Raw genomic sequence first — 56,399 nt, 5'->3', positions numbered from 1 at the left:
AGGGCCGCACCAGCGGCAGTCGCTGACCTGCACCAGGCGCAGGGGATCGGTGTGGAAACTGCCCTGCAACAAGCGCTCTTGAAGTTTTTGATTGGCGCCCCGGTCTCCTTTCAGATCGGGCGGCAGAGACCGGCTCCGGTTCTGCCGGTCCAGCAGCGCGGTGCGAATCGCCCCTTTTAGGCCGCTGCCCGGCAGATACAGGCGGCGGTCTGCCGGATGGTAGGCGGCCCGTTCGATCTCCAGCCGGTTGTAAACCCTCTCGCCGCCGGCCTCGAGGTTGGCGGCTTTGCCTACACGCTTTTGGTACAGGTCTGCGATGCCTGGGCTGACGCGCACGAGATTGACGGCTTTAGGAATCAACCGCTCGCGGCGCTGGTAAAAGAAGGCTTGGACCTGCTCGATCATGCGCGGCGCCGGAGCGCCGCTTAGGATCCGATCCAGCGCCCTGCGGTCCGCTTCAGGCAGGCTTAAAAGCGCCTCGGCGTCGAACTCGAATAGGGCGTCGTCCTCGATGATGTAGTTGGTGGGCACGTAGTCTTCGTCGGTGCCCATGTGCACCGGAGACAGCGGGGTAATCCAAAGGCGGTAGGTGACGGGCAGACCGCTCATGCGTTTTCCTCCAAACAAATCGGCAACACCGGGGCATAACCTTGGTGAACGGTTTGCGAGATCGCTTTGGACAGGCGGCCCTCCCCGCCTAGCCCCTGACCGATAAACAGGCATGGCGCCAAGCGCTGCGGCGTCAGCAGCGCGCCGGTGTCGGCCAAAAGCACCGGGGTCTTGAACGGGCGGCCGCTGTGGACGGCGGCGTCGCCGTGACGGCCAAAGCGGACAAAGGGCTGGTACCAGCTCCGCGCCGGGTCAAATCCCAACCCTTGGGGGGCGCAAGGCGCCAAGGTCAAAAAGGCGTTGGCGTTTTCCTGCCCCGGCCAGGGGCTGTCGTCCACGGCATCCACCTCGAACTTACCCAGGCCGATGCTGGCGTCGCGCCCGTAGCCCAAAAGGCCGATGTCCGCGATCAGGTCCACGATCGCGTCGCGCTCGATGCGCGCGGCGTCGAAAGTTAGATAAACCTCCAACCTCGCGCCGGGCAGGTACCACCGCTGGGGCACGCTGTAGGGGGCAAACTCCCCCGAGTCGGTGGTGCCGGTGAGGCGGTGGATCGTGTTATGCGGCTGGTTGCGCTGCGTCCAAAGCGCCTCTGCGGTCGAAGCGAATCGCCTGGCCACTTCGGCATCGCTTTGGGCGAGAGCGAGCCAGTCGGCAAGGGGGCGCTTAAAGTCTTCGCGGGCGATCCAGCGCTTGGACTTGACCTGCTTGCGGCCTATTTCCTCGGTCTCGCGAAAGCGATACAAAGGCAAGGCCGGGCGCGGCAGAAAGCCCGCCGGAAAAGCGTCCGACACCACCGCGAAGGGGCGCCCTTGGGTGTAGCCTACGAGCAGCTCCGCAAGGCGCGCCTCCCCGAAGCGGTTCCGCACCGCCCAGCACAGCTGGCCAAACAGGGTATCGCCCTTCAAGGGGCTGCCAAAGGCCGCGCGGGGGAGGAGAGTGAGCGTTAGGGGATTCATAGCGAAACGCTGGCCAGGCGTTCCTGGACCGATTCGCCGTCCAGGCGAAGGTCTTTGAACGCGATCTTGCCGTAGCCGCGCGAGACCGACCCGCCCAGCCCCGCAAGCTCCACCAGCTTCAGGCCCTGCAGCACCGGCTCCAGCAAGTCCTCGCCGTCGATCACTTTGATCGACAGCCGGAAACAAAACCTTGCCCCCGCCGGCACCCGTTCGGTGTTTCTGGGGTGCTCGGCCATGCCGCGGATGCGGTCGATCATGTTCTCCATCTTGGTCTCGGTGAGCAGCAAGTTTTTCTTGTCCATCTCCTCGACCCAGGCGGGGTCGAGCGGGCAGTCCCAGAAGGCCAGGCGGGTGGGGCTGATTTCGGCGACCAAGTCCTCCATCTCCCGGTCCATCCCGCCGCCGGCAGGGGCATAGCCGAACAGCTTGAGAAGGGTCAGGCCCGCCTTGCGGTTGCCGTTCAATCGCTTAAGGTGCTTAATTCCCAGCGGCTGGCCTTGGGTGACCGCGACCACCCCCGCGTGCCACTCCATCAGGCTGCGCACCTTGCCCTTGAGGCTGGAGCCGGGGATGTAGGGCTGGCCAGTCACCGGGTGCTTGATCACTGGGTTGTCGGTGCCGCCGATGTGCATCTCGGCGTTGCCCGAGCCGATGTGTAGGCCGGTGATCAGTTCGATGGTGCCTTCGAGTTTGGCGATTTTGTCCAGTTTCATTTCCGTTCCTCCTCAATCTTTGGGCCGTTCCAGCTTGTAAAAGCCCATGAAGGCTTCCAAAAACAGCTTGGCGACTTTCAGGTCGTCGGCGTCTCTCACGGAATCGATGGTCTGGTCGAGCAGATCGACGAAGGCCCCGTCCACCAGCTTGCGCCCCTTGGCGTAGGCGACCTTGGCCTTGAGCATGCGGATGAAGGGCAAAAACTCCTCGAACCTGTCCGGGCCGCGAGCGACTTTCTCTTCCCACATCACCAGCTCATCGTAGAAGCGGCGCAATTGGGTGGGCTTGTTCACTTCCTTTCTGCAATCGGCCACACTTTTTGCCGCCCTCTCGGCGGTTTGGTCAAACAGCTCCGGGTAGATTTTGCCGTCTGCGGTGCGGAATTGGATGGTAAAGCCCAGGCTGCGGTCTTCTCGCTCCTGGGGCCTTCTTTGTGAGCGATGGTCGGTCATGGCGTTTCTCCTCAGTGACGCTGCTGATACAAGTAGATGAACAAAGGAATCACAAAGCGGCTACCGAAGCGCTCGATGGGCTCGCCCAGGACGGACCAAGGCTCGGCCATGCGGCGGTGGCGCTCGTCCTTGCCGATGCCGCGCATCCTTTCGAGCATCCTATAGGTGTAGTAGCCAAACCAGGACTTCCAGAGGGCGTTCTCGGGCCGTTCGTGCACCTTTTCGGCGAGGCGGGCCAGATGCTGAAGGCGGTAGAGGTAGGCGGTGCTCAGATCCAATGCCTTGGCCTTCTCTTCGATCCGTTCCAAAACTTGCCACAGCTCATCCAAATCTTTCCAGGCCACGCTCTGGCGAAACAGGGTGAGGGCGTTCTTGCCGGGAACCGCCTTGGCCTGTTCCAAAGCTTCTTCGGCAAACTCGGCCAACTGGCGCACCGGCAACCCCGGCTTGGTCATAAAAAGCCCCGCGGAAAAGTGCAGCTCAGGGTTTTCCGCCACGTAACGATGAAAGCGTTCGCGCATGTCGCGGGTCAGGCGGATGGTGCTGTACCAGGGGCCGATGAGAAAGAAGTCGTCGCCGCCGGCGAACACGGTGTAAGTGCTGGGATAGCGCGTGCGGCAATACCAGGGCAGCCACACGGCAAAGAACGCGTTCAACTGCCTAGACAGCGCCGCCCACTTGGCAAAGCTCGGCTGCTCTAAACCCTTTTGGAAGATCAGCCCCAGATTGTCCACGTCCCCCTTGAGCACGACCAGCGCCTCGGTGCCGACCCACTTGTCCCCTTGGCGCCGGTCGTCGCGCGCCAGGAGCTCGAAGGTCTTGGGGGCCCGGGGGGCGGGGTCGGTCAGCTCGATGCCCTCATAGCGGTCGCGGTCGAGGTCGGAAAGCTCGCCTATAAGCGGCACGTAGGCGTTGATGAAACGGCGGGCGTAGCCGGAAAACAAGGTTTCGGTTTCCGCTGCGGGCAAGGCATAGTCCCAGGCGCGCCGCAGCACGCCCGTCTCCGCCAGGGGGCCGAATTTACCGCTGGCCTCCTCGGGGCCGGTGAAGCTGATGTGGTAGCCGAACAGGTCAAGCCGCAGGGTGTGGTGGCCGATGTCCTCGGTGGTCACCAGCACGCGCTCGTGATGGGCCAGCCACCTGCCGGTATCGATTTGGTCGGCAGCCAAGGGGCAGATGAACTTGTCTTCGGTTCCTTCCAGTTTTTTGCTGGCCGGCGAGCGTCCGTCGATGGCGCACACCCCTTTGCTCGCGTCGAAAGCGTCGAGAAAACCGCAAAAGACCGGCGCCGGAGCCTCTGTCCCGCACAGGTTCAAGCGGCGGGCCTTGATGTCTTCCAGGCGCTGAAACAGGCGCTTTAATAGCCTTGCAAACGGCCGCTCCCCGCTCTGGCGGCGGACAAAGTCGCGGCAGCAGGCCGCCTCCCAGGCGAGGCCGATGCCCGAAGCCCCAAAAGTTTTGTCCAAGAACCAGCGGTCGAACTCCTGCTGAAGCCCGCGCAGGCGTTGCTTGACCGCCTCGGTGTTGGGGGCGACGATCAAAAACTTGCCGGCGGCGTGGATCACCTGACTGGTCGGCGGCAGGCCCAATTCGTCGAGAATCCTCAAAGCCGCGCATTCGCTGAGCAAGGAGACGTAAAAGGAACGCCCCCGGAGCAGTTTGGCGGCGTTCTTTTGCGTCTCGCCGCCGCTGGCGAAGATGAAGTCCTGGATGCCGTAGAAATCCCCCAGAATCAGCAGAAACTTGTTCTCGTCCCAGTCGCTGCGGGTACGCATCGCTTCCGCCGCGGCCTTCGGGTCGTCGCCGCGGTCGGCGTGCCAGCGCCAAAGCGCCGCTGCCAAGGCGGAAGTGGTGCGGGAATGATCGTACAGCGACACGTCCGGACGCACCCTGCCGGCGGTGGCGGCGGGGACGGCGTGGGCCACTGCAGCCCAGAGGGAGTCGAAGTGATCCAGCCACAAGGGCCAGTTGGCGCGGTGGGCGGCAGGAATGCGCTTTAGCCCTGCGCTAAACGCCTGCCAGAGCGCTTGGTACTCTTGTTGGGCGGCCCGGCGGTCGTCGGTCTCGCAGTCTTTGGCCGGCTGCGCAAACAAGGCCGCAACGCTCAGAGGTTTTAGCGGGTAACGCCAGGCGAACTCGCCTCGCGCCGTAGGCGCCTCGCCCTCCAAACGCAGCGACTCGAACAGGGTCAGAAGGCGCGCGGTGTAGTGGTCGCGACCGGTGGCGGTGCCTTCTTCGGCGCGGTTGTAGCTCTCAAATTCCTCGCGTTCGAACCCCGAGGCCAGGCGGTCGGCGGTGGCGACGATCCACTGCAAGAAGGTCTGCGGGCGGTGGTGCTTGGCGGCGGCGTTGACGAGCGAATCGTCGACCTCCTTTTCTCCCCAGGCGGCAAAAGGGGAAACGTCCATCCCCTTGATGGGCGGCAAAAACGGCTCGATCTGGTCCAGGGCGATAGCGGTGTAGGCAGCGTGGACGTGGCTGTAGCGCCCTTCCCAGCAAGGGCAATAAAGCGGTTTGTGGCGCTCGACGACGCTAGAGTACGCGGCGTCTTTGACCTCGGCCTCCTCGAGGCGAGCCCTTTCGGCCAGTTTGCCCAGGTCGTGGACGTAGGCGGCAAACGCCACCCGACAAGTGGGTTCCAGCTTTTCTTTCATTGGGTGCTTCCTCCTTCGGCGGGCGAACTTGCGGTAAGGTAATCGATGGCTTCTTCGGCAAGGCGCAAGGCATAGCGCTTGGGGCGAGAGCCGGTGGCGGTGACAAGATAAGGCGCAGCGGCCGGCCCCAGCCGGCGGCGCAAAATCCGCTCGAGCTTGGATTTGCGTTGCCAGAAGTATTCCCCGTCCATACCGGCCTTGAGCGCGCGCTCGGTGGCCTCAAGATCGGCCCACTCGCCGCGGATTTTGCGGTATTCGGCCAAAAAGCGTTCCGCCCAAGCCAAATCGGGAACTCCTTTTTTAGGCGCAGGCAAAGGCCCTTCCCCCACCCGCACGCGGCGGGCAAAGACGCTGTAGAAAGCGAGCTCCGCCGGCGGCAGAGGGACGGGCTCGCCCGCCGCGTAGATCACCTTGGCGGCAAGATCGAGGACGAGTTTGGGCGGGGCGTAGGCTTTTTGCGCCGCCGCCACCGTCTGGCTAAAACTCGCCTGGCCTTCGAGCAAAGGCTTGGGCAGCCCGTGCCGCAAGGAGACGAAGGGGATCTCGGCCAGCATCACCTCGGCCTGGCTGCAGTCGAGGGGCATTTGCTGCTTATCCAGGGTATAGATGATGCGTTGCGTGACCGTGGGGTAAAAGAACTGCGGGTGCGACTCGAACGGCGGCGAGACCAAAACGTGGCTTAGGCGGTCTTGCGGGCGGCCGTAGAGCGAGAGGGCATAGCCCAAATAATAGCCCATGGTCTTGCGCCCGCCGGCAAGCGAGACGTGCAGGGCGCAGTCGGGGTCCAAGGTGAGCTCGCGCACCCTGTTGGCGATAAAGTCGGCGGCGCGTTCGTTGTCTTCCGGGGTGCGGATGTCCTCGGCCGGGCCGCCTTCCGCGCTTGGGATGACGTAAATGCTCTCCTCGCCAAAAGCGATCTTAGGCAAGGCGTACTCCCGCCGCAGCCGGTGGAACCAGCCGGGGTCCTTGGACAAGAGGTTCAGGCGGGCGTGCTCGGCGCCGGTGCGGGTGGTGATCAGGACGATCTCGGTCGGCACGAACGGCGGCACGCGCTTTACGGCCAGGGCGTAAAGCGTTTCGGTCACCACCTGTGGGGAAAGACCCGTGACCGCAAGCAGGATGCGGCGCGGGTAAGACTCAGGGCAATTGGGATCGCGCATCGATTAAACCTGCCGTTTTTTTGCAAAGCATAGTTCAACCTCCTCGCCCCGCCCGCCCCGGCAAGCTTGCCAAATTTTTTCGTACGGCGACAATTGCAGTCGCCGATCACGCTAAATTGAGGAGACAAGCTATGGGGATGTTTGAATCGACCCGTTTCGTTCCGGTAGCGCTCCAAGACTTGACGCCGGTTGCCACCGAAGTCATGGCGCACTTCAGGCAACAGGGTTACGAGGTCATCGGCCAAAAAACCGCAAGCGGCGGCTGGGAAATCAGCCTGACCAAGGGAGGGGTGTTCAAGAGCTTGCTGGGGCTCAAGACCGCTTTGAAGATTTACCTCGAGCCTTCGGCAAGCTTGACCTTGGTCAGGACCAAAGTGGGGCTGTTTGGCACCCAGGCCCTGCCGACAACGATCGCGTTTTTGGCGTTCTGGCCGGTATTGATCCCGCAGGTCTGGGGTCTGGTGCGGCAGTCCAAGCTCGACCAGGAAGCGATCGACTGCGTCGAAGCCAGCCTCAAAGCCCACGCCCAGGTCGCCTAACGGCTTAAACTCAGCGCCAAGCTGCCGGCCCCGCCGCGCCCAAGGTCCCAGCGAACCAGGATTTCCCCTTGGCCGCGCACCAGCCACTCGCACCCCACGCGCGGGCCTCTTTGGGGAAGCTCGGCGTAGATCGGATTGGCCGCGGCTCCGACTTTAAGGCTCCCCCAGCCGTCCAGAGGAGAAAGCGCCACGCTTTGCGTCCCCCCGGCCAACTCCGCCTCGCCTTTGAGCTCCAGCACCGCTTGACCGCGCGGGAATCGCGGCAAGCTTTCCGCCCATCCCAGGCCGGAGGTCGGCAAAAAGCCTAGGTTCTCGAGCACCAGGCGCACGCGGCGGATTTCCCCGCCGAGCGGGAAGACCTGGACCTGGGCGTTCACCTTAGGCAAGGCCAGGCGCAAAGTGTCGGCGACCTTGAAGGCGCGCTCGCACTCAGCGCCGAGCAAGCGCTCCGGCGGGTTGCGGATCGTGCGGTAGTAGTCCAAACCGCCGATTTCGACTGGGCCAAGCTGCGGGTGCTCAAACGGCCGCCAGGGCAGATTGCCGGGTTCGACGGCGAAGGCGGCGATCAATTTTTGGAGGCGCTCAGGATCAGGGCGCTGGAAGAATTCGGCCGGCTTGGGGTTGTCTAGCCCGGCGTAGGCGCACGGGTCCCAAAGCTCGAGCACGTAAGCCGGCACGCCGAAAACGTACAGCAAGGTATCGTCGAAGCAGCCGGCGATGGGATGTTTCGGATCGTAGACAAAGTCAGGGTATTTGCGGATCACGCGATAGCCGGTGCCTTCGACCGCCTCTTGCGCGAGCGCCTCGAGCAAGCGCAGATCGGTCGGGCTCAAAGGATCGTCGGGGCGCGCCGGGGCGGTGAGCAGGCAGCCGGTGTAAGTGTGCAGGCTCAAAGCGCAGGCGATGCGGGGGCGCGCGGCAAAGGCTTCGATCGCGCAGCGGCTTTCTGGCTCGGACAGCGGATACGGCCCCGAATCCATCCCCCACATGCAAAGCGGTCGCCAGCTGTCGGGAAAGTTGCGGTTCAAATCCAGGCCGTACTGGCGGCTCGCCGCGGTCCAGCGCACTCCGTCCCAGTGGACGAACTCCCCTTCCGGGCAGAGAAAGTAGGCGTTTTGAGGATCGTCGTCCAGTCGTCTTGGGCGCATATAAAAAGGAAGCTCGCGGTCGGGCACCAAGGGGCCGGCCGGATGGCGAAAGCGCATCTGCCGCACGCGGCCGTCGCCGTCCAGATCGCGCGGAACAAAGCCGATCTGAGGAGTGCCTGGCTCCGGCGGCCTGAGCACCGAACGCAAAAACGGCGCTCCTTCCCAGAGCGCCTGCAAGCCGTCGGGGCTTAAGCAGGGCAAAAGATAGATCGCGTGCTCGCCAAACCAAGGCTCGCCCTGCGCCGCCCGTTCGGCCCAGCGCCAAGCCGCAAACAAAGCCGCCATGACCCCAGCCCATTCGGCGGCGTGGATGCCGGCGTCGAGCCAGAACGCCGGGCGCTCGGCGGGCGCCGTCTTCCCCGGAGCGGCTAAGCAAAGCAAGTACAACGGACGCTTTTCTCGGCTCTGGCCGATCGTCTCGACGCGGACAAGGTGCGGGAACGCCTGGGCAAGGGCGTGGAGGTTTTCCTCAATCGCCGGATAAGGAAGATAGCGTTCGCCGCGGTAAGCTGCGTTCAAAGAGACGCCTCCTTAACTTGCCTGCAGGCGGCGCGCTGCAAGCGGTCCAAGATCGCCTCCCACGCCGCCTCGCAAGGCGGGGCCTCGACCACGAGGCGCTGACAGCCCAGGCGGTCGGCCTCGCGCAGGCGCGCGTACAGGACCTGGGCGTAAGCGCGAGGATCCCAAGGCATCGCGACCCAGTTTATCCCCTCTAAATCCGGAGGCGGCCGCCGCGCCAATACCGCCAGCCTTTCTCCTTTGGCCCACCATCCTTCGACGGCGGAAACAAGCTCGGCCGAGGCCATTAGATACAAAGGGGTCGCCGGAGCATAATGACTAGGCAGGCTACCCGGCGCTCTAGGGGCGTGCGCTTTTGCTAGCTCAGGCAGTTCGCCCAAGACTTCGGCCAGCTCAAGGCGCGAAACCGCTCCCAGCCGCAATAGTCTAGGCCGCGCCGAGCTCAAGTCGAGAATGGTGGATTCCAGCCCCAAAGGACACGGCCCGCCGTCGAGCAGGAAGTCCACCGCCTCGCCCAGTTCTTCGCGGACGTGGGCGGCGGTGGTCGGACTGACCCGCCCGAACCGGTTGGCCGAAGGCGCCGCCACCCCGCCGCCGAAGGCTTTGAGCAAGGCCAGCGCGAGCGGGTGCGCCGGGACCCTAAGCCCTACCGTATCCTGACCGCCGGTCACGCTGTCCGGCACAGCAGGAGCGCGCGGCAAGAGCAAGGTTAAAGGTCCTGGCCAGAAGCGCTCCGCCAGCTCCCAGGCGACAGGCGGCACGCGGCGAGCAAAGCGCAAAAGCGCTTCGCTCCCCGGCAAGTGCACGATGAGAGGGTGATCGGCCGGGCGGCCCTTGACGGCGAAAACGCGCGCCACGCTTTGGGGGTTGGCGGCGTCTGCTCCCAAACCGTAGACGGTCTCGGTAGGAAACGCCACCAATCCCCCGCGGCGCAAGGTCCAAGCCGCCCGCTCGACGGCTTCTTGATCTTGTCTTGTACTTTCCAAAGCGCTCAACCGACCACCACGTTTACCAATTTGCCCGGCACCACGATCACTTTTTTTACTTCTTTGCCGGCGATGAAGCGCCGGACGTTTTCTTCCGCCAACGCCGCCTGCTCGATGACCTCTCGCGCCGCATCCACCGGCACGTGGACGCGCCCGCGCCGCTTGCCGTTGACTTGGACCACCAGCTCCACCGTCTCCTGAACCAAGGCCGTTGGATCCACTTTAGGCCAGGGGGCGTCGATCACCATTTCGGTGTGGCCCAAGGCCTGCCACAGCTCCTGGCCAATGTGCGGCACCATGGGAGAGAGCATAAGCACGATGGCTTCCAACCCCTCGCGCTTGACCGCCAGCCCTTGCGGGCTGTCGTCCTCGCATTTGCCCAAGGCGTTGAGCAGCTCCATGTTGGCGGCGATGGCGGTGTTGAAGGTATAGCGCTTCTCCATCGCCTCGGTCACCTTGGCAATGGTGGCGTGGATTTTATGGCGCAGTTCCTTAAGCTCCCCCGACAGCGCCTCCGGGACGGGCGGCGTACGGCTCGTTTCCCGGTTGACGAACTGCGCCACCTGCCGCCACAGGCGCTTTAAAAACCGAAACGCCCCTTCCACCCCGCTGTCGGACCACTCCAGCGACTGCTCGGGCGGGGCGGCGAACAGGATAAACAGGCGCACGGTGTCGGCGCCGTATTTATTGATCAGCTCTTCAGGGTCGACCACGTTGCCCTTGGACTTGGACATCTTGGCCCCGTCCTTAAGCACCATGCCTTGGGTGAGCAGGTTTTTGAACGGCTCGTCGCAGCTTACCAGACCGAAATCGCGCAGCAGCTTGTGGTAAAAGCGCGCGTACAAAAGGTGCAAAATGGCGTGCTCGATCCCGCCTACGTACTGGTCCACCGGCAGCCAGTAGTCGGCCTTGGCCCGATCCAACATCCCTTGGGCGAAGTCGGGGCAGGTAAAGCGGGCGTAGTACCAGGACGACTCCATAAAGGTGTCGAAGGTGTCGGTCTCGCGCTTAGCGCGCCGGCCGTCGGGCAGGGTAACCTCGCCAAAGCGCGGATCGGACTTGAGCGGCGAGTGCACGCCGTCCACCGTCACGTCCAAGGGCAGTTCCACCGGCAGCTGGTCTTCCGGGACGGGAACCGGGGTGCCGTCCTCCAGATACAGCATCGGGATCGGCGCGCCCCAGTAGCGTTGGCGCGACACCCCCCAATCGCGCAGGCGGTATTGGACGGTCTTCTCCCCTTGGCCGCGCTGTTTTAAGTACTCGGCGACCGCCTCGAAGGCCTCCTCCGAGGACAAGCCGTCAAACGGCCCAGAGTGGATCAACACGCCTTTTTGGGTGAAGGCGGCCCGCGCCAAGTCGCATTCCTCTTCGGCGCCGGGCTTGGGGGCGATCACCTGGCGGATCGGCAGGCCGTACTTGCGGGCAAATTCAAAATCGCGCTGATCGTGCGCGGGAACCGCCATCACCGCGCCCTCGCCGTACTCCATCAGCACAAAGTTGGCCACCCACACCGGCACTTTTTCTCCCGAGACGGGGTGAAGCGCCCATACCCCCAAAGGGCGCCCCTTTTTTTCCATGGTCGCCAACTCGGCTTCGGCGACTTTGGTCTGCTTGCATTCCTCAAGAAACGCGGCAAGTTCTGGGTCGGCTTGGGCCGCTTCTTGAGCCAAAGGGTGCTCCGGCGCCACCGCGAGATAAGTCACTCCCATCAAGGTGTCCGGGCGGGTAGTGAAAATGGTCAGCGCCTCGCCGTTCTCGAGCGCAAAGCGCACCTTCACTCCCTCCGAGCGGCCGATCCAGTTGCGCTGCATGGTCTTGACCTGCTCCGGCCAACCGTCGAGACGGTCCAGACCAGCCAGAAGTTCTTCGGCGTAGGCGGTGATCTTCAAGAACCACTGCGGGATCTCGCGCCGCTCCACCAACGCGCCAGAGCGCCAGCCGCGCCCGTCGATCACCTGCTCGTTGGCCAAAACCGTCTGGTCCACCGGGTCCCAGTTGACCGTGGCCAGCTTGCGGTAGGCCAAGCCGCGTTCGTAGATTTTGGTGAAGAACCACTGCTCCCAGCGGTAGTAGTTGGGATCGCAGGTCGCGATCTCGCGCCGCCAGTCGTAGGCAAATCCCAAACGCTTGAGCTGGCGCTTCATGTATTCGATGTTCTTGTAGGTCCACTTGGCCGGGTGGATGCCGTGTTGGGCCGCGGCGTTCTCGGCCGGCAGCCCAAAAGCGTCCCAGCCCATGGGCTGCAGCACGTTTTTGCCCAGCATCCGCTGATACCTGGCGATGGCGTCGCCAATGGTGTAATTGCGCACGTGCCCCATGTGCAGGCGGCCCGACGGATAGGGGAACATCGACAAGCAATAAAACTTCTCTCGGCTCGGGTCTTCGCTCACCTCAAAGGCGCGGGTCTCTTCCCAAAGCCGCTGCACTTTCTCCTCGATGGCGTGGGGGCGGTAAGTTTCGTCCATTGCGTTAATAACCCTATTGACAAAAATGTTAGAATGCTTCATCGGCAAGCATGATTTTAAATGACAACACGGGGTTGGTCTAATGCGTAGGGTGATCTTCAATCAGAAGGGGGGAGTGGGCAAATCCACCATCACCTGCAACCTGGCGGCCATCAGCGCGGCGGAAGGTCGAGCCACGCTGGTGGTGGACCTGGACATGCAGGGCAACTCCTCCCATTACCTCTTGGGGGCGAAAATCGAAGACCCGGAAGAGACGCTCGCCAAGTTCTTCCGCGACACCTTGAGCATCAATCCGTTTGCCAAAAATGCCAAAGCCTCGGTGCGGGAGCTGATCCAGAATACGCCTTTCCCGAACTTGTATCTGCTCGCTTCCCATCCGGAGATGGAGGCGCTGCAAAGCCGGCTCGAAGCGCGCTACAAGATTTACAAGCTGAAAGAGGCCTTGGAGCAGCTTAGCGATTTCGATTCCATCTTCATCGACACCCCGCCGCTGCTCAACTTCTACAGCCGCTCGGCGCTGATCGCGGCGGAGAAGTGCCTGATTCCGTTCGACTGCGACGCCTTCTCCCGCGAAGCCTTGTACAAGCTTCTGGAAGCGATCGCCGAGGTCAAGCAGGACCACAATCCGGCGCTGGAAGTCGAGGGCGTGGTGGTCAACCAATTCCAAGGGCGCGCCAGGCTCCCTCAGCAACTGGTGGAAGAACTGACCAAAGAAGGCCATCCGGTGCTCGCCACGCGCCTCTCCCCCTCGGTCAAGGTGCGCGAATCCCACAGCCAGGCCAAGCCTTTGATTTACTACGCTCCGGACCACAAACTGACCGAGGAGTTCAAAGCGCTGTACCGAGAGCTCCACGGCCGGACCCAATGAACGCGCTGCGCTGCTTGGCCTTGCTTGCGCTCGTGGTGTGCGCCTCGGTTCAAGCCGCGGCGCGCCCGCTGCGGATCGGCGCCTTGGCTTACGGCACCCTGCACTGGGAGCTTACCGTCATCGCGCGCGAGGGGTTGGATCGGCGCTTTGGCGTAGCCCTCGAGCAACGTTCTCTGGCCAATCCTCAGGCCGGGACGATCGCGCTGCAGAGCGGGGCGGTGGACCTGATCGTCGGCAGCTGGCTGTGGGCGGCGCGCCAGCGCGGTTTGGGCCAAGATTTCACCGCCGTCCCCTACTCCCTCGCCCACAGCGCTTTGATCGCGCCCCCCGACTCGCCGATTCGAGCGCTTTCTGACCTGCGCGGCAAACGCCTAGGAATCGCCGGCGGGCCTTTGTACGAGGATTGGATCCTGCTCAAAGCGCTGGCCAAGCGCCAAGGCGTGGACTTAGAAAAACAGACCGAACCGATATTCGCCGCTCCGCCCCTGCTCAACGAGCAACTGCGCCTCGGGCGCCTGGACGCGGTGCTCAACTTCTGGCATTACGCCGCACACCTGGAGGCCGAGGGTTACCGCCGCCTGCTGGACGGCGACCAGCTCCTTAAGGACTTGAAAATCCAACCGCCGGTGCCGGTCTTGGCGTATCTCTTCCGCCAGCGTTGGGCGGAAAGCAATTCCAAGGCGCTTATCGCTTTTCTCCGCGCCGCCTACAGCGCCAAGGACGCGATCTGCACCGACCCTAGGGTATGGACCTACGTTGCCCCCTTGACCGGCAGCGACGACCCCAAAGTGCAGCTTAAGCTGCGCCAGCGCTATTGCGAAGGCCGGCTGCGCCGGTGGGGCGAGGAGGAAATCCAGGCCGCCCGGCAGCTTTACCGCCTGCTCGCCGCCGGCGGCGGGGAGCCGTTGACCGGACCGGCGCCGGAGTTGCCGGCGGGAACCTTTTGGCCGGGCTTTGCCGTGCCGCGCTGATTTCTGCATGCCGCGCCTGATCCCCGCTGCCTCGTTGCTCGGCTTGCTGGCGACCTGGCAGCTTCTGGCCTGGTGGATCGCATCGCCGCTGCTGCCGGCGCCGCTTGCGGTAGGCCGTGTGTTGGTCGACCACTTAAGCTCGGGGGAGTTGCCCCGTCATCTGGCGATCACCCTTGCCCGCTTGGGCTTAAGTTTCGCGCTCGCCATGAGTTTGGGCTGCGCCTTAGGGGTCGCGATGGGCAGAAAGCCCCTGCTCGACCGCGTACTCGATCCGTGGCTGACCCTGTTCTTGAATCTCCCCGCCCTGGTCACTGTCCTTCTCTGCTACGTGTGGCTGGGCCTGACCGAAACGGCGGCGATCTTGGCGGTGGTGGTGAACAAATTGCCCAACGTCGTGGTCACTTTGCGAGAAGGAGCTAGAACCTTAGATAAAGGGCTGTTAGAGATGGCCAAGGTTTACCGCTTTGGCCGCTTTAAGACGTTTTGCCACGTCGTTTGGCCACAGCTGTATCCTTTTGTCCTCGCCGCCGCCCGAACGGGCCTGGCGCTGATCTGGAAGATCATCCTGGTGGTCGAGTTGCTCGGCCGCAGCGACGGGATGGGGTATCAGCTGCATCTGTTTTTTCAACTCTTCGACGTGGCCGGGATTTTGGCCTACACCTTAGTCTTCGTCGCGGTGATCCAGGTTTTAGAATGGAGCGTGCTCAAACCCTTGGACCGTCACGCCAACCGGTGGCGCAAGTAATGCTCGAGGTTTGGATCCGGCGCAAAGCCTACCCTAAGCACGGCCGCGTCTTGCCCCACACCGTCATCGAAAACCTGCGCCTTCGGCTGGAGGAAAACGAGTTCGTTTGTCTCGTGGGCCCTTCCGGTTGCGGCAAAACCACCCTGCTCAACTTGATCGCCGGCCTGGACCGGGATTTTGCAGGCCGGATCGATTTTCATCGGCCCCAAGCCCCCCGCTTAGGCTACGTGTTCCAAGAACCGCGCCTTTTGCCTTGGCGCACGGTGCGCGAGAACGTGGAGCTGGCCCTCCCTGCAGACCACGATCCAAACGCGCTCACCGAACTCCTCAAGATCGCCGGACTGATCCAGTTCCAGCACGCCTACCCGCAGCGCCTGTCCTTGGGGATGAACCGCCGGGTGGCCTTGGTGCGGGCGTTTGCCGTCCAACCCGACTTGCTCCTGATGGACGAGCCGTTCGTCTCGCTCGACGCCCCCACCGCCGAGAGAATGCGCCGGCTGCTGCTCGAGCTGTGGCAGCGCCGCCCGCACGCCGTGCTGTTTGTCACCCACGATCTGCACGAGGCCATCGCCTTGGCCGACCGTTTGGTGTTCCTAACCTCTTCCCCCACCCGCGCCGAGCACACCTTTACCGTTCCCCTTCCCCGGGCCGAGCGCAACGAAGCTTCTATCGAAGCGTTGCGCCGCGATCTGTTGCCTCTGTTACCGCCCCTGCCTGCACCAGATTGAGGTGTTTTCCCCCAAAGTGGGGCAAATGCCACAGCCGGCTTGCCCCCGCCAAAATTCCCAAAAAATACTAACAAATTGAATTTGAAAGATTTTTAACTCTTGGCACAAGCCATGCATTATAATTAAGCGCATAACCTCTTCAACCTGGTTGTCGGCACCCTACAATTTGTCTTTCGTCACTCCTCCTCTCGTGTCGAAGACACGGCCAACCTCCTCTTGCGTAGGGTGCCGCTTTTTTATCTGCGGGTGACGAACATCGCGTCCCCATAGCTAAAGAACCGATAATTCTCCCGCACCGCGTGGCGATACGCCGCCAATACCGGCTCCAAGCCGGCAAACGCGCACACCAACATCAACAGGGTCGACTGCGGAAGGTGAAAGTTGGTGATCAGGGCGTCCACGCAGCGAAAAGTAAAACCCGGCAGGATAAACAGCTCGGTCTCGCCCCGGCAAGGCCGCAGAGTCCCCGTCTGAGCCGCCGTTTCCAAGGCGCGCAGCACCGTGGTTCCCACCGCGATCACCCGCCCCCCCAGAGAACGGGCCCGGGCCACCGCGGCCACCGTTTCGGCGCCCACCTCGAACCACTCGCGGTGCATCCGATGTTGGGACGGCTCCTCCACCCGCACCGGTTGGAAGGTGCCGGCCCCCACGTGCAGGGTGACAAAAGCCATCGCCACCCCTTGGCGGCGCAGCCGGTTAAGCAGCGCTTCGTCAAAGTGCAACCCCGCGGTCGGCGCGGCCACTGCCCCGGGCTTTTGGGCGTAGACGGTCTGGTAGCGCTCGCGGTCCAGGGGGGTATCCGGGCGGTCGATGTAGGGCGGCAGCGGGATATGGCCGACCGTCTGCAGGACTTCGTCCACGGGCGCGTCGCGAAACTTGAGCAAGAAAAGCTCGCCGCGGCGTTCTTGAACCGTGCCGCGATATTCCCCTTCCAGGACGATCAACGCGCCGGGTTTGGGCGCCTTACTCGCTTTGAGGTGACACCAAGCCGCGTCCGGCGCCACCACGCGCTCGACTAAAATCTCCACCCGGCCGCCGCTCTCCTTGCGGCCATAGAGCCTGGCCGGGATCACGCGGGTGTCGTTGAACACCAAAAGGTCGTTTGGGCCTAGCAAGTCGCCGATCTCACCAAAACGCCGGTCCTCGATCCTCCCGCTTGGCCCGTCCAGCACCAACAGCCGGCTGGCGCTGCGCTCGGGAAGAGGAGTCTTAGCGATTCGCTCCGGGGGAAGCTCGTAGAAAAAATCACGCGTACGCATCTTTGCTAAAGTTTAACGAATCGATATAATTTAGCTCGCGCCGAGGTGGCGAAACCGGTAGACGCGCCAGACTCAAAATCTGGTGGGGGCGACCCCGTGGGAGTTCGATTCTCCCCCTCGGCACCAATTCTAAATCTTAAAGGCTCGTCGCCGCCAAAGAATCTAGGCAGCCGGCCTTTATGGCAAGCATCCATATCCCACCCGACTGGCGGCGGGCGGCTGGCTCGATCCTGGCGCAAGGGGCGCGCAAGGTCTTGGTCTTAGGCGCGACCGACCGCGGCAAGAGCACCTTCTGCCACTATCTGGCGTGGTATTTTTTGCAGGCGGGGATCCAGCCGGCGCTCATCGATGCCGACGTAGGCCAAAAAGACCTAGGGCCGCCGGCCACCCTGACCTTGGGCTACCCTAAGTTGAACCTCGCCCTGCAAGATCTTAAGCCTGCGGCTTGGTATTTCGTCGGGGCGGTGTCGCCGGTCGCCCACCTTCTGCCCATGGTCGTAGGCAGCCGCCAACTTTTAGACCAAGCCGAAGCGCCCGTGACGATCATCAACACCAGCGGTCTGGTAACCGGCGTCGGCGAGGTGCTCAAAGCCTATAAGATCGACGGCCTCCGCCCCGACGTGCTCGTCGCCATCGAGCGCGGACAGGAGCTTAGCCCCATCCTGGCCGCCCATCGCCATTTTCTTACCTTGCGCTTACGCGCCTCTCCCCACGCCCGCCCCAAATCCTGGGAACTGCGCGTCCAGCGCCGGCAGGCCGCATTTCGCGCCTATTTTCGCAACGCCCGAGAACAAGCCCTGCTCTTAGACGAGCTCATCGTGCAACGCCTGCCGGTGGATTCAACAGATCCTGCCGTCCACCTGACCGAAAACCGCCTGTGTGGACTGGCCGACGCCGGGCAGCGCCTGTTAGGGCTGGGACTGATCCGCCGCTTCGATGCGCCCCGACGCCGGCTCTGCCTGTTCACCCCGGTCAATGCCGGGGAAATCAAGGTCCTGCAGTTGGGCGACCTTAGATTGGATTGGACGGGCTGAGCTCTCCTGTTCGATTTCTTGTCGCAACAGCGCCACCATGTCGTTTAATCCGTCGGAAAGCACAGCCACCGCGTCGTCCAGGCTGAGCTTACCCACCAGGTGGCCGCGTGGATCAACGACCGGCAAATAGCGCATTCCCACCTCGCGCATCTTCTCCACCGCCGAATGAATGTCCTCGGATTCGAACGCGACGGCAAACTCCGTCTCCATGATCTGCGCCACCGCAATCGTATCCCCACTTAAGTCTTCGGCCCCTACTTTGAGAGCGATGTCGCGATCGGTCAGGATGCCGACCGGCGTCAGGATCGTCTCGGTGGGCGGCGGAGGTGCGGTGGGTTTTGCCTTACGCCGCTTGATCCACCCAAACGTGCGCTTTTCGTTTTCTTTTGGCAATGCAAGATAAGGCCGTTCCTCCACCACCACCAGGCTGCGCTCGTGGCGATCGCGCAGCAAGCGGGCGGCAGCGGCCACCGTTGTGGTGGCCGGGACCGCCACCACCTGCCGCCTGCACACCTCTTTGACCGGACGCCACGCGCGTTGGTGGGGAACGTACTGGTACAGCCTGTGCACCATTTCCAAAAACCAGCGCGGGCGGAACCACACCACTGCGATCAAGATCAAGTCCGCCTCAGGAATTCCGATCGTCACCTCGTCGATGAGCAGCAGCAGCGTGGTCCAAAGGATCACCTTGGTTTTGTAAGAACGCTCTTTGTTCTGCGCTCGCTTGGCCTTCATCGGCTCATCTCGCTTCGGCTTCTTTCTGGATTTCCCGCTGCAGCAGTTCGACCATATCATCTAGGCTGTCGGAAAGCATGGCGATGGTGTCGTCCAAGCTGAGGCTGCCGATCAGAGCGCCGCGCCGATCCACCACCGGCAACTGCCGCACCCCTGCCGCGCGCATTTTCTCCACCGCGGTGTGGACGTCCTCCGATTCCACCGCGACCACCAAGCCCGAAGTCATGACCTCGGCGGCGGTCGTGGCATGCCACGGGCGACCTTCCGCCGCCACCCGCAGCGCCAGGTCGCGGTCGGTCAGTATTCCCACCGGAACCCAAAGCGTCTCCTCCGGCGTCGGGCCGGCGCGCTGCTCCACCACGACCACGCTGCGCACGTGAGCATCGCGCATCCGCTGAGCGACCTCGGCCACCGGCGTGGTCGGCAAAACCGTGACCGCGTGCGGCCGGCAGATATCCCCGACCGAGTGCCAGGACTGACGGTGCGGGACATACTCGTACACCCGATGGACCATGGTTAAAAACCAGCGCGGCAACAGTATCAAGATCGCCAACAGCAACACTTCCGCAAACGGAATCCCCGGGGTGAGTTCGTCGGCGATCAAGAGCACGAGGATCCAAAAGAGCGCCGTGCGCCGGTAAGAGCGCGCTTTTTTGGGCTTTTTGGGTTTTGGCATGCGCTTACAGCGAAATTCAAGGACTAATCCAATATCTTAAGGTTTTTAAGGAATTTAGGCGAAATTTCAGTCAACCGCGCCTGGACAAGCCGTCTTAGAAAAAATACAATCATTCTCATTAATATTAAAAGCCGCCATGGTCGCCCATCCTTTAAGCCACAGTTTGCCCGGGCAGACGATCCGGATTGTCGCCATTCCAGCCAAGCCGGTTCGCATGCGCCTTTTGAGCCTGGGACTGGCGCCCAAGACCACGCTCACCGTATTGTGGAACCGAGCTGGAACGGTGGTCGTTGGCCGCGACGGCGACCGGCTGGCGATCGGCTGCAAAATCGCCAAACAGATTCTCGTCGAGCAGGTTGAAAACCCATGATGCCCACGATCGCCTTGATCGGCAACCCCAACTCCGGCAAGACCTCGCTGTTCAACGCGCTCACCGGCGCCCATCAACGCACCGGCAATTGGCCAGGAGTGACGGTGGAGCGCAAGGAAGGTTGGTTCCGCTTTGGCCAAGACGCATTTCTGCTCATCGATCTGCCCGGCACCTACTCGCTCGATCCGGGCGAGAGCTCGGCCGACGAGCGCATCGCGCGAGAATTCATCTTCTCCCGCCAGGCTTCTATAATCATCAACCTCGTCGACGCGACCCATCTGGAGCGGGCGCTCTATCTGAGCGTACAGCTCACCGAGACCGAGACCCCGCTGTGTTTGGCCGTCAACATGATGGACCTGGCCCAGCGCCAGGGTCTGAGCCTGGACCTTGAGGCGCTGAGCCAAGCGCTTGCGGTTCCGGTGGTACCTTTGGTGGCGCGGCGGGGCGAAGGAGTAGAGAAGCTCAAGGCGGTTTTGGCTACCCAAATCCACCGCCCGGTCAAACCGAACCCGGTCGTCTACCCTCCGGCCCTGGAACAGACCATAGCGGACTTAACGCCTGCGCTCGCTCAGGCCTTTCCCAACCTGCCGCCGCGCTGGCTTGCCCTAAACCTTTTGGCCGGGCACCCACCCCCCTCCCCTCTGCCTTCGGAACTTGCCGCGCGCATCGCCAAGCTGCGGGAGGATCTTAGCTGCTCCTTGGAAGAAGACCTAGAGCTCATCATCGCCGACTGCCGCTACCGCCACGCCCACCGCATCGCCCAAACCGTCCTCAGACCGCCTAAGGACCGCTGCCCGTCGGTTTCCGACCGGATCGACGCGGTGGTCTTAAACCGCTGGCTGGGCGCGCCGATCTTTTTCCTGGCGATGTACCTGCTGTTCACCTTTACCATCCACTTCGGCGGCGCGTTCGTCGATTTCTTCGACCTTAGCGCGCAAGCTCTGCTGGTCGACGGTCTGCGCGCGCTGCTTGAGAATCTCGGTGCTCCGGCCTGGCTTAAAGTATTTTTGGCCGACGGCGTGGGCGGCGGGCTGCAGGTGGTGGCGACCTTCATCCCCATCATCGGCTTTCTCTATCTGGGTTTGAGTTTCCTCGAGGATTCGGGCTACCTGGCGCGGGCGGCGCTGGTGATGGACCGCCTGCTGCAGCGCCTTGGGCTTCCGGGCAAGGCGTTCGTGCCGCTGATCGTGGGCTTTGGCTGCAACGTGCCAGCGATTCTGGCGGCTCGGACCTTGGAGCGCGAGCGCGAACGCATCCTCACCGTGATGATGGCCCCGTTCATGTCCTGTGGCGCCAGGCTTTCGGTCTATGCGCTGTTTGCCGCGGCGTTCTTTCCCAAGGACGGGCAGAACGTGGTGTTTGTCCTCTATCTGGTGGGCATCCTGGCGGCGCTGTTGACCGCTTTCGTGCTCAAGACCACCCTGCTTCCCGGGGAGCCGCAGTCCCTGCTGCTGGAGCTCCCCTCTTATCAATGGCCGAGCTGGCGCAACCTGTTCTTCCATACCTGGCTGCGCCTTAAAGGCTTTGTCACCGACGCCGGCAAATACATCGTGGCGATGGTGCTGGTGGTCAACCTGCTCCAGGCTTGGAGCACCGACGGACGCTTTGGCCCGGAGGTCGCGCCGGAATCTTCCATGCTCTCGGCAGCCGCCAAGACGCTCACCCCCGCGTTTGCCCCTTTAGGGATACGCGAGGACAACTGGCCTGCGGTGGTCGGTATCTTAAGCGGCGTGTTGGCCAAAGAAGTGGTGGTCGGGACCTTGGACGCCCTGTACGCGCGCCCAGACCAAACCGCCACCGACGCAAGCTTTGATCTCCGCGCCGCCTTACAAGAGGCAGCCGCCACGGTGCCGGAGAATCTGAGCAAAGCCCTGCGCGCGCTCACCGACCCGCTCGGCCTGAGGGTGCTGCAAACCGCCGCGGATCCGAGCCAGGCGGCGGCCGAACTGGAAACCCATGCCGGCACCTTCGGCGCCATGGCGGCGCGCTTCGACGGCCCGATCGGCGCCTTTGCCTATCTTCTGTTCGTTCTCCTGTACTTTCCGTGCGTGGCGGCCACCGCCACCATCCGCCGCGAGACCGGCTGGCGCTGGATGCTGTTTGCCCTCGCGTGGACCGGCGGCCTGGCCTATGCGGTCGCCACCGCGTACTACCAAATCGCCACCTTCGCCCGGCACCCGCACCAAACCCAACTTCACCTCGCCGCGCTCGCGGCGGCAGCGGCGCTCGTTTCCCTGGCGCTCAAGCGCTTTGGCCGCGCGTCGGCGCACGGCCAAAGCGCCGTCGGCACAGGTCCCGGTCGGTTCCAGCGCAGCTGCTGCAAATGATCCTGGAAGTTCGCGACCTGCTACGCCAAAACGGCCAGCTCCCCTTAAAGGAACTGGCCGCCCGTCTCGGCCTTCCCCAAGAGACCGCCCGCGCCATGCTCGAGCGCCTGATCCAAAAGGGCCAAGTCGAGCGCCTGGCCCCCGGCACCTTGTGCGCGGGAGGTTGCCGGAGCTGCTCCCCCGAAACCATAGAAATCTACCGCTGGATCGACCATACTTGATTTTTGGGACGTTGCGGTTTTCCCCCCGCATGTTAAGAGTCTTGCTGTTCTTCTTAGCCGTGCTCGGCGCAGAGCAAGCGGGCGAACGCCTGTTTTCCCGCTACGCCGAGCTCTACGAACGCGGCCAGGTGCTCACCCGCTTGGGAGCCATCCGCGCCCGCCTGGAAGGCACCCTCTACGCTTGCCTGTACCGGGCGCGCGGGTTGGCGGCGGTGATCGCGCTGCACCCCGACCTCGACCAAGAGCTTTTCGCCCGCGCTGCCCGTGGGCTGGTCGACGGCAAACCCTTGCGCAACGTCGCCGCCGCCCCCGACCTGGTCATCCGCCTGATCTACCCCATCGCCGGCAACGAGGCGGCCCTAGGCCTGGACTATCGCCGCCTCCCCGATCAGCGCGAGGCGGCGCTGCGCGCCCGCGATACCGGCCAACCGACCGTGGCCGGCCCCCTGCCCTTAGTCCAGGGCGGCGTCGGCGTGCTGGTGCGCGAACCGGTGTTTGTAGAAACAGAAAGCGGCGAGCGGCGGTTCTGGGGGCTGGTCTCGGCGGTGATGGACGCCGAGGCCCTGTACCGGCTCGCCGGCCTGCGCGACCCGGAGCTGGGCCTTGAGATCGCCTTGCGCGGCGTCGACGGCCGCGGCGCTTCGGGACCTGTGTTTTTTGGCGATCCGCGGCTATTTGCCCAACAGGCGGTCACTTTAGACGTCTCCGTCCCGGGCGGTTCTTGGCAGTTGGCCGCCCTCCCCGTCGGCGGCTGGCAAGCGCCAAGGGCCGCCGCTTGGCTGCTGCGCCTCCTCGCCTTAGCCTTCGGCGCCCTGGGCACGGCGGCGATCTTGGTCAAAGGCCACCAGCGGCGCCGACAACAAACTTTGGCTTATCTAAGATCCGTGCGGCTGCGCGTGCTGGAAGGGGTGCTCGCCAACCGTCCGCTCTCGGAACTGCTGACGGACATCGCCCACCGCCTGGAGGCGGTGCAACCCAAATGGCGGGTGTCCATCCTCAAGCTCGAGGAAGGTCGTCTCTACACCGCCGCCGCCCCGAGCCTGCCGGATTTTTACAACGCCGCGGTGGATGGCCTAGAGGCCAAGGAAGGCTTAGGCTCTTGCGGCACCGCGGCCGCGACCGGCCAGACGGTGATCGTCGAGGACGTCGAGCGCCACCCTTACTGGGCGCCTTATTTGGAGATCGTCCGCAAAGTCGGTTTCCGCGCCTGCTGGTCGCTGCCGTTTACCGATTCGCGCGGCCAGGTCCTCGGCACCTTCGCCGTCTATTACGACCGCCCGCGCCGCCCAAGCCGAGAAGAACTGGCGTTGATCGAAGAATTCGCCAAGCTGACTGCCCTGGCGATGGAGCGGCAAGCGGCCGAATCCCACCTGCGCCTGGCGGAGGCGGTATTCAACTACGCCAGCGAAGGCATCCTCATCACCGACCTTGAGCCGCGCATCCTCGCCGTCAATCGCGCCTTCTGCGAAATCACCGGCTACACCCCAGCCGAAGTGCTGGGGAAAAACCCTAATTTTTTACAGTCCGGCCACCAAGACAAAGCGTTCTACCGAGCCATGTGGAAGTGCCTGCTGCAAACCGGCCAATGGCGAGGGGAGGTATGGAACCGGCGCAAAACCGGCGAAGTCTACCCGCAGCTTCTGACCATCAGCACGGTGCGCGACGGCGCCGGCCAGCCCACCCACTACGTCGCGCTGATGAACGACTTAAGCCAGCTCAAGCAATCGGAGGCGCGCCTGGATTACCTGACCCACTACGACCTGCTCACCGGCCTGCCCAATCGCTTGCTGCTCCAGCTGAATCTTACGCAAACGCTGGAACGCGCGCGGCGGCAAAACCAGCGGGTCGCGGCGCTGGTGTTGGATTTGGATCGCTTCAACCTCATCAACGACAGCCTAGATCACGCCGCCGGCGACGAGCTTCTGATCGCGCTGACAGAACGCCTGAAACGTCGACTGCGGGGCGAGGACTTATTGGGCCGCCTGGCGGGGGACGAGTTTTTGCTGATCGCGGAAAACCTTCCTAGCCCGGAAGCCGCCGCGCGCATCGCCGAGCACCTGCTCGATGCCCTCGCCCAGCCGTTCGTCGTCGCCGGAGAGCCGCTTTACTTAAGCGCCAGCGTCGGCATCGGCCTGTATCCTGAGGATTCGGCCTCCGCCGCCGAGCTCATCCAGCACGCCGAAGCCGCGATGCGCGAGGCCAAGCTCAACGAGCGCGGCGGTTATCGCTTCTACACTCCGGCGCTGTCGGCCAGCGCGCGGCGGCGGCTGACGCTCGAGGCCCGCCTGCACCAGGCCTTGGAAAACCGCCAGTTCATCCTCCACTATCAGCCGTTGATCGAACTGCACACGGGGTGCGTCATCGGCTGCGAAGCCTTGGTGCGCTGGCAAGACCCGCAAGAAGGGCTGATCCCACCGGACCAATTCATCCCTCTGGCCGAAGCGAGCGGGCTGATCCTGCCCTTGGGGGAATGGGTGCTCACCGCCGCCTGCACCGCGGCGAGAAGCTGGATCGAGGCCGGGCTTGGCTTTAGGGGCGTTGCCGTCAATCTCTCCGCCCGGCAGTTTTACCAACCCGGCTTGCCAGAAACCATCGCCAAGATCTTGGCGCAAACCGGCCTGCCGCCTGCCTGCCTGAAGCTGGAGATCACCGAGAGCATGATGATGGCCGAAGGCAAGGAAGCCATCGCCCGCTTGCACGCCCTCAAGGCGCTTGGGGTGCGCCTGTCGCTGGACGATTTCGGCACCGGCTATTCCTCCTTGGCCTACCTGAGGACCTTTCCCCTGGACGAGGTCAAAATCGACCGCAGCTTCGTGGCCGACCTTCCCCACGAGACCAAGGCGCTCAAGCTCATCGCGGCGATCATCCAGATCGGCCGGGCCCTGGGGCTGAAGGTGGTGGCGGAAGGAGTGGAAACCGCCGCGCAGCACGAGGTCTTGCTACAACACGGTTGCCACGCCGCGCAAGGGTATTTTTACAGCCGGCCGCTGCCAGAGGACGAATTTTCTCAACGGCTTAGTCAATCTGCGCTGCGGCAGGCGCTTTGACCGGCCGGTTCGAGCAGTTCCACCCAGTGCACCACCGGGCGCCTAGCCGCCGGCTTTAAATACAGCAGGCAGCCGATGTTGGCGGTGGCGATGAGATCCGGGGCGCCGCTCTCGAGAGCGGCGAGCTTTTCTTGGCGCAGGCGGCGGGCCAGCTTGGGTTGCAGGAGCGAATACGCTCCGGCCGAACCGCAGCAAAGGTGGGCGTCGGGCACCTGGGTCAAAATCATCCCTAGCCGTTCTAGGATCCGCTCCACGACCCCGCCTAGGCGCAGACCGTGCTGCAGGGTGCAGGGGGAATGGAACGCCACCTTGAGCGGCCGACCCGGGCGCAGCGCATCGAGATCCGGGCAGCTCGCCAGCACCTCGCTCAAGTCTTGCGTGCGAGCCGAGACCACGGCGGCTTTGGCGGCGTAGCGCGGATCGTCGGCGAGCAACTCGCCGTATTCCTTGAGCATCAGGCCGCAGCCGGAGGCGGTGGTCACGATCGCCTCCACCCCTTGGGCGAGGTACGGCCACCACGCGTCGATGTTGCGCCTGGCGAACGCCAAGCCTTCCTCGCGGGCGCCCAAGTGATAACTCAGCGCCCCGCAGCACCCGGCCTTGGGCGCCACAATCAAGGAAACGCCGAGGCGATCCAAGGCGCGCGCGGCGGCGGCGTTGATCTGGGGAGCCAGCACCGCTTGCACGCAGCCGTCCAAAATAAGCATGCGGCGCGCGTGGGTCGGCTCCGGCCAGGCCGGCGCAGCTTCCGGCAGCCGCGCCCGCAGCGCCACCGGCAGGAAAACGCGCAAGATTTGACCCAGCCGGACCCAAGGGCGAAGCCTGAGCGGATACGGCAGAAGCGTTCTTAGCCCAAGGCGCAAGCAGCGCGAAAGTCCAGGCCGCTTAAGCTTTTGCTCCAAAAGCTGCTGACCGAGGTCGAGCAGTTTCCCGTAGCGCACCCCCGAAGGGCACGTGGTCTCGCAGGCGCGGCAGTTCAAGCAGCGGTCGAGATGGGTTTGGATCCGCCGCGTGGGCGGCTGCCCTTCGAGCACCGACTTGATCTGGTAGATGCGCCCGCGCGGCCCGTCCAGCTCGTCCCCTAACAGCCGGTAGGTCGGGCAGGTGGCGTTGCAAAACCCGCAGTGCACGCAGGCGCGAACGAGTCGCGCGGCGGCCGCGGCTTTGGGATCCTCTTTGAAACCATCGGCCAGCCGAACGCGCATCTAGAACTCCGGGTACATCCGTCCTGGATTGAAAATCCCATGCGGATCAAACGCCTGTTTTAAGGCGCGGTGGAGCCTGAAGAGATTCTCCGGCAGCGGTTGAAAGACCTCATCCCGCGCGCCCGCCGTTCGAAACAAAGTGGCGTGCCCTTGGAGTTCGGCGGCGAGGCGAAAAACCTCTGACGCGTCTGCCCGCGTGCGCACCCAGCGCTGCGCCCCGCCCCAGTCGAGCAAAACTTGCCCAGGCATGCCCGCCAGGGGAACCGCCGGCGGCACCGACAACCGCCAAAGGTCCTCTTCCCCGTGAGTGAAGAACGGCCGCGTCTGCTCCTTCAAGCTTTGCCAAAATTCTTCCCCCGGCGCTACGGTTTCCCCGCCGATCCGCCCGGCGGCAGCCGCCACCGCCCGCTCCGTGCCGGAAAGGCGCAGATACAAAAGCGGCGCCTCATAAGCCAAAGCGCTTATCGGCAGGGATTGACCCATTAAAGCCTGCATGGTGGCCAAGGCGGTTTCCGGATCATCGGCCTCTTGGCACAAGGTCCATTCCACCTCCGGCCGCGGCAGGACTTTTAAGGAGACCTCCAGGATCACCCCTAAGGCGCCCAGCGATCCTGCCACCAGGCGGCTCACGTCGAAACCGGCGACGTTCTTCATTACCTGGCCGCCAAAGGCAAGGACCTCGCCGCGTCCGGTCAGGAGCTTGACCCCCAAGACGAAATCGCGCACCGCTCCGGCAAAAGGCCTTCGCGGCCCGGAAAGCCCCGCCGCCACCGCCCCGCCCACTGTCGCCGGGCCAAAATGCGGCGGCTCGAACCCCAGCATCTGCCCTTCGGCGGCCAGGGCCTCTTCCAGCTCCGCGAGGGGCGTGCCGGCGCGCACCGTGACCACCAATTCCTCCGGCACGTATTCCACGATCCCGCGGTGGCCGGAGAGGCAAAGCGGCTCGCCCTGGGGCAGGCGGCCATAAAAATCTTTGCTTCCCCCGCCGACGATGCGCAAAGGCCGTCGCTCGGCGAGGGCGGCGTTTACCCGGTCTTGCAGTTCGGCAGTCAAGTCCATCGTCAAAAACGCTCCAACTCGGAGTGGGCAAGCCGTCCTCGGCGCACGTGCATCCGCCCCAGTTCGACGCAACGGGCCACAGTCGGAATCGCCTTGCCGGGGTTGAGCAGGCCCTCGGGATCGAAAGCGCGCCGGATCGCGTGAAACTGGGCCAGCTCTTGGGCAGAAAACTGGGAGCACATGCCGCCCAGTTTTTCCACCCCCACCCCGTGTTCGCCGGTGATCGTTCCGCCGACCGCAACGCACAAAGCCAAAATCTCCTCGCCCAAGCGCTCCACCCGCTCAAACTCTCCGGGAACTTGAGCATCGTATAGGATCAGGGGATGAAGGTTGCCGTCCCCGGCGTGGAACACGTTGGCCACCTTCAGTCCGTACTTGCGGCTTAAATCCGCGATGCCGGCCAACACCTCGGCCAGGCGCTGGCGCGGAATGGTGCCGTCCATGCAGTAGTAATCCGGGCTGACCCGGCCGACGGCGGCAAAAGCGGCTTTCCGTCCCGCCCAAAGGCGCTGGCGTTCGGCCTGGTCGCAGGCCACCTGCACCGAAAACGCCCCGCTTGCCTTTAGCACTTTTTCCGCCAAGGCCGCCTCCTCTTCCACCTGCGGGGCAAAGCCGTCCACCTCGACCAACAAGATCGCCTCGGCCTCACGCGGGTAGCCGGCGTGGACGAAATCCTCCGCCACCGCGACGGCCTGCCGATCCATCATCTCCAGTCCCGCCGGAATCAGCCCGGCGCAGATCAGCGCCGCCACCGCCTCGGCCGCGGCGGCGACCGAAGCGAAGGCCGCCAGCAGCGTCCGCGCGGCCTCGGGCAAGGGCAAAAGGCGCACCGTCACCTCGGTGATCACCCCCAACAATCCCTCCGAGCCGTGCAGCAAGGCCAAAATGTCCAACCCCGGCGCGGAAAGCGCTGCGCCACCAAGGCTCACCGCTTCGCCCGCGGCGGTCACAAACTTCAGCCCCAATACGTTGTTCACCGTCAGACCGTACTTGAGGCAGTGGACGCCGCCGGCGTTCTCGGCGACGTTGCCGCCTATCGTGCAGGCGATCTGCGAGGACGGATCGGGGGCGTAATACAAACCGTAAGGTTTGGCCGCCTGGCTGATCGCCAGATTGGAAACGCCGGGTTGGACCCGGGCGAGGCGGTTGTCAGGATCCACCGACAAGATTCGGTTCAAACGCGTCAGGCAAAGCAGCACGCCGTTTTCCACCGGCAAGGCGCCGCCGGAAAGCCCGGTCCCCGCCCCTCGGGCCACCACCGGCACAGCGTGGGCCGAACAAAAAGCCAGCACCTTTTGCACCTGCTCTGCGCTCTCAGGCAGCACCACCGCCTGCGGGAGGCAGCGGTAGGCGGACAGGCCGTCGCACTCGTAAGCCCGAAGCTCCTCGGGCGCGGTCCGCACTGCCTCCTCCGGCAACACGCAGCGCAAGGCGCGGATCAAGGCGGAAGTCGGCATGGCTTGCGGCGTAAAAACAAGCGAAACAGCAGGAAACCGGCGGCAAACCCGCCCAGATGTCCCCACCAGGCGATGTTAGCGTATGGCTCTTGGGTCATCATTGCGGTGGTGGCCTGATAGGCTTGGAAGATCACCCACAACCCGAGGAAAAAGATCGCCGGCACGGGGATGAACAAGGGCAGCGGGAAAATCCAAACCACGATTTTAGCGTAAGGGAACAGATAAAAATACGCCGCCAACACCCCTGCGATCGCGCCTGAAGCGCCCACCGCCGGGGTGACGGCAGCGCGGTTGATGGCCACGTGGACCAGGTTGGCCAACACCCCGCAGACGAGGAAAAAGCCCAAAAACCGCCACGGTCCCATCTTGTCTTCAACGTTGTCGCCGAAGATCCAAAGCAGCCAGAGGTTGAACAAAAGATGCAGCCAACCGCCGTGCAGAAACAGGTTGGTCAAAATCGGCCAATAGTCGTGGGGATTCAAACCCACCGCTTGGGCCCATTCGGGATAAGCGTAGCGGGCAGGGATCAGGCCGTAACGATAGAAAACCGCGCTGCGCATCTCCTCAGGCAGCAGCCAGGTGAACAGGAACAGAGCCAGGTTTATCCCCATCAGGGTCCAGGTCATCCACGGCGTGGAAGCGCGCGGCGCGGTGTCCTGAAACGGGATCATTTATCTTCTTCCACCTGGACCCGCGCGCGCAAGTCCAGCAAGCTGTCGATCGCCCCCAAAAGCGCCAGCCCCATCACGGCGTGGGGCGGGATAAACACGAGCAAGGCATACATCAAGACCAGCCAAAAGCCGCTCAAGTTTCGCAATAAAACCACCGCGTGCGCTACCGCAACCCCCTGAAACAGATAAACCCCCACCGCGACGAGCAACCAATCGGTAAGCAAGAGTCTGCTCCAATAACCCGCCAGCCAGATCCCTGCCACCCACGCCGGCAACAACCAACGCGGCAACCTAAGCTGGCAAAATTCCGCCTGGAAACCGCCCGGATAGTACAGCAGCGCTTGCAGGTAGCGCGCCAACAGCAGCGAGGAAACAGCGCTGATCTCATAAACCATAGCCACCAGGCCATTCATCAGGCGCAACGTTCCTTCGTAATCGAACCCTTCGACCGTCGCCCCGGGAACGTTGGCGATCGCCTGTTCCAGCCAAGCCCGCCAAAAACCCACCACGTCCCCGCCGGTCAGGGCGTGCAGCGCAACCACGTAAGCTAAGGCCAGCAACCCCAAGGCGGTCAAGCTCACCCCTTGCGCGTAGGTAGAACGCAGCACCACCGCCCCCACCCAAACCGGAGGCCACAACGCCAACGCCAACGGAAACGGAAACCCCGGCCGCGCCGGCAAGAGCAAAAATAACCCGCCGACGATCAGGGCGGAGACGACCATTGTTCCTAGCCCCTCGACGCCGCCGCGGCGCAAAGTCACCAAGCCCACCGCCGCCGCGCTGAGCAGAAGCAAGGGGATGAAGTACACTCCGATCAGACCAAACCCTGCGGCTGCCAGCGCAGCGCGCCAGCGGCCGGCCATGACGAACGCAGCGATCTCCCTCACGATCCCTCCGCCGATTCCTGAAAATTCAGCCGCCAGTATAAAACAAAACCCCGGCCGGGGTCGCCCCCGGCCGGGGTTGGTTTCGCCAAGGAGAGCGAGCGCTTATTTGATCGCCGAATCCGGCAACGCAAACACGCTCAACACGCCGCCCAACTGGGTGAACTTGTCGAGCGAGCGGTAGGTGCCCACCGCGCCAAGACCCTCGGTCTCGCCCTGGAGCCCGGCCGCCATGCCGATACCGGCCCAACCGCCCAGACCCGACAGCACGCCGATGTACTGTTTGCCTTCAAACATCCAGGTGTTGGGATTGCCGATGATCCCGGAAGGCGTCTTGAACTTGTACAGCTCCTTCCCCGTCTTGGCGTCGCGGACCTTGAGGAAGCCTTCGAGCGTGCCGTGGACCACGATATCGCCCTTGGTCGCCAGCACCCCGCTCCAGACCGAGAAAGGCTCGTCATACGACCAAACGATCTTGCCGGTCTTGGCGTCCCAAGCGGTGAACACGCCCAGGTTGGTGGAGCCGTTCTTCTGCCCGGTCTTGACGTCGCGCCCGGCCGGGAACATGGTCACCGTCGCCCCCACGTAAGGCTGCCCCGGGGTGTATTCCACCTCAAACGGCTCGTAGTTCATGCACACGTGGTTGCCGTTGACGTAGAACAAGCCGGTGCGCGGCGAGTAGGCCACCGGACCCTGGTTCTTGGACCCCAAGGCCGCCGGGCAAACGTCTTCGGTGGTCACGTCCTCGCCGTTCTGCTCGGTGCTGTATTTAGGATCGACCACCGGCCGCCCGGTATTCATATCCACGTGGGTGGCCCAGTTGACCGCCTTGTCGTACTTCTCCGCCACCAGGACCTCGCCGGTCTCGCGGTCCAAGGTGTAGGCAAAGCCGTTGCGGTCGAAGTGAACCAGGGTCTTGCGCAGCTTACCGCCGATCTCCTGGTCCGCCAGGACCATTTCGTTGATGCCGTCGTAGTCCCATTCGTCGTGCGGGGTCATCTGATAGACCCATTTGGCCATCCCGGTGTCGGCGTCGCGCGCCCAGATGGTCATCGACCACTTATTGTCGCCGGGGCGCTGCACCGGGTTCCAGGTGCCGGGGTTGCCGGAGCCGTAGTAGATCAAGTTGAGCTGCGGATCGTAGCTGTACCAACCCCAGGTGGTGCCGCCGCCGATCTTCCACTGATCGCCCTGCCAAGTCTTGAGCGAGGAGTCTTTGCCCACCGGCTGCAAGCCCTTTTCCTTGCCCATCCAGGTCATGGTCTTGTTCGGGTCGATCTTCATTTCCTCGTCGGGGCCGGTGCTGTAGGCTTTCCAGGCGAGCGAGCCGTCTTTCAGGTTGTAGGCCGCCACGAACCCGCGCACGCCGAATTCACCGCCCGAAATCCCAGTGATGACTTTGTCTTTCACCACCAAAGGCGAGTTGGTGTTGGTCATCCCCAATTTGGGATCGCCGTTTTTGACCTGCCAGACGACTTTGCCGGTCTTGGCGTCCAAAGCGGTCAAGGTGGTGTCGGCCTGCTGCAGGATGATCTTGCCGTCGCCGTAGGCCAGCCCGCGGTTGACGGTGTCGCAGCACATCACCGGAATGGTGACGTCGGCGTCCTGAGTGGGTTCGTACTTCCAAATGATGCTCTGATCCTTGGGGTTGATCGCGTAGACGCGGTTCGGGAACGGCGTATGAACGTATAGCACGCCGTCGATGAACAAGGGACCGCCTTCGTGACCGCGCAGCACGCCGGTGGAGAACGTCCACGCCGGCTGCAGCTTGTCGGCGTTCTGGTTATTGATCTGATCGAGCTCGCTGTAGCGGGTGCCCCAATAATTCCCCCCCCACACCGGCCAGTTGGCAGGATTTTTGGACAGATTGATCACTTCCTGGTTTGCCTGTGCCCCACCGGCCATCAGCACCGAGCTTACAGCGGCTGCGATCAGGCCGTTTTTCACGGGTTTTTTCATACAATCCTCCTCGTTGTTTTTAGCAGGGAAAAGACCTTAGGACGCTAGGAAAATTTCCCAGCCGTTCCTTGAGGCGGTAAATTGAAGGATTTTCAGGCAAAAGTCAACCTTTCAAGCCGCCTCGCCGGCAAAAACGCGCACGGCGCAGAACTTGAATTCCGGGATTTTGGCATCCGGGTCTAAAGCCTCGTTGGTCAACAGATTCGCTGCGGCTTCGTGATAGCAAAACGCCATGAACACCGTGCCGCGCTGCATGCCCAAATTCGGCCGCGCATAAGCGGTCACCTGCCCGCGCCGCGATTTTAGGGTAATCACCCCCCCCGGCAAAACCCCCAAACGCTCCAGGTCCAGGGGATGCATCTCGGCCACCGGATAAGGCTCGATCGCATCGAGCACGAAAGACCTGCGGGTCATCGCCCCGGTATGCCAGTGTTCGAGCTGGCGGCCGGTAATGAACACGAACGGGTATTCGGAATCGGGCAGCTCGGCGGCGTGGACAAACTCAGCCGGCACAAATAGCCCCTTACCCGTGGGCGTGGGAAAGCCCTGGGTGAAGATCACCGCCTGCCCCGGATCGCCTTCCTTTTCGCACGGGTAGATGACCGAATCCTCTCGTTCGAGCCGCTCCCAGGTGATCCCGGCGATGCTGGGCATCGCCAGGCGCATCTCCTCGAACACCTCCTGCGGGCCGGAATAGTTCCAGTCCAGCCCCAGGCGTTTGGCCATCTCTTGGATGATCCATAGGTCTTGCCGCGCCTCCCCGGGCGGATCAATCGCCTGCCGACCGAGTTGCACGCGCCGGTCGGTGTTGGTGAAGGTGCCGGTCTTCTCCGGGAAGGCCGAAGCCGGCAAGATCACGTCGGCAAAGCCGGCGGTCTCGGTGAGGAAAATATCCTGCACCACCAGGTGCTCGAGCTTTGCCAGCGCCGCCCGCGCGTGGGCGACGTTGGGGTCGGACATCGCCGGGTTTTCGCCTTCGATGTACATGCCCCGCACCTGACCTTTTTCGATCGCATGGATCACTTCCACCACCGTCAAGCCCGGCTCGGGATCGAGCTTCACCCCCCAGAGCTGCTCGAATCGGGCGCGCGCTTTGGGGTCCTTGACCGACTGGTAATCGGGAAAGACCATCGGGATCAGGCCAGCGTCGGAAGCCCCCTGCACGTTGTTCTGGCCGCGTAAGGGGTGAAGCCCGGTGCCGGGCCGGCCGATCTGCCCGGTCATCAGCGCCAACGCAATGAGGCAGCGGGCGTTGTCGGTGCCGTGCACGTGTTGCGAAATTCCCATCCCCCACAGGATCATCGAGGCTTTGGCCGTGGCGTACAGGCGCGCCACCGCGCGGATGGTTTCGGCCTCGATCCCGCACACCGGCGCCACCCGCTCGGGGGCATAGCCCTTGAGGTGTTGGCGCAGCTTCTCAAAGCCTTCGGTGTAGCGCTCGATGTATTCGAGGTTGTAAAGCCCCTCCTCGACGATGGTGTGCATCATCCCGTTGAGCAGCGCCACGTCGGTGTCGGGGCGAAACTGCACGGGGTGGGTGGCGAAACGGAAGATCTCGGTGCGGATCGGGTCGGCCACGATCAGTTTTGCCCCCCGGCGCGCGGCGTTTTTGATCCACGTGGCCGCCACCGGGTGGTTGACGGTGGGGTTAGAACCGATCAGGAAGATCACCTCGGCTTTGAGCACGTCCGCCACCGGATTGGATACCGCTCCCGAACCGATGCACTGCAGCAGCGCCGCTACCGAAGAGGCATGGCACAGGCGGGTGCAGTGGTCGACGTTGTTGCTGCCAAAGCCGGTCCGGACCAGCTTCTGAAACAGATAGGCCTCTTCGTTGCTGCCCTTGGCCGAACCGAACCCGGCCAAAGCCTTAGGGCCGTAGGTGTCGCGGATGCGCTTCAACCCTTGGGCGGCAAAATCTAAGGCCTCTTCCCAGCTCGCCTCGCGGAAGACCTGGAACAGCTGAGACGGATCCAACAGCTCGGCGGTCTTGGGCACACCGGGCCGCCGGATCAGCGGCTTGGTCAGGCGATAGGGGCTGTGAACGTAATCGAAGCCGAACCGGCCCTTGACGCACAAGCGGCTGTGGTTAGTCTCCCCATCGCGCCCCGTCACGTACAGGATGCGGTTGTTTTTCACATGGAAGGTCAAAAGGCATCCCACCCCGCAGTAAGGACAGGTCGAGTCGACTTTTCTGTCAACTGGCACGTGGCCCACGTCGCCTTTAGGCATCAGCGCGCCGGTAGGACAGGCTTGGACGCACTCCCCGCAAGCCACGCAGGTGCTCTCCCCCATCGGATCGTCGAGGTCGAACACGATTTGGGCTTTTGCACCGCGGAAAGCGTAGCCGATCACATCGTTGGCCTGCTCCTCGCGGCAGGCGCGCACGCAGCGGGTGCACTGGATGCAGGCGTCGAGGTTGACCGCCATCGCCGGATGGGAAAGATCCGGCTTAGGCTGCCGGCGTGAGGGAAAGCGGGGTTTGCCGACTTTGAGCTTGGCCACCCAGTAGTCGAGTTCCGAATCGTCGCGGTAGGGGGACTGGCCCTGCGCCGGCATGTCGGATAAAAGCAGCTCGAGCACCAGCTTCTGGGACTTTAAGGCGCGCTCGCTCCTTGCCTTCACCTGCATCCCTTCCCTGGGGGTGCGGCAACACGAAGGCGCCAAAACGCGCTCGCCCTCGATCTCCACCACGCAGGCGCGGCAGTTGCCGTCGGGGCGATAGCCTTCCTTGTAGCACAGGTGCGGAATCTCATAGCCGGCGCGTTGGGCCGCCTGCAGGATGGTTTCTCCCTCGAACGCGGTGATTTCTCGTCCGTCCAGGGTAAACGTGACGGTTTTTGGCTCGTTTAAGTACTTGGGATTGGCAACCACGCTTTAGCCCTCCAATTCGTGGGGGAAGTACTTGAATACGCAGCGGATCGGATTGGGCGCCGCCTGCCCTAAGCCGCAGATCGAAGCATCGGCCATCACCTGACACAAATCCTCGAGTTTTTCCCGATCCCAGTCGCCAGAGGCCATCAGCTGAGCGGCTTTGGCGGTGCCGACCCGGCACGGGGTGCACTGGCCGCAGGATTCGTCTTCAAAGAACCGGATCGCGTTTAGGGCCAGGTCTTTGGCCTTGTCGTGCTGGGAGAAAACGATCACCGCCGCCGAACCGATGAAACAACCGTAAGGGTTGAGGGTATCGAAATCCAGCGGCAAATCCCCGAGCGAAGCCGGCAGGATGCCGCCCGACGCCCCGCCGGGGAAATAACCATAGAATTCGTGACCGGGCAGCATCCCCCCGCAGTACTCGTCGATCAACTCGCGCACGCTGATTCCGGCCGGGGCCAGATACACCCCCGGTTTTGCCACCCGCCCGGAGACCGAAAACGAACGCAGGCCCTTGCGCCCGCGCCGGCCAAAGGAGGTAAACCAGCCCGGGCCTTTTTCGACGATGTCGCGCACCCAATACAAGGTCTCCATGTTGTGTTCCAAGGTCGGGCGGCCAAACAGCCCCACTTCGGCCACGTAAGGAGGCCGAAGGCGCGGCATCCCGCGCTTGCCTTCGATCGATTCGATCATCGCCGACTCCTCCCCGCAGATATAGGCTCCGGCCCCGCGCCGCAGGTGAATCGGCGGCAGGGGGCGATCCACCGGGGGATTGGCTTCGAGCGCCGCCAGCTCGGTTTGGAGGATCTTACGGCAGGCGGGATATTCGTCGCGCACGTAGATATAGACGCTTTCCGCCTCCACCGCCCAAGCCGCCACCAGCATTCCTTCCAGAAACCGGTGCGGATCGGATTCGAGGTAATAGCGGTCTTTGAACGTGCCGGGCTCGCCTTCGTCGATGTTGACCGCCATAAGGCGCGGCTTAGGGTATTTGCGCACGATCTCCCATTTTACCCCCGCCGGAAACCCGGCCCCACCCAAACCGCGCAGCCCAGCGTCCTTGAGCGCCGCGATCACTTCTTCTCGACTGCGGCGCAGCGTCAAGCACTCGGCAAGCAGCCGGTATCCGCCTTGCGCGCGGTAGGCTTCGTACCCGAGGTACTCAGGGATAGGAGGGGCAAAAGCCTTAGCTTCCACCGCCGCTACCACGCGCTCGGGAGTGGCCGCATCGATGGGGTTTTGGCCCACCACCGCGACCGGGGCGTGCTGGCAGCGCCCCACGCACGGCGCCGGCAGCACCCGCACGCCTTCGCCGAGTTTCCCTTGAAGCGCTTTGCGTAACGCTGCGCTGCCGGCCAGCGCACAGCTGATCGACTCGCACACCCGCACCGTCAGGGGAGGCGGCGGCGTGTCGCCTTCCTTGACCACGTCGAAATGGTGATAGAAACTGGCCACTTCAAAGACTTCGGCGTACGAAAGCTTCATCTCATAAGCCAGCGCCACCAAGTGCTTGGCGGAAAGGTAGCCGTACGTATCCTGGATCTTGTGAAGGTGTTCGATCAACAGGTCCCGCCGCCTCGGCTCGTCTTTGAGCAAAGCCCGAACTTCTTCGAGCGCGTTTAGGTCAACCGGGCGTCCGCGGGCGATTTTGACTTTTTGGGTTCGGCGTGGGGATTGCGCTGCCATGGCGATAACCTCAAGGCTTTATCACTCACTTTACGAAACAAAGCGCCTCTGCTGCCTCTTCAGCGGCTTTGAGCTTGGCGCGCAGTTTATCAGCTTGGGGCGGATCGCGAAACACCCCGCCGGCCTCACCTGGCATGCTCCGCAGTTTGGTAAACACCACGGCTTCGGAGTATTCCTGGTAGGACATGCGCTTTGCCAACTCGTCCAGAGCGCAGCTGCAATGGTAGAGGTTGTCGTAGTTCTGCCCACCGTGCTTTTGCATGCACTCGAACACGTATTCCACCCGCGCCAGGGTAGGGAAATCGTTGGGCGACAAGGGCTGGGTTTTGGATTGGGCCGCACAGCCGCTCAACGCCACGCTCACCCAACCGATCAGAGTCCACTGAATTTTCATTTTAGCTCCATTTATTGACAAAATCAGTAGGAAATAGCGGATTTTTAAATTTTGGCCAAATCGATCGCCGAGAAATCGCAAACCCTAGGATAACCGGCTTCCGGCGCCGAGTCTCCCAAGCGCGCCACCCAGACCGTTTTCATCCCGGCCTCTTGCGCGGCATCAAGCTCTGCTTTGACATCCGACAGGAACAAAACTTCCTGCGGTGGCAGGCCGATCTCGGCAGCGATCTTGCGGTAGCTTGCCGATTCCCGCTTGGAACCGGTACGGGTATCAAAAAAACCTGAAAACAAACCGGTCAAATCCCCCCAGGGGGTGTGTTCGAATAACAGTTTCTGGGCCGCGACCGAGCCGGAAGAAAAAATATACAGGCGGTAACCTTCCGCGTGCCAAGCTTTAAGCCGGGCCACCGCGTCGGGATAAACGTGCCCCTTTAGTTCTCCGGCACGATAACCCGCTTCCCAGATCATCCCCTGCAGCGCCTTAAGGGGCGGGATTTTCGCGTCCGCATCGCTCCACTCAAGCAATTGCGCGATTGCCTCATCCAGGGTCAGGTTGCGGCCAACGATGCTACACATCTCCGCCAGCACCGCCTGGACTTCAGGATCGCTCTGGCGGGCGCGGACAAAATTCTCAAGGCGCGCCCGAGCGTAAGGGAACAATAGGTCTTGAACGAAGCTCAGCGACGAGGTCGTCCCCTCGATGTCGGTAAGCACCGCCTGGATCATTTCATCCGCTCCACGTATCCTTCCAGCTTAGGAAAACGCTCGGCGATCCGACTTCCGGTGTACTGCGCCACCCAGCCTTCCGGGGTCGTGAACAGGCGGATGACCTTAAGCGCGGGCCGCTCGCCCAGATCGAACCAGTGCTTGATTCCCGCCGGCACGCTGAGCAAATCGCCGGCCTCGCACAAAACTGCGTAGACTTTCGCGTCGGGGTGGAGATAAAACAGGCCGCGGCCGGCGACGAAAAAACGCACCTCAAAATCGCTGTGGGTGTGCTCGGCGAGGAATTTCCGCCGCAACGCTTCAAGCTCCGGATGCTTTGGCGTGACGCAGATCACGTCGGCCGCCTGGAACCCATAAGCGGCTTTCAACCGCTCGATGGCCTCCGCGTAGGCCGCCAAGATCGCGTCTTGACTTGCCTCTTCGGCCAGTTCCCGATCCGCCTGCCAGCGCTCAAACTGCACCCCGATGCATTTCAAGCGCGTGGCGATTTCGATCGGATCGGCGTAGTACTCGAAAGGTTCAAAACGGTCCTCGGCATGAATGGTAAGAACGCTCATCTGGGGCTTGCTCCGTATAGCCTGATTTCACAGTCGAACATGAACTCCAAAGCCTCCACCTGATGCAACGCCGCTTCAACGCTGCGCCCAAAGGTGTACAAGCCGTGGCCGGCGAGAATGTACGCATGGATGTCGCCGTGGCGCTCGATATAAGCGTCTACCCGACGGGCCAGACGCTCGGTGTCTTGGTCGTTGGGGAAAATCGGCACGACCACGCGTTCGGCGTGGGTGTGAATCCCATCCAGTACTTTTAAGAGTTCGTGATCGGTGAGCACCACCTGCTCTCTAAACAGGCGCGAGGCGAGAATCGCCGCCGGCGAGTGAGGATGAAGCACCGCTTGCACGTGGGGATAACGCCGATATATCGCCAAATGCAAAGCCGTCTCGGCGGAAGGCCTGCGGCCATCGAGGGGCCGGCCTTCGGCATCCAGGCGCACGATGTCGGCGACCGTCAGCCGCCCCTTAGGCCGCCCCGAGACCGTGATCGCCAAGCCGCCATCCGCCAGGCGCGCGGAAAGATTGCCGCTGGTCGCAGGCATCCACCCCCGCGCGGCTAAAATCCGACCGACCTCTACCAGCTCTTGGGCGCGCTCTTGGAATTCCGCCTCCTTCATGCCACCTCCACATTGTCGATCAGGCGCGTGCTTCCCAACCACGCCGCCGCCAGGATCCGTAGCGGGCGCTCGTCTGGATGGGCTTTTGCCAAATCGCGCGCGCGCCGAACGACAAAATACTCGGGCTTGAACCCAGCCCGCTGGAGCTTCATCTTCTGGCGTTCGCCCAAGGCAGCAAAATCGCGCTCGCCGGCTTGGATTTGCGCCCTGGCCTCGCACAAGGCCCGATAGAGCTCCGGCGCCTGGGCGCGCTCTGCAGGCGAAAGATACCCGTTGCGCGAACTCAGCGCCAATCCGTCGGCCTCGCGCACGGTCGGGACGCTTGCGATCGCGACCGGGAAGTTCAAATCTTCGACCATACGCTTTATGATCAGCAGCTGCTGATAGTCTTTTTCGCCAAATAGGGCCACGTCCGGCTGCACCAAGTTGAACAGCTTGGCCACGACGGTTGTCACCCCGCGAAAGTGGCCTGGCCGAAACGCGCCGCACAGGATGTCTGCCAGTTCCGGCACGGTAACGCACGTACTGGGTTCCAGGCCGCGGGGATACATCTCTTCCACGGTTGGGGAAAACACGGCGTCTACTCCAAGCGCGGCGAGTTTCCGCCGATCCTCCTCCGGAGTTCTCGGGTAGCGCGCGTAATCTTCCTGCGGGCCAAATTGCAAGGGGTTGACGAACAGGCTCACCACCACCCGCTCGGCCCGCCGCTTGGCTTCTTCCACTAGGCTCAAGTGCCCGGCGTGCAAGTTGCCCATGGTGGGCACCAGCGCCACGCGCTCTCTTTGGCTTTGCCAGCTCCCAAGCAGCGCCCGCAAATCCGCGATTGAGGTGAGATAATGCATGCTTAGCGATAAGCGTGTTGTTCGCTTGGAAAACGCCCCTCCTTGACCGCCGCCACGTAGTCGGCGACCGCTTGGCGAACGCTGCCTTTGCCACTAAGGAAATCTTGGGCAAAGCGCGGCGGCTTGGCGGTCAAGCCCAACAGGTCATAGAGCACCAACACCTGCCCATCGCAATTTGGCCCGGCGCCGATGCCTAGGGTGGGAATCCCTACCTCCGCGGTGATGGCCGCCGCCAACTCGACCGGCACGCATTCCAGCACCAGCAGCTCAACCCCTGCCTGTTCCAGCAGGCAGGCGTCCTCCAGTAGCCTTTGGGCGTCTTTGGGTTCGCGCCCCTGGACTCGATAACGGCCAAGGCGATGGATAGACTGAGGCAATAATCCCAAATGGCCGCAGACCGGTATCCCCTCCCGCACCAACGCCTGGATCACCTCGACCCGCTCTCTGCCGCCCTCGAGCTTGACCATCTGCGCGCCGCCTGCCTGCACCAAACGCGCCGCCGAGCGCAGCGCGCGTTTGGGCTCAGAATACGTGGCAAACGGCAGATCGGCGATCACCAGCGCCCGGACCGCGGCGCGGCGGACGCAGCGGGTGTGATAGACCATCTCGGGCAAACGAACCGGCACCGTGGTCGCCTGGCCTTGGATCACCACCCCTAAGGAATCCCCGACCAACAGCGCATCCACCCCGGCTTCCTCCAGCACCCGGGCAAAGCTGGCGTCATAACAGGTCAGACACGCGATCTTCTCCCCCCGTTGCTTGAATTCGCGCAATCCAGGCACGGACACGACCTCAACCATCGCCGACCTCCAAGCGCACCAACCCCTCGTAAGGACAGCGTCGCAGCAATTCCCCAAGCGTTCCGTGACCGGGAATGAACAGCGCAGGCGAGGCGATCTCCGCCAGAGGATACAACACGAAAGGGCGCTGGGCCAAACCGGGATGAGGGAGAATCAGAGCTTGGCTGCGAATGCAATAGCGCCCGTAAAGCAGCAAATCCAGATCCAGCACCCTAGGCCCCCAGCGCTCGCCGGTTCGTACCCGGCCGTGGGCGGCTTCGATCGCCTGCAAAGCGCTCAGGAGTTCGTAAGGAGAGCGCTCGGTCGCCACCGCCATCACCGCGTTGACGTACTCTGGCTGATTGGGGGGACCCATGGGGGCGGTGCGATAGAGGCTGGAGAACCCTTGCTCGCAAACCCCTTCCATGGCCGCGATCGCCTGCCGAGCGCGCTTGACCTGGGCGATTGGGTCGTTCAAGTTGCTGCCCAAACCAATGTAAGCGATCATGAGGACACAAAAGCGCGCTTGGCCCGAGCTTTGCGCCTGGAGCGCGGCCTGCGCTGGCGCGGCCCCTGCAACATTTGGCGACGCTCCTCCTCTCCCGCCTCGAGGAATCGGGTCCACCAGCCGGCCAGTTCCGGCTCGACCTCTCCTGCCGCGCTGCGCAGCAAGAGAAAATCGTAACCGGCCCGAAACCGCGGATGCTCCACCAGCCTCAACGGACGACCACCCTGGCGGCGCTCAAAACGCGGCTGCAGCATCCACACCTCGCGCATCGGCAAGGCTATGCGCCGCGGGATCGCCACGCGCTGCACTTGCTCGGTCAGCACCGCGCTGACCGCTTCCTGCAGCGCCACCCCAGGCGCTGCCCCTGCCGCCTGCCGGCGTTCGGCCTCCAAACGCACCGGCGCCCAAAGCAGCGCCGCGTATAGAAAATAAGGCGCGACCGGTTTGCCCTCGCTTAAACGGCGGTCCGCGGCCTCCAGCGCCCGGAGCAGAAAGGTCGAAGGGAACCCCTGGTGCTCTACTTTTAAGGCTTCCTCCGTGGCGGGAAACAAAAACTCAAACAGCCCATAGTGGCGCAGCCACTCAAAAGTCTGCACCGCAAAACCCGACAAAAACAACTTAAGCGCTTCGTCGTAGAGGCGCGCTGGAGGAATCCCCGCGAGCAAGGGAGCTAAGCGGCGCAAAGGCTCCTCGCAGGTAGGATCGAGGACAAACCCGAGCTTGGTCATGAATCGCACCGCGCGCAGCATCCGCACCGGGTCTTCGCGGTAGCGGCTTTCCGGATCGCCGATCAGGCGCAAAACCCCGCGGCGCAAATCTTCCATCCCGCCGACGTAGTCGATGACCGAGAAATCGGCGATGTCGTAATACAAGGCGTTGGCGGTAAAATCGCGCCGGAAAGCGTCTTCTTCAATGGTGCCAAAGACGTTGTCGCGCAATACCCGCCCCGATTCTTCCTGCGCCCAGTCGCCTTCGCGTCCGGGAGCGGCGGCAGCGCGAAAAGTGGCCACCTCGATGATTTCCCCGCCAAACTGGACGTGCGCGAGGCGAAACCGGCGCCCCACCAGACGGCAATTGCGAAACAGCGCCTTCACCTGCTCGGGACGGGCGTCGGTGACCACGTCGAAGTCTTTGGGTTCGCGCCCCAGGAGCAGATCGCGCACGCACCCGCCGACCAGGCAGGCGCGAAATCCAGCTTGTTTTAAGCGGTACAAAACTTTTAGCGCGTTGGGGCTAATCGCGCGGCGCGAAATGGGGTGTTCAGAACGAGGGTAAACCCGCGGCTGAACTGATGCGGATGAGCCAGCCGGTTTTAGGATTTTTTGGACGAGCTTTAGAATAGGCAACGTTGCGCTAAACCCAAGTTGTTAGATTCCCATGTTGCTCAAAGCGAGCATAATGTCGTTGACGATCGCCGTGAGGCGAGGATGCTCTACCTCAAAGTGCATGATTTCCTTTTCCAATTCCTCGAGCAAACCGTGTCTGCCCGGTTTTTCTTCACTTTCGCTAAGCTGCTGCTCCACCCGCTCCAGCAACGCTTCCAAGCGCTTGCGCGTAGGTTCGTCGACGTGTTCGAGCTCAGCACGCAGGCGTTTTATGCCGTCCTTAAGCGGCTGTGGGTTTTCTGCCTCAGTCATACGCCACTCCCAAACTCATGTTTGTAAATAATCATAAGCGAAACCGTCCCTTCCTGGAAAACAGGAATCGCCCCCGCGCATCATATCCCTTATAATGCAGATGGTGAAAACCCAAAGAGGAGGATAGGCCATGCTAAATTACGACGAATATAAGATTCGCATCAGATACGAAGAGTTCCTAACCCATCCGGCGCTGACCGCGGTGTTTGTGGTGTTGTTCTTCGCCTTGAGCTTTGCCCGCCTGCCGCCTGTGCTTTATATGCTCATGCTGGCGGTAGAAGTATATATCGCTATGTTCTTCGGGACCCGTTTTACCAGCCAAGCAGGCGGCACAAATGCGCCTACGGCTTCACCTTCTGGAGAGTCTTCCTAAGCTTATGGATTTTTCCCTGCACTTTGGCAACCTCGAGACAAAACGCACCGATTGTCTAATCGTCGGCGCTTACGAAAAGCAGAAGCTGACGGAAAGCGCCAAGCAGATCGATCAGGCCAGCGAGGGGGGCTTGGTCAAGCTGCTCAAGCGCGAACAGTTCAAGGGCAAACCAGGCGATGTCTTGCTGTTCCATCAACTGCCGGGTTGCCGGGCAGATCGGGTACTGGTCGTGGGGTTAGGCGATCCCAAAGCGCTATCTGCCCAAAACTACAGCCAAGCTTTGGCGTCTGCCGGCAAGGCCCTCGCCGCCACTCCCAGCCAAAAGGCTTTATGCGCCCTGCTGGAAGCAGAGGTGGCAGGATGCGATCTCCGCTGGAAGTCGAGGCAGATCGCGCGTATCTTTGCCGACGGTTGCTACCGCTTCACCCAGCTCAAAAGCGAACCGGAAGATCGGCCCGCGCTGGCGCAGGTCGATCTCCATTGCCCGGATAAAACCCAAAGCGCGGCCATCGAGCAAGGCGTACGCGAGGGCCAGGCGATCGCGGCCGGCATGAAGCTCACCAAGGATTTGGCCAACCTGCCCGGCAATCTCTGCACCCCCTCTTACCTGGCCGAACAGGCCCAGAAACTGGCCGATCGCTATCCCAAAATCAAGACCACGGTGCTGGAGGCGGCGGAGATGGAAACGCTCGGCATGGGGGCCTTGCTTGCCGTCGCCCGCGGCAGCCGCCAGCCGCCTAAGCTGATCGTCCTGGAATATACCGGCGCTCGCCCTGAAAATCCGCCGATCGCTTTGGTAGGCAAGGGAATCACGTTCGACGCCGGCGGCATTTCGTTAAAGCCGGCGGAAAACATGGACGAGATGAAATACGACATGTGCGGCGGCGCGAGCGTGCTCGGCACCCTAATGGCGGCCGCGGAGCTGAATCTCCCCTTGAAGCTGGTAGGGGTGATTCCCGCCTGCGAAAACTTGCCGGACGGCAACGCCATCAAACCCGGCGACATCATCAAGACGATGGCCGGCCATTGGGTCGAGATCCTCAACACCGATGCCGAAGGCCGACTGATCCTAGCCGATGCTCTCACCTATACCCAGCGCTTTAACCCCAAAGCAGTGATCGACGTCGCCACCCTCACTGGGGCTTGCTTGGTCGCCTTGGGCAGACACGCCACCGGCCTGTTCGCCAACGATGAGGCTTTGGCCCAAGCTTTGCTTAAGGCGGGGGAGACGAGCCTAGATCGCGCCTGGCGGCTGCCGTTGTGGAAGGAATACCAGGAACAATTGCAATCCAACTTTGCCGATCTGGCCAACGTCGGCGGCCGCGAAGGGGGGGCGATCACCGCCGCGGCCTTCCTGGCGCGCTTTACCGAAAAATTCACTTGGGCGCATTTGGATATTGCCGGCACGGCCTGGACCAGCGGACGGGATAAGAAAGGCGCCACCGGCCGACCCGTCCCCTTGCTGGTTCAGTTCCTGCTCGACCAAGCTTAATAAAGAATGACGCGCGTGGATTTCTATCTGCTTGGGGACCTAAACCCCCAAGCCCGGCGAGCGTTTGCCTGCCGGCTGGCGGAGAAGGCCTATAAGCTGGAGCACAAAGTTTTCCTACGCGTTGAGGACGCGACCGAGGCGAGCCTCTTAGACGAGCTTCTCTGGACTTTTCGCCCGGGGAGCTTCGTCCCCCACACTCTGGCCGAAAACCTTGCCAATGACCCTTTAGCAGCGGTAGTCATTGGGACCAATGCTGCCCCGCCTGCATTTCATACCTTGCTCATCAATCTGCAACTTAGCGTGCCCGAGGATTGGCAGCGGTTCGCGCGCATCGCCGAAATCGTCACTCAAGACGACGCCACGCGTAGGGCAGGTCGCCGCAAATACCGATTTTATCAGGAGCACGGTGCAGATCTCCACCTCCATCGGCTCGCTTGACCCTGGGAAACCAAACTTTTGTCTTTTATTCTTTAAAAGAATAAATTTTTTATTTTTTATTCTTGTTAGTTATTTATTGGCCGATACAATTTATTTCGCTTCTCTTTGCCAATTGGGAATGCTCCATGACTGTTGAAGCTTGGATTGCGATCGCCGTCGTGATCGCTTGCGTTGGCGGGTTTGTTCTCACCTCCCTCTCGGCTGAATTAATCTTGGTGGGAGGAGTGAGCGTCTTGCTGCTCAGCGGCGTGCTGACGCCCAAGCAGGCTCTGGCCGGATTGGCCAACGAAGGCATGGTCACCGTCGCCCTGATGTACATCCTCGCCGCAGGGCTTAGGGAGACCGGCGCGGTCGATTTCCTCACCCAATACGTTCTCGGCCGCCCCCAAAGCCAACGCGGCGCCGTCGCCCGATTGATTTTACCGGTCGCCGCGGTCAGCGCCTTCCTCAACAACACCCCCGTGGTGGCGGCGTTTCTGCCGGCGGTGATCGACTGGGCCAAGCGCCTTAAGATCTCTCCTTCCAGACTGCTCATCCCCTTAAGTTATGCGGCCATCTTAGGCGGCACCGTGACTCTGATCGGCACCAGCACCAATTTGGCCGTCAACGGCTTGCTTCTGAGCCGAGGGGATCCCGGGTTTGGTTTATTCGATCTGACCGGCGTAGGGCTAATTACCCTAGGAGTAGGCGCTTTGTATCTGATCGTGTTTTCCCCGTGGCTTCCCGCGCGGGTGCCGGTCCACGAGGTGTTCGAGAACGCCAAAGAATACACCGTGGAGATGTTGGTCGAGGAGAACGGCCCGCTGGTGGGGAAAAGCATAGAACAGGCGGGGTTGCGCCACCTGCCTGGGTTGTATCTAGTGGAAATCGTGCGCGACGGAGAAATCCTGGCTGCGGTCGGCCCTTACGAGCGCCTGCAGGGCGGCGACCGCCTGGTGTTCGCGGGGGTAGTGGATGCGGTGGTGGAACTGCAACGCTTCCGCGGACTGCGCCCCTGCACCGACCAGACTTTCTACCCCCGGGATAAAGAACACCGCGAACGGGTGCTGGTGGAAGCGGTGGTCTCGCCGCGCTGCGCCTTGGTGGGGAAAACCATCCGCGAAGGCCGCTTCCGCATGACCTACGGCGGCTCGGTGATCGCCGTCGCCCGAGAAGGCCGGCGCATCCAGGGCAAGATCGGCGACATCCGCCTGCAAGCTGGGGATGCTTTGCTGCTGGACGTGCGCCCGCCGTTCCTGGAGCGCCATCGCAACTCGACCGATTTTCTCCTCATCAGCCCGATTTCCGACTACGTCCCCATCCGCCACGAGCGCGCCTGGCTGGCCTGGGCGATCTTAAGCGCCGTCGTCCTGATCGCCAGCACCGGCCTCTTGAGCATGCTCAAAGCCGCGTTAGTGGGCGCAGGTCTTATGCTGGTGACCGGTTGCTGCTCGCTGGGCAGCGCGCGCAAGAGCTTAGACGGGCAGGTACTCCTTTCCATCGCCGCCTCTTTTGGCATCGGTACTGCGCTGGAAGTCACCGGGGCGGCTGCCCAAATCGCGCAAGAATTTTTACGCCTTGCCGACGGCACTCCCTGGCTGACGCTCGCGGTCATCTATGGCGTCGGTTCGCTGTTGACCGAAATCGTCACCAACAACGCGGTGGCGGTGATCTTGTTTCCTATCGTCACCGCTCTGGCCGAGAAACTGGGCGTGGACGCCAAGCCTTTGCTGTTGGCCTTGATGTTTTCCGCCTCGGCGAGCTTTGCCACCCCCATCGGTTATCAGACCAACTTGATGGTCTATGGACCCGGCGGCTATCGCTTCACCGATTTCCTAAAGTTCGGTCTGCCTTTGAATATCTTGGCAGGAATCGCTACGATCGCCGCGATTCTCTGGCTGTGGCCGCTCTAAAGGCGCTTTGGCCTAAGGCTATACTTTGGTTTTGGGTCAGCGCACTCCTTGCGCTCGCCCAACTGGTCTGGGCAGACGAACGCCTGCTTTTGGCCACCACGACCAGCACGGAAAATTCAGGGCTCCTGGCGGTGCTCAACCCGGCCTTCGAGAAACGCACCGGCATCAAGATAGACGTGCTCGCCGTAGGCAGCGGCCAGGCCTTGGCGCTGGGCAAAAACTGCGACGTGGACACAGTGCTCGCCCACGCCCCCGAAGCAGAAAAAGCCTTTGTCCAGGCCGGCTACGGCGTCAACCGGCGCAAAGTCATGCACAACGATTTTCTCCTCGTCGGCCCTGAAGAAGATCCAGCCAAAGTCAAATCCGCCAAGACCGCCGCCGACGCCTTGCGCCGCATCGCCAAAGCGCAGGCCCCGTTTGTCTCGCGGGGCGACAACTCCGGCACCCACCAGAAAGAAATCGCGCTGTGGCGCCAAGCCGGCATCGTCCCTCAAGGCAGGTGGTACTTCGCGATCGGCCAAGGCATGGAAGCAACGCTCCAATTCGCTGCAGAAAAGCGCGCTTACGCCTTAAGCGACCGCGGCACGTTCCTCGCGCTTCAGAGCAAGCTGGAACTCAGCCCCGTGTTCGAGGGAGATCCTCAGCTTTTCAACCCGTATCATATTATCGCAGTCAATCCTAAGCGTTGCCCTAACGCCAATTACGAAGCCGCGATACGCTACGCCGCCTTCCTCACCGGCCCCGAAGGTCAAAAGCTCATCGCCGAGTTCAAAATCGCCGGCCAGCGCCTGTTTCAGCCAGATGCGCTCGATTATTAGGTGGCACTAAAAGCCAAGCTGGGGTATCCTTAAAGCACGATTGCTGGGCGAGACCGATGGCCGATCTGGAATTATCCCAAGCGTTTTTTCAACGCCACGGCGGCAATCTCGGCGTGCGCCATTTCGACCGCATCCTGGAAAAAGCGCGCAGCATCGAAGACAAGATCCAAAAAGTCCCGGCCTTGCACCGCTTTTGGAAAGACGTCTTAGTGTGTCTGGAATTGATCCGGGATTACCGCTTGGGGAGATACCGAAACCTTCCTACCTGGGCCATTGCCGCGGTGGCCTTTGGCCTGCTTTATCTGATCGACCCACTGGAACTGGTCCCAGACGTAATCCCCGTGGTCGGCTATGTGGACGACGTGGCGGTCATCGCGCTGATTTTAAAACTGGTCAAAACCGAGCTCGCCCGATACGCCGCCTGGAAGCAAGCCCACCCGGAGACCGTCTATGCGAACGGCGGCTGAAGGTGGTCGAGCTTGATTTCAATCCCCTTGCCGGTTGGTTTGCCTCCCGCAGCCACGTTCTGCAGGCGCTTTGCGCCTCGCTTTTCACCTGGGGACTGACGGCGCTCGGCGCCTCCTTAGTGTTTTTTTGCCGCCGTACCAATCAAAAGCGGCTCGACGCCATGTTGGGATTTTCCGCCGGCGTCATGCTGGCGGCCAGTTATTGGTCGCTGCTTGCGCCAGCGATCGATTTAGCCGCAAGCTACGGGCAACTGGCTTGGTTTCCGGCAGCTTCAGGATTTGGGCTCGGCGCGCTGGCGCTCCGATGGGCCGATAAACTTCTGCCGCACTTTCATCTTGGCACCTTCCTGCAAGAAGGTCAGTGGAGCGTGGCCACCTGGCGGCGGACCATGCTGTTGATCTTTGCCGTCACACTGCACAACATCCCCGAAGGGCTGACCGTGGGCATCGTGTTCGGCGCGGTCGGCGCAGGGCAAGAAACCGCCAGCCTGGGCGCAGCGGTTGCCTTGGCGATCGGCATGGGCCTGCAGAATTTTCCTGAAGGGGTGGCGGTGGCGATGCCGCTGCGCCGGCTGGGCTGGCCGCGCTGGCGCAGTTTCTGGTACGGGCAACTTTCCGCCGCCGTCGAACCCGTCGCCGCTGTGCTCGGCGCCGCAGCCGTCACCGCTTGGCTGCCGATCATGCCGTACGCTTTGGCGTTCGCTGCAGGCGCCATGATCTATGTGGTCGTTGCCGAAATCGTCCCCGAAACCTACGAGCGCGGCAATTCTGAAATCGCCGCCTTAGGAGCCATCTTGGGATTTATCGTGATGATGATCCTAGACACCTCCTTGGGCTAGGGATCGGCATTGCAATCACAGAACCGAAGATACAAAATAAGAAAAGTTCGTTTGCCGGGAGGAAAAACCATGTTGTATGCCGCACCCAATACTCAAGGCGCTAAAGTTCAGTTCAAGTCCCGCTACGATAACTACATCGGCGGCAAGTGGACTCCTCCCGTTCGAGGGCAGTATTTTGAAGACATCACCCCAGTAACCGGCCGGCCCTTCTGCGAGGTGGCAAGATCCACTGCCGAGGACATCGAGCTGGCCTTGGATGCCGCGCACGCCGCCAAGGACGCCTGGGGCAGGACTTCCCCGGCCGAGCGCGCCAAGCTGCTGCTGAAAATCGCCGACCGCATGGAGCAGAACCTGGAAATGCTGGCGGTGGCCGAGACCTGGGACAACGGCAAGCCGATCCGCGAGACTTTGGCCGCTGACATTCCTTTGGCCGTCGACCACTTCCGCTATTTCGCCGCCGCGATCCGCACCCAGGAAGGAACGATAAGCGAGCTGGACGCGCACACCGTCGCCTACCATTTCCACGAACCCTTAGGGGTGGTGGGCCAGATCATCCCCTGGAACTTCCCGCTGCTGATGGCCGCCTGGAAGCTCGCCCCGGCGCTGGCGGCGGGCAACTGCGTGGTGCTCAAGCCGGCCGAGCAGACCCCGGCCTCGATCATGGTCTTGATGGAGCTGATCGGCGACCTGATCCCGCCTGGGGTGGTCAACGTGGTCAACGGTTTTGGCGTGGAGGCCGGCAAACCTTTAGCCCAAAGCCCGAGGATCGCCAAGATCGCTTTTACCGGCGAGACCACCACCGGGCGTCTCATCATGCAGTACGCCTCGGAAAACATCATCCCCGTCACCCTGGAGCTGGGTGGCAAGTCGCCCAACATCTTCTTCGAAGACGTGCTGCAAAACGGAGCAGAGTACCTCGATAAGGCCCTAGAAGGCTTTACCATGTTCGCCCTCAACCAGGGGGAGGTGTGCACCTGCCCCTCGCGCGCCCTGATCCAGGAATCCATCTACGACCGCTTCATGGCGCAGGCTTTAGAACGGGTCAAAGCCATCCGCATCGGCAACCCCCTCGATACCGAAACCATGATGGGCGCTCAGGCCTCCAGCGAGCAGCAGGAAAAAATCCTCTCCTATTTCGACATCGCCCGGCAAGAAGGAGCGGAATGCTTAATCGGCGGGGAGCCTGCCAAGTTGGAAGGGGAACTTGCCGGCGGCTACTACATCCAGCCGACGGTCTTCAAGGGTCACAACAAGATGCGCATCTTCCAAGAAGAGATCTTCGGTCCGGTTCTGGCGGTGACGACCTTCCGCGACGAGCAGGAAGCGCTGGCGATCGCCAACGACACCCTCTACGGCTTGGGCGCTGCGGTCTGGACCCTGGACGCCAACCGCATCTACCGGCTGGGGCGCGGGATTCAGGCCGGTAGGGTATGGGTCAACTGCTATCACCTCTACCCGGCGCACGCGGCCTTTGGCGGGTACAAGAAGTCGGGGATCGGCCGCGAGACCCACAAGATGATGCTCGAGCACTACCAGCAGACCAAAAACCTCTTGGTCAGCTACAGCACCAAGCCGATGGGCTTCTTCTGAACCGTGAACGACATCGTCCCTAGGGTAGTCGCCACCCCCAAAGCGCTGGAACTGATCGAGAAGCTCAAGGCCAAGCACGGCCCGCTGATGTTCCACCAGTCCGGCGGCTGCTGCGACGGCTCCTCGCCCATGTGCTATCCGGCCGGGGAGCTTCGCGTCGGCGCCCAGGACGTGCTCCTGGGCGAGATCGGCGGCTGCCCCTTTTACATCCGCCGCGACCAGTACGAATACTGGCGGCACACCCAGCTCATCATCGACGTGGTCCCGGGGCGAGGAGGCATGTTCTCCTTAGAAGGTCCCGAGGGCCTGCGCTTTCACACCCGCTCGCGGCGGTTCACCGAGGAGGAGTGGAAAGCGCTCGCACAGGCTGGCCTCGTTTAGGGTTCGGCCCGCGGCAAGCGTTGGTGCAGCCGCCGACGCCAGCGCTCCCTTTTCTCACGGTGCAGGTCTTCGAATTTCTCGGCCTGCTCGGGAGTGAGCACCGATTTTAGCCGGCTTCGGGTTTCTTCACGCACTGCCTGGATTTTTTCCCGCTGCTCCTTCAGGATCGCTTCCACCTTGGGCTTCTGTTCCGGGGTCAGCTGCAGCCGTTCCTCCAGCCGCTTGAGGCGCTCCTCCACCGGCGGCGGCCCAGGTGGCCGGGCCAAGGCGGCGGTGCAGGCCAAGAAGGAAATTGTCAACAAGGTCTTGCGTCTTCTCATCGCGCTTCCTCCGGTTGCTTTAGAATGCAGAACAAGGCCTTGGGAGGGTTGTCGGCCCCGGGCCCGAGAAAGGCTGAAGGGCGGATTTCGACGATCTGGAAGAGCCCGGCGAAGATGCCCCGGATGTCTCCCGGGGCGTAACGTCCGGGCGGGCCTTCCGGACGGGTTTCTTCGCTGCTGAAGCACTTGAGCAGCAGATAGCCGCCAGGGCGGAGCAGCCGCGAGACCGCCGCGAGATAACGGCCGTGCATCTGGGGGGCAAACCCGTGAAACACCCCCCGGTCGAGAACCAAATCGAAGGGACCCTTCAAGCGGGTGTGGAGGATGTCGTCGACGCGAAAGTCCACCTTCACCCCTTCTCTCTCCGCCCGCTGCTGAGCCTGTTCGACGGCGGTGGCGGAAATATCGACGGCCACCACCTCGAAGCCCCGCTTGGCCAGGGCCACCGCCTGGGTGCCCGGGCCGGTACCCAGATCGAGCACCCGCCCGCTCCGGATCCCGAGCCGCTCCAGGGCTTCGGCCACGTCCGGGTCGAGATCCGGGCAGTACCAGGGCAGGCGCTCCGGCGGGGTTTCCCGGTAGCGGGCCTCCCAACCCAACGCGGCCGGCGCCGCAAACCCCCATCCCCAGCGCCCGGCGAAGGCGATCTCCGCCAGAGGACGGCGCTGCCGCGGCGCCCGCTCCCGCTCCTGCAAGGTTTCGTCGAGCACCCCAGGATCACCCGGATAGCCCAAGGCAGTAACGCTCATGGGCTCGAAGTCTTCCGGAACGGCGAATACTTCCCGCGCTCGAAGGGCGTCGAACCCGGCCATCTGGTGGGCTGCCAACCCTAAGGCGGCGGCCTGAAGCACCAGGCTCATCACCGCCTGGCCGGTGTCGTAGCTACCCCAACGATTGGGCGCGCCGTTGTGGCTGAAACGGGTCGCAGCGCAGGCCAAAATCAAAACCGGCGCTCTTTGGGCCCAGCGTTGATTGGCTGGAACTAGGCAATCGAACAACCGTTGCCAGGCCTCGGCGTCCTGCTGGCGGTCAGTCACCAGAAAGCGCCAGGGTTGGTCGTTGTAGCACGACGGCGCCCAGCGGGCCGCCTCCAGGCACGAGGTTAGCTTCTCCACCTCTACCGGCCGCCCGTCGAAGGCCCGGGGACTCCAGCGAGCGGCGATCAGCTCGTGGACGGGGGCCTGGATGTTCAATCGCTCCTGGCTCATCGCTGCCTCCTAAAGTTTTCATTCAACCAGACCGCCGCCGAAAAATCCAGCGCTCGGTCTAAGAGTCAGTAGATCACCGGCTCCGGATCCAGATGGCGCCATAGGTACCAAGCCGCGACGGTACGGAATGGCTGCCAGCGGCGGGCGAAACTTTCCAGTTCCGCCTTCGGCAACAGCGGTTTTTGAAAATACAATCGGCCGACCACCTTCTGCAGGCCGATGTCGGAGGCAGAAAACACATCCGGCTCGTGCAGGTGGAAGATGGCGAACATCTCCACCGTCCACGGGCCAATACCCCGAATTTGCCGCAGTTCTTGGCAAATATCGGCCAAAGATCGTCCCTGCCAATAGGCGTCGGTGATTCTACGGTCGAGGTAATATCTGGAGAGATCGCGAAGATAACCGATCTTAAGGCGCGACAGCCCTGCCCCACCCAGGCGGCTTTCCTCCAGCGCTATGAGCCCTTTTGGACTCAGCTCCGGCAGGATAGCTTCAAGGCGCGCCCAGATTCGGTCGGCAGCCCGGATCGATATCTGCTGACCGACGATAGCGCGCACCAACGTGCGGAAACTGTCGCCCCGGCGCTGCAGGCGTTCTGGATAGCGTGCGATCAGGTCAGCCAGCACAGTGTCGGCGCCGCTCAAATAGGCGACCGCCCGATCCCAGTAAGGCGGAGTCGGCATAAGCTTACAAAGATAAGCTGCTACAATAATTAAATTTTGTACGCAGTAATAATAAGACGCGATGGAAAAAACTTACGACCCCCATAAAATCGAACAACACTGGTACCAAATCTGGGAGGCGCGGGGCTATTTTGCTCCTTCGGGCCAAGGCCGGCCTTACTGCATCATGATCCCGCCGCCTAATGTCACCGGCAGCTTGCACATGGGCCATGCCTTTCAAGACACGATCATGGACGCCCTGATCCGTTACCATCGGATGCGGGGCGACAATACTCTGTGGCAACCGGGCACCGATCACGCCGGCATCGCCACCCAGATGGTCGTCGAAAGGCTGCTGGAAAAAGAAGGAAAAACTCGCCACGACTTAGGACGAGAACAATTTATCCAGCGGATCTGGCAGTGGAAAGAACACTCAGGCAGCACCATCACCCGGCAACTACGCCGCCTGGGGGCGTCGGTGGACTGGTCGCGGGAACGCTTTACCATGGACGAAGGGTTGTCGCGCGCAGTGCGCGAAGTGTTCGTACGCCTTTATCAAGAAGGGCTAATCTACCGCGGTCAGCGGTTGGTCAACTGGGATCCGGTGCTGCGCACGGCCGTCTCCGACTTGGAAGTGATCTCTGAGGAGGAAAAGGGCTATTTATGGCATATCCGCTACCCCCTTGCGGATAGATCGGGCTATTTAGTAGTCGCCACCACGCGCCCTGAAACGATGCTCGGGGACGTGGCGGTCGCCGTTCACCCTCAAGACGAACGCTACCGTCACTTGATCGGCAAACGCGTGGTGCTGCCTTTAGCAGAGCGCGAGATTCCGATTATCGCCGACGCGTACGTCGATCCTGCCTTCGGCACCGGCTGCGTAAAGATCACCCCGGCGCATGACTTCAACGACTACGAAGTGGGCAAGCGGCATAATTTGCCTATGCTCAACATTTTTACTCCGGACGCCTGCCTCAACGATTGCGTTCCTCCTCGTTATCGGGGCCTAGATCGCTTCGAAGCGCGTAAGCGGATAGTTGCCGATTTGGAAAAGCAAGGGCTGCTGGGGAAAGTCCAAGACCACGTTCTCAAAGTGCCGCGCGGCGATCGTTCCGGAGCAATCATCGAACCTTACCTGACCGATCAATGGTTTGTGAAGACTAAACCGCTTGCTGAGGCTGCCATTCAGGTAGTTAAGGAAGGCAAAATCCGCTTCATCCCAGAAAGTTGGGCCAAAACTTATTTTCAATGGCTGGAAAACATCGAGGATTGGTGCATCAGCCGTCAGATCTGGTGGGGTCATCGCATTCCGGCTTGGTACGATACGGAAGGCCGCGTTTACGTCGGCTATTCGGAAGCTGAAGTCCGGGAAAAATACTGCCTCGGCGACCGTCTCCTTAAGCAAGAGGAGGACGTGCTCGACACCTGGTTTTCCTCGGCTCTATGGCCTTTTTCCACGCTGGGCTGGCCAGACCAAACTCCAGAGCTCAAAACCTTCTATCCCACCAGCGTGCTGGTGACCGGCTTTGACATCATCTTCTTCTGGGTCGCGCGGATGGTGATGATGGGGCTGAAATTCATGGGCGATGTGCCTTTCCGAGAAGTCTATATTCACGGTCTGGTGCGCGACGCGCACGGTCAAAAGATGTCCAAATCCAAAGGCAATATCTTAGATCCTTTGGATCTGATCGATGGCATCAGCCTGGAAAAGCTGATCGAAAAACGCACCTTTGGGTTAATGCAGCCGCAACTAGCCAGGCAAATTGAAGCCCAAACCCGCAAAGAATTCCCCAACGGCATTCCCTCCTATGGCGCCGACGCGCTGCGTTTCACATTCGCTGCGTTGGCCACGACCGGGCGGGATATCCGCTTTGATCTGGGACGCATCGAAGGCTACCGCAACTTCTGCAATAAATTGTGGAACGCTGCCCGCTATGTATTCATCCACACCCAAGGTCAAGATTTAGGTTCGGTAAACGATAATATGGCGTTTACGCCCGTGGATCTTTGGATTCGCTCCCGACTCCAGCGAGCGGTTCAGGCCACTATTGATGCCATTGAAAACTACCGCTTTGATCTCGCCGCCGCTGCTATTTATGAATTCTTGTGGGAAGAGTACTGCGACTGGTACCTAGAGCTGTCTAAGATCTCGCTCCAGACCGGCGAAGCCGCCCAACAGCGGGCTACGCGACGGACCCTGATCGAAGTCTTAGAGACTTTCTTGTGCTTGGCGCACCCGATCATTCCCTTTATTACTGAGGAGCTCTGGCAACATGCGGCGCGTATCGCAGGCGTTGAGGGGGAAACGATTATGCTGCAGCCGTTCCCGCAGCCGCATCCTGAAGCAATCGATGAAATTGCAGAAAGCGAAATCGCCTGGCTTAAACAGTTTATCCTTAGCCTGCGAAAAATCCGTGGGGAAATGAACCTTGCACCCGGCAAGCCCCTGCCCATTTTACTTCAGCACGGCAGCGATTCTGATCGCCGGCGGGTCGTTGATTTCTGGCCCTACCTGGAGCGCTTTGGGCGCATCGAATCGATCCGCTGGTTGAAGGCAGACGAAGCACCGCCCGAAGCAGCTATTGCTTTGATAGGCGAACTCAAAATCTTGATTCCAATGGCCGGGCTGATTGACAAACAAGCCGAACTTGTACGGCTGGAAAAAGAAATTCAGCGGCTCAAACAGGATCTGGCGCGAGTCGAAGCCAAGCTTGCCAATCCAAAGTTCACCGAGCGCGCTCCTAAGGAAATTATTGTTAAGGAGCAGCAAAAATTAGAAGAAGCCCGTAGTGCCCTGCTTCACTTACAGGCGCAGCGAGCTAAAATCCAATCGCTTTAACCTCTACACTCGCTTTGCCGAAAGCGACGGCACGCCACTT

51 protein-coding genes, 1 tRNA gene and 1 pseudogene (1 of these 53 running past the window's edge) are annotated in these 56,399 nt (G+C 62.2%); 21 read left to right on the top strand and 32 right to left on the bottom strand.

Features of this window, described 5'->3' with window-relative positions; all coding sequences use genetic code 11:
• The 6 genes in view from ACYQ3M_RS04805 to csm6 are tightly spaced (at most 12 nt apart) and all read right to left on the bottom strand, a layout consistent with a single transcriptional unit that may run on beyond the window.
• Window positions 1-609, bottom strand: partial view of an RAMP superfamily CRISPR-associated protein gene (locus ACYQ3M_RS04805; RefSeq protein ID WP_460034922.1) — the 5' portion only. It extends 1,038 nt beyond the left edge of the window; 609 of the gene's 1,647 nt are visible here — the first part of the coding sequence; the start codon lies at window positions 607-609; its stop codon lies beyond the left edge, outside the window.
• A complete protein-coding gene (gene csm4 / locus ACYQ3M_RS04800; RefSeq protein ID WP_460034921.1) occupies window positions 606-1,568 on the bottom strand; it encodes a type III-A CRISPR-associated RAMP protein Csm4 in 963 nt (320 codons plus the stop codon). The genes ACYQ3M_RS04805 and csm4 overlap by 4 nt, the downstream gene beginning before the upstream one ends.
• The gene (gene csm3 / locus ACYQ3M_RS04795) at window positions 1,565-2,281 is read right to left on the bottom strand and encodes a type III-A CRISPR-associated RAMP protein Csm3 (protein ID WP_460034920.1); all 717 of its coding nucleotides are present in this window, start codon (window positions 2,279-2,281) and stop codon (window positions 1,565-1,567) included. The genes csm4 and csm3 overlap by 4 nt, the downstream gene beginning before the upstream one ends.
• Before the next feature lie 12 nt (window positions 2,282-2,293).
• Entirely contained in the window at window positions 2,294-2,734 is a 441-nt protein-coding gene (csm2, locus tag ACYQ3M_RS04790) for a type III-A CRISPR-associated protein Csm2 (RefSeq protein WP_460034919.1), read from the bottom strand.
• An 11-nt stretch (window positions 2,735-2,745) separates the two neighbouring features.
• Window positions 2,746-5,388, bottom strand: a complete 2,643-nt coding sequence (cas10, locus tag ACYQ3M_RS04785) for a type III-A CRISPR-associated protein Cas10/Csm1 (protein WP_460034918.1) — start codon at window positions 5,386-5,388, stop codon at window positions 2,746-2,748.
• On the bottom strand, window positions 5,385-6,548 hold the full coding sequence (gene csm6, locus ACYQ3M_RS04780; RefSeq protein WP_460034917.1) for a CRISPR-associated ring nuclease Csm6: 1,164 nt from the start codon (window positions 6,546-6,548) through the stop codon (window positions 5,385-5,387). The genes cas10 and csm6 overlap by 4 nt, the downstream gene beginning before the upstream one ends.
• Before the next feature lie 131 nt (window positions 6,549-6,679).
• Between csm6 and ACYQ3M_RS04775 the strand changes: the two genes are divergently transcribed.
• A complete protein-coding gene (locus ACYQ3M_RS04775; protein WP_460034916.1) occupies window positions 6,680-7,087 on the top strand; it encodes a hypothetical protein in 408 nt (135 codons plus the stop codon).
• Here the strand turns inward: ACYQ3M_RS04775 and ACYQ3M_RS04770 are convergent.
• Genes ACYQ3M_RS04770 through leuS form a run of 3 tightly spaced genes read right to left on the bottom strand, consistent with a single transcriptional unit; the run spans window position 7,084 to window position 12,205 of the window.
• The gene (locus tag ACYQ3M_RS04770) at window positions 7,084-8,754 is read right to left on the bottom strand and encodes a M14 family metallopeptidase (protein WP_460034915.1); all 1,671 of its coding nucleotides are present in this window, start codon (window positions 8,752-8,754) and stop codon (window positions 7,084-7,086) included. The genes ACYQ3M_RS04775 and ACYQ3M_RS04770 overlap by 4 nt on opposite strands.
• Window positions 8,751-9,749 (bottom strand): L-threonylcarbamoyladenylate synthase, encoded by a 999-nt coding sequence (locus ACYQ3M_RS04765; protein ID WP_460034914.1) that lies wholly within the window; start codon window positions 9,747-9,749, stop codon window positions 8,751-8,753. Before ACYQ3M_RS04765 ends, ACYQ3M_RS04770 begins: the two co-directional genes overlap by 4 nt.
• Window positions 9,746-12,205, bottom strand: coding sequence for a leucine--tRNA ligase (gene leuS / locus ACYQ3M_RS04760; RefSeq protein WP_460034913.1), 2,460 nt, complete (start codon window positions 12,203-12,205; stop codon window positions 9,746-9,748). Before leuS ends, ACYQ3M_RS04765 begins: the two co-directional genes overlap by 4 nt.
• A gap of 82 nt (window positions 12,206-12,287) precedes the next feature.
• Here leuS and ACYQ3M_RS04755 point away from each other — a divergent pair, with 82 nt between their 5' ends.
• From ACYQ3M_RS04755 to ACYQ3M_RS04740, 4 genes are read left to right on the top strand one after another with little or no spacing between them, the layout of a single operon-like run.
• Entirely contained in the window at window positions 12,288-13,073 is a 786-nt protein-coding gene (locus ACYQ3M_RS04755; RefSeq protein WP_460034912.1) for a ParA family protein, read from the top strand.
• The gene (locus tag ACYQ3M_RS04750; RefSeq protein ID WP_460034911.1) at window positions 13,070-14,044 is read left to right on the top strand and encodes an ABC transporter substrate-binding protein; all 975 of its coding nucleotides are present in this window, start codon (window positions 13,070-13,072) and stop codon (window positions 14,042-14,044) included. Before ACYQ3M_RS04755 ends, ACYQ3M_RS04750 begins: the two co-directional genes overlap by 4 nt.
• A 7-nt stretch (window positions 14,045-14,051) precedes the next feature.
• A complete protein-coding gene (locus ACYQ3M_RS04745) occupies window positions 14,052-14,789 on the top strand; it encodes an ABC transporter permease (protein ID WP_460034910.1) in 738 nt (245 codons plus the stop codon).
• A complete protein-coding gene (locus ACYQ3M_RS04740) occupies window positions 14,789-15,517 on the top strand; it encodes an ABC transporter ATP-binding protein (protein ID WP_460034909.1) in 729 nt (242 codons plus the stop codon). Before ACYQ3M_RS04745 ends, ACYQ3M_RS04740 begins: the two co-directional genes overlap by 1 nt.
• A 236-nt stretch (window positions 15,518-15,753) precedes the next feature.
• On the opposite strand, the gene queA is transcribed toward ACYQ3M_RS04740, so the two are convergent.
• Window positions 15,754-16,776, bottom strand: a complete 1,023-nt coding sequence (gene queA, locus ACYQ3M_RS04735; protein WP_460034908.1) for a tRNA preQ1(34) S-adenosylmethionine ribosyltransferase-isomerase QueA — start codon at window positions 16,774-16,776, stop codon at window positions 15,754-15,756.
• Window positions 16,777-16,815: 39 nt separating this feature from the next.
• On the opposite strand from queA, the gene ACYQ3M_RS04730 reads away from it, so the two are divergent.
• Window positions 16,816-16,902: transfer RNA gene (locus tag ACYQ3M_RS04730), tRNA-Leu, on the top strand.
• Between the two features lie 53 nt (window positions 16,903-16,955).
• Window positions 16,956-17,543: pseudogene (locus ACYQ3M_RS04725) on the top strand (Clp1/GlmU family protein); the annotation flags it as partial.
• A gap of 141 nt (window positions 17,544-17,684) precedes the next feature.
• On the opposite strand, the gene ACYQ3M_RS04720 reads toward ACYQ3M_RS04725, so the two are convergent.
• Complete coding sequence (locus ACYQ3M_RS04720) at window positions 17,685-18,545, bottom strand: CBS domain-containing protein (RefSeq protein WP_460034907.1); 861 nt, start codon at window positions 18,543-18,545, stop codon at window positions 17,685-17,687.
• A gap of 4 nt (window positions 18,546-18,549) precedes the next feature.
• Window positions 18,550-19,221, bottom strand: a complete 672-nt coding sequence (locus ACYQ3M_RS04715) for a CBS domain-containing protein (protein ID WP_460034906.1) — start codon at window positions 19,219-19,221, stop codon at window positions 18,550-18,552.
• Between the two features lie 136 nt (window positions 19,222-19,357).
• Here ACYQ3M_RS04715 and ACYQ3M_RS04710 point away from each other — a divergent pair, with 136 nt between their 5' ends.
• Genes ACYQ3M_RS04710 through ACYQ3M_RS04695 form a run of 4 tightly spaced genes read left to right on the top strand, consistent with a single transcriptional unit; the run spans window position 19,358 to window position 25,186 of the window.
• The gene (locus ACYQ3M_RS04710) at window positions 19,358-19,591 is read left to right on the top strand and encodes a FeoA family protein (protein ID WP_460034905.1); all 234 of its coding nucleotides are present in this window, start codon (window positions 19,358-19,360) and stop codon (window positions 19,589-19,591) included.
• Window positions 19,588-21,918, top strand: a complete 2,331-nt coding sequence (gene feoB, locus ACYQ3M_RS04705) for a Fe(2+) transporter permease subunit FeoB (protein ID WP_460034904.1) — start codon at window positions 19,588-19,590, stop codon at window positions 21,916-21,918. Before ACYQ3M_RS04710 ends, feoB begins: the two co-directional genes overlap by 4 nt.
• Window positions 21,915-22,139, top strand: a complete 225-nt coding sequence (locus ACYQ3M_RS04700; protein ID WP_460034903.1) for a FeoC-like transcriptional regulator — start codon at window positions 21,915-21,917, stop codon at window positions 22,137-22,139. The genes feoB and ACYQ3M_RS04700 overlap by 4 nt, the downstream gene beginning before the upstream one ends.
• A gap of 29 nt (window positions 22,140-22,168) precedes the next feature.
• Window positions 22,169-25,186, top strand: a complete 3,018-nt coding sequence (locus ACYQ3M_RS04695) for a bifunctional diguanylate cyclase/phosphodiesterase (protein WP_460034902.1) — start codon at window positions 22,169-22,171, stop codon at window positions 25,184-25,186.
• On the opposite strand, the gene glcF is transcribed toward ACYQ3M_RS04695, so the two are convergent.
• The 17 genes from glcF to ACYQ3M_RS04610 form a co-directional block, all read right to left on the bottom strand.
• Entirely contained in the window at window positions 25,159-26,391 is a 1,233-nt protein-coding gene (gene glcF, locus ACYQ3M_RS04690) for a glycolate oxidase subunit GlcF (RefSeq protein ID WP_460034901.1), read from the bottom strand. The genes ACYQ3M_RS04695 and glcF overlap by 28 nt on opposite strands.
• A complete protein-coding gene (gene glcE, locus ACYQ3M_RS04685) occupies window positions 26,392-27,450 on the bottom strand; it encodes a glycolate oxidase subunit GlcE (protein WP_460034900.1) in 1,059 nt (352 codons plus the stop codon).
• 2 nt (window positions 27,451-27,452) lie between these two features.
• Window positions 27,453-28,907, bottom strand: coding sequence for an FAD-linked oxidase C-terminal domain-containing protein (locus ACYQ3M_RS04680; RefSeq protein ID WP_460034899.1), 1,455 nt, complete (start codon window positions 28,905-28,907; stop codon window positions 27,453-27,455).
• On the bottom strand, window positions 28,889-29,578 hold the full coding sequence (locus ACYQ3M_RS04675) for a rhomboid family intramembrane serine protease (protein ID WP_460034898.1): 690 nt from the start codon (window positions 29,576-29,578) through the stop codon (window positions 28,889-28,891). The genes ACYQ3M_RS04680 and ACYQ3M_RS04675 overlap by 19 nt, the downstream gene beginning before the upstream one ends.
• A complete protein-coding gene (locus ACYQ3M_RS04670; RefSeq protein WP_460034897.1) occupies window positions 29,575-30,465 on the bottom strand; it encodes a YybS family protein in 891 nt (296 codons plus the stop codon). The genes ACYQ3M_RS04675 and ACYQ3M_RS04670 overlap by 4 nt, the downstream gene beginning before the upstream one ends.
• Window positions 30,466-30,567: 102 nt before the next feature.
• Window positions 30,568-32,421, bottom strand: coding sequence for a methanol/ethanol family PQQ-dependent dehydrogenase (locus tag ACYQ3M_RS04665; RefSeq protein ID WP_460034896.1), 1,854 nt, complete (start codon window positions 32,419-32,421; stop codon window positions 30,568-30,570).
• Between the two features lie 111 nt (window positions 32,422-32,532).
• Window positions 32,533-35,295 (bottom strand): formate dehydrogenase subunit alpha, encoded by a 2,763-nt coding sequence (gene fdhF, locus ACYQ3M_RS04660; protein ID WP_460034895.1) that lies wholly within the window; start codon window positions 35,293-35,295, stop codon window positions 32,533-32,535.
• Window positions 35,296-35,298: 3 nt separating this feature from the next.
• Entirely contained in the window at window positions 35,299-36,981 is a 1,683-nt protein-coding gene (locus ACYQ3M_RS04655) for an NAD(P)H-dependent oxidoreductase subunit E (protein WP_460034894.1), read from the bottom strand.
• A 25-nt stretch (window positions 36,982-37,006) separates the two neighbouring features.
• Complete coding sequence (locus ACYQ3M_RS04650) at window positions 37,007-37,375, bottom strand: hypothetical protein (protein ID WP_460034893.1); 369 nt, start codon at window positions 37,373-37,375, stop codon at window positions 37,007-37,009.
• Window positions 37,376-37,419: 44 nt separating this feature from the next.
• Complete coding sequence (gene mtnC / locus ACYQ3M_RS04645) at window positions 37,420-38,103, bottom strand: acireductone synthase (RefSeq protein ID WP_460034892.1); 684 nt, start codon at window positions 38,101-38,103, stop codon at window positions 37,420-37,422.
• Window positions 38,100-38,660 (bottom strand): 1,2-dihydroxy-3-keto-5-methylthiopentene dioxygenase, encoded by a 561-nt coding sequence (locus tag ACYQ3M_RS04640; protein WP_460034891.1) that lies wholly within the window; start codon window positions 38,658-38,660, stop codon window positions 38,100-38,102. The genes mtnC and ACYQ3M_RS04640 overlap by 4 nt, the downstream gene beginning before the upstream one ends.
• Window positions 38,657-39,274: a methylthioribulose 1-phosphate dehydratase gene (locus ACYQ3M_RS04635; protein ID WP_460034890.1), complete on the bottom strand. Its 618-nt coding sequence runs from the start codon at window positions 39,272-39,274 to the stop codon at window positions 38,657-38,659. The genes ACYQ3M_RS04640 and ACYQ3M_RS04635 overlap by 4 nt, the downstream gene beginning before the upstream one ends.
• Complete coding sequence (gene panC, locus ACYQ3M_RS04630; protein WP_460034889.1) at window positions 39,271-40,116, bottom strand: pantoate--beta-alanine ligase; 846 nt, start codon at window positions 40,114-40,116, stop codon at window positions 39,271-39,273. Before panC ends, ACYQ3M_RS04635 begins: the two co-directional genes overlap by 4 nt.
• Window positions 40,117-40,118: 2 nt before the next feature.
• A complete protein-coding gene (panB, locus tag ACYQ3M_RS04625; RefSeq protein WP_460034888.1) occupies window positions 40,119-40,916 on the bottom strand; it encodes a 3-methyl-2-oxobutanoate hydroxymethyltransferase in 798 nt (265 codons plus the stop codon).
• Window positions 40,909-41,403: a 2-amino-4-hydroxy-6-hydroxymethyldihydropteridine diphosphokinase gene (folK, locus tag ACYQ3M_RS04620; protein WP_460034887.1), complete on the bottom strand. Its 495-nt coding sequence runs from the start codon at window positions 41,401-41,403 to the stop codon at window positions 40,909-40,911. Before folK ends, panB begins: the two co-directional genes overlap by 8 nt.
• A complete protein-coding gene (gene pcnB / locus ACYQ3M_RS04615; protein ID WP_460034886.1) occupies window positions 41,400-42,749 on the bottom strand; it encodes a polynucleotide adenylyltransferase PcnB in 1,350 nt (449 codons plus the stop codon). The genes folK and pcnB overlap by 4 nt, the downstream gene beginning before the upstream one ends.
• A gap of 21 nt (window positions 42,750-42,770) precedes the next feature.
• Window positions 42,771-43,040: a DUF4404 family protein gene (locus ACYQ3M_RS04610; RefSeq protein ID WP_460034885.1), complete on the bottom strand. Its 270-nt coding sequence runs from the start codon at window positions 43,038-43,040 to the stop codon at window positions 42,771-42,773.
• Between the two features lie 130 nt (window positions 43,041-43,170).
• On the opposite strand from ACYQ3M_RS04610, the gene ACYQ3M_RS04605 reads away from it, so the two are divergent.
• The 9 genes from ACYQ3M_RS04605 (at window position 43,171) to ACYQ3M_RS04565 (ending at window position 51,330) form a co-directional block, all read left to right on the top strand.
• Complete coding sequence (locus ACYQ3M_RS04605; protein ID WP_460034884.1) at window positions 43,171-43,413, top strand: hypothetical protein; 243 nt, start codon at window positions 43,171-43,173, stop codon at window positions 43,411-43,413.
• Window positions 43,376-44,905: a leucyl aminopeptidase gene (locus ACYQ3M_RS04600; RefSeq protein WP_460034883.1), complete on the top strand. Its 1,530-nt coding sequence runs from the start codon at window positions 43,376-43,378 to the stop codon at window positions 44,903-44,905. The genes ACYQ3M_RS04605 and ACYQ3M_RS04600 overlap by 38 nt, the downstream gene beginning before the upstream one ends.
• A gap of 6 nt (window positions 44,906-44,911) precedes the next feature.
• Window positions 44,912-45,343, top strand: coding sequence for a DNA polymerase III subunit chi (locus ACYQ3M_RS04595; protein WP_460034882.1), 432 nt, complete (start codon window positions 44,912-44,914; stop codon window positions 45,341-45,343).
• Between the two features lie 125 nt (window positions 45,344-45,468).
• The gene (locus ACYQ3M_RS04590) at window positions 45,469-47,235 is read left to right on the top strand and encodes an SLC13 family permease (RefSeq protein WP_460034881.1); all 1,767 of its coding nucleotides are present in this window, start codon (window positions 45,469-45,471) and stop codon (window positions 47,233-47,235) included.
• Window positions 47,223-48,053: an ABC transporter substrate-binding protein gene (locus ACYQ3M_RS04585; protein ID WP_460034880.1), complete on the top strand. Its 831-nt coding sequence runs from the start codon at window positions 47,223-47,225 to the stop codon at window positions 48,051-48,053. The genes ACYQ3M_RS04590 and ACYQ3M_RS04585 overlap by 13 nt, the downstream gene beginning before the upstream one ends.
• Before the next feature lie 56 nt (window positions 48,054-48,109).
• On the top strand, window positions 48,110-48,520 hold the full coding sequence (locus tag ACYQ3M_RS04580; protein ID WP_460034879.1) for a YkvA family protein: 411 nt from the start codon (window positions 48,110-48,112) through the stop codon (window positions 48,518-48,520).
• Between the two features lie 2 nt (window positions 48,521-48,522).
• Window positions 48,523-49,359: a ZIP family metal transporter gene (locus tag ACYQ3M_RS04575; protein ID WP_460034878.1), complete on the top strand. Its 837-nt coding sequence runs from the start codon at window positions 48,523-48,525 to the stop codon at window positions 49,357-49,359.
• Window positions 49,360-49,428: 69 nt separating this feature from the next.
• Complete coding sequence (gene adh, locus ACYQ3M_RS04570; protein ID WP_460034877.1) at window positions 49,429-50,949, top strand: aldehyde dehydrogenase; 1,521 nt, start codon at window positions 49,429-49,431, stop codon at window positions 50,947-50,949.
• A gap of 3 nt (window positions 50,950-50,952) precedes the next feature.
• Complete coding sequence (locus tag ACYQ3M_RS04565) at window positions 50,953-51,330, top strand: DUF779 domain-containing protein (protein WP_460034876.1); 378 nt, start codon at window positions 50,953-50,955, stop codon at window positions 51,328-51,330.
• Here ACYQ3M_RS04565 and ACYQ3M_RS04560 read toward each other — a convergent pair.
• The 3 genes from ACYQ3M_RS04560 to ACYQ3M_RS04550 form a co-directional block, all read right to left on the bottom strand.
• The gene (locus tag ACYQ3M_RS04560) at window positions 51,327-51,650 is read right to left on the bottom strand and encodes a hypothetical protein (protein WP_460034875.1); all 324 of its coding nucleotides are present in this window, start codon (window positions 51,648-51,650) and stop codon (window positions 51,327-51,329) included. The genes ACYQ3M_RS04565 and ACYQ3M_RS04560 overlap by 4 nt on opposite strands.
• Complete coding sequence (locus tag ACYQ3M_RS04555) at window positions 51,647-52,858, bottom strand: nitroreductase family protein (protein WP_460034874.1); 1,212 nt, start codon at window positions 52,856-52,858, stop codon at window positions 51,647-51,649. Before ACYQ3M_RS04555 ends, ACYQ3M_RS04560 begins: the two co-directional genes overlap by 4 nt.
• Window positions 52,859-52,923: 65 nt before the next feature.
• Window positions 52,924-53,541, bottom strand: a complete 618-nt coding sequence (locus ACYQ3M_RS04550) for a DNA-3-methyladenine glycosylase family protein (RefSeq protein ID WP_460034873.1) — start codon at window positions 53,539-53,541, stop codon at window positions 52,924-52,926.
• Between the two features lie 61 nt (window positions 53,542-53,602).
• On the opposite strand from ACYQ3M_RS04550, the gene ACYQ3M_RS04545 reads away from it, so the two are divergent.
• Window positions 53,603-56,359 (top strand): valine--tRNA ligase, encoded by a 2,757-nt coding sequence (locus ACYQ3M_RS04545; RefSeq protein ID WP_460034872.1) that lies wholly within the window; start codon window positions 53,603-53,605, stop codon window positions 56,357-56,359.
• Window positions 56,360-56,399 lie beyond the last annotated feature (40 nt).

Source organism: Methylothermus subterraneus, from assembly GCF_054656915.1.
The sequence above is the reverse complement of the archived record's forward strand: the minus strand, read 5'-3'. Positions and strand labels throughout refer to the sequence as shown.

Bases quoted from the DNA above. Each gene is read 5' to 3' on its own strand.
- glcE (WP_460034900.1), bottom strand. From the start codon at position 27,450: ATGGACTTGACTGCCGAACTGCAAGACCGGGTAAACGCCGCCCTCGCC.
- ACYQ3M_RS04775 (WP_460034916.1), top strand. From the start codon at position 6,680: ATGGGGATGTTTGAATCGACCCGTTTCGTTCCGGTAGCGCTCCAAGAC.
- ACYQ3M_RS04545 (WP_460034872.1), top strand. From the start codon at position 53,603: ATGGAAAAAACTTACGACCCCCATAAAATCGAACAACACTGGTACCAA.
- ACYQ3M_RS04695 (WP_460034902.1), top strand. From the start codon at position 22,169: ATGTTAAGAGTCTTGCTGTTCTTCTTAGCCGTGCTCGGCGCAGAGCAA.
- ACYQ3M_RS04650 (WP_460034893.1), bottom strand. From the start codon at position 37,375: ATGAAAATTCAGTGGACTCTGATCGGTTGGGTGAGCGTGGCGTTGAGC.
- ACYQ3M_RS04720 (WP_460034907.1), bottom strand. From the start codon at position 18,545: ATGAAGGCCAAGCGAGCGCAGAACAAAGAGCGTTCTTACAAAACCAAG.
- glcF (WP_460034901.1), bottom strand. From the start codon at position 26,391: ATGCGCGTTCGGCTGGCCGATGGTTTCAAAGAGGATCCCAAAGCCGCG.
- ACYQ3M_RS04605 (WP_460034884.1), top strand. From the start codon at position 43,171: ATGCTAAATTACGACGAATATAAGATTCGCATCAGATACGAAGAGTTC.
- ACYQ3M_RS04610 (WP_460034885.1), bottom strand. From the start codon at position 43,040: ATGACTGAGGCAGAAAACCCACAGCCGCTTAAGGACGGCATAAAACGC.
- ACYQ3M_RS04590 (WP_460034881.1), top strand. From the start codon at position 45,469: ATGACTGTTGAAGCTTGGATTGCGATCGCCGTCGTGATCGCTTGCGTT.
- ACYQ3M_RS04560 (WP_460034875.1), bottom strand. From the start codon at position 51,650: ATGAGAAGACGCAAGACCTTGTTGACAATTTCCTTCTTGGCCTGCACC.
- feoB (WP_460034904.1), top strand. From the start codon at position 19,588: ATGATGCCCACGATCGCCTTGATCGGCAACCCCAACTCCGGCAAGACC.
- ACYQ3M_RS04580 (WP_460034879.1), top strand. From the start codon at position 48,110: ATGGCCGATCTGGAATTATCCCAAGCGTTTTTTCAACGCCACGGCGGC.
- ACYQ3M_RS04675 (WP_460034898.1), bottom strand. From the start codon at position 29,578: ATGATCCCGTTTCAGGACACCGCGCCGCGCGCTTCCACGCCGTGGATG.
- ACYQ3M_RS04715 (WP_460034906.1), bottom strand. From the start codon at position 19,221: ATGCCAAAACCCAAAAAGCCCAAAAAAGCGCGCTCTTACCGGCGCACG.
- ACYQ3M_RS04750 (WP_460034911.1), top strand. From the start codon at position 13,070: ATGAACGCGCTGCGCTGCTTGGCCTTGCTTGCGCTCGTGGTGTGCGCC.
- csm3 (WP_460034920.1), bottom strand. From the start codon at position 2,281: ATGAAACTGGACAAAATCGCCAAACTCGAAGGCACCATCGAACTGATC.
- ACYQ3M_RS04755 (WP_460034912.1), top strand. From the start codon at position 12,288: ATGCGTAGGGTGATCTTCAATCAGAAGGGGGGAGTGGGCAAATCCACC.
- ACYQ3M_RS04550 (WP_460034873.1), bottom strand. From the start codon at position 53,541: ATGCCGACTCCGCCTTACTGGGATCGGGCGGTCGCCTATTTGAGCGGC.
- ACYQ3M_RS04740 (WP_460034909.1), top strand. From the start codon at position 14,789: ATGCTCGAGGTTTGGATCCGGCGCAAAGCCTACCCTAAGCACGGCCGC.
- ACYQ3M_RS04555 (WP_460034874.1), bottom strand. From the start codon at position 52,858: ATGAGCCAGGAGCGATTGAACATCCAGGCCCCCGTCCACGAGCTGATC.
- mtnC (WP_460034892.1), bottom strand. From the start codon at position 38,103: ATGATCCAGGCGGTGCTTACCGACATCGAGGGGACGACCTCGTCGCTG.
- ACYQ3M_RS04635 (WP_460034890.1), bottom strand. From the start codon at position 39,274: ATGAAGGAGGCGGAATTCCAAGAGCGCGCCCAAGAGCTGGTAGAGGTC.
- ACYQ3M_RS04745 (WP_460034910.1), top strand. From the start codon at position 14,052: ATGCCGCGCCTGATCCCCGCTGCCTCGTTGCTCGGCTTGCTGGCGACC.
- ACYQ3M_RS04700 (WP_460034903.1), top strand. From the start codon at position 21,915: ATGATCCTGGAAGTTCGCGACCTGCTACGCCAAAACGGCCAGCTCCCC.
- ACYQ3M_RS04665 (WP_460034896.1), bottom strand. From the start codon at position 32,421: ATGAAAAAACCCGTGAAAAACGGCCTGATCGCAGCCGCTGTAAGCTCG.
- leuS (WP_460034913.1), bottom strand. From the start codon at position 12,205: ATGGACGAAACTTACCGCCCCCACGCCATCGAGGAGAAAGTGCAGCGG.
- ACYQ3M_RS04655 (WP_460034894.1), bottom strand. From the start codon at position 36,981: ATGGCAGCGCAATCCCCACGCCGAACCCAAAAAGTCAAAATCGCCCGC.
- csm2 (WP_460034919.1), bottom strand. From the start codon at position 2,734: ATGACCGACCATCGCTCACAAAGAAGGCCCCAGGAGCGAGAAGACCGC.
- ACYQ3M_RS04600 (WP_460034883.1), top strand. From the start codon at position 43,376: ATGCGCCTACGGCTTCACCTTCTGGAGAGTCTTCCTAAGCTTATGGAT.
- ACYQ3M_RS04640 (WP_460034891.1), bottom strand. From the start codon at position 38,660: ATGAGCGTTCTTACCATTCATGCCGAGGACCGTTTTGAACCTTTCGAG.
- csm6 (WP_460034917.1), bottom strand. From the start codon at position 6,548: ATGCGCGATCCCAATTGCCCTGAGTCTTACCCGCGCCGCATCCTGCTT.
- ACYQ3M_RS04710 (WP_460034905.1), top strand. From the start codon at position 19,358: ATGGTCGCCCATCCTTTAAGCCACAGTTTGCCCGGGCAGACGATCCGG.
- ACYQ3M_RS04680 (WP_460034899.1), bottom strand. From the start codon at position 28,907: ATGCCGACTTCCGCCTTGATCCGCGCCTTGCGCTGCGTGTTGCCGGAG.
- ACYQ3M_RS04595 (WP_460034882.1), top strand. From the start codon at position 44,912: ATGACGCGCGTGGATTTCTATCTGCTTGGGGACCTAAACCCCCAAGCC.
- folK (WP_460034887.1), bottom strand. From the start codon at position 41,403: ATGATCGCTTACATTGGTTTGGGCAGCAACTTGAACGACCCAATCGCC.
- queA (WP_460034908.1), bottom strand. From the start codon at position 16,776: ATGCGTACGCGTGATTTTTTCTACGAGCTTCCCCCGGAGCGAATCGCT.
- panB (WP_460034888.1), bottom strand. From the start codon at position 40,916: ATGGTTGAGGTCGTGTCCGTGCCTGGATTGCGCGAATTCAAGCAACGG.
- cas10 (WP_460034918.1), bottom strand. From the start codon at position 5,388: ATGAAAGAAAAGCTGGAACCCACTTGTCGGGTGGCGTTTGCCGCCTAC.
- csm4 (WP_460034921.1), bottom strand. From the start codon at position 1,568: ATGAATCCCCTAACGCTCACTCTCCTCCCCCGCGCGGCCTTTGGCAGC.
- panC (WP_460034889.1), bottom strand. From the start codon at position 40,116: ATGCATTATCTCACCTCAATCGCGGATTTGCGGGCGCTGCTTGGGAGC.
- adh (WP_460034877.1), top strand. From the start codon at position 49,429: ATGTTGTATGCCGCACCCAATACTCAAGGCGCTAAAGTTCAGTTCAAG.